The sequence below is a fragment of the Arthrobacter bussei genome, from assembly GCF_009377195.2.
Taxonomy (GTDB): domain Bacteria; phylum Actinomycetota; class Actinomycetes; order Actinomycetales; family Micrococcaceae; genus Arthrobacter_D; species Arthrobacter_D bussei.
This window is the reverse complement of the sequence record NZ_VJXX01000001.1, coordinates 1,079,884-1,137,554: the sequence shown is the minus strand read 5'-3', so window position 1 is coordinate 1,137,554 and position 57,671 is coordinate 1,079,884. Positions and strand designations below refer to the sequence as shown.

Sequence of the window (57,671 nt, the reverse complement as noted above, 5' to 3'; positions counted from 1 at the left end):
TGGCGGCCGCGGACGCGTCTCCGCCGAGCCGCAGTCGGCCCAGGGCAACCGGGCCGAGCGCCGTAAGGACCAGCCCCAGGCGCCGCGGTTCGGCTCCGACACCGGGTCGGGGGCCAAGGCCGGGGGCTCGCGCCGCCGTTCGGAGGAGCCCCGCACGGCATCGGAGACGTCGACGCGCAGCCGGCGTCCCGCCTCGGGGCAGCGCGTGGGCGACGCCGTCCGCTGGTCCAGCACGTCCGCGCCCGCCGCGGGTGGCCAGCGCAGCCACGCGCCGTCGTCCGCCCCGCGCGCCGAGGGTGCCCGCCGTCCGGCCGGCTCCCGCAGGGCCAGCGCGCCGGCATCGAACGACCGCCGGACCCGCTAGCACCGGTTGCGCGATGAGGGACCGTACCCACCGGGTACGGTCCCTCCTGCGTTCCGGGCGAGCGCGCGGCGTGCCGTGTGCGGAACAATGGTGGGATGAACGCACTCCTGAACGTCATCTGGCTCCTGTTCGGCGGCATCTGGCTCGCGCTCGGCTACTTCCTCGCGGGAATCGTCTGCTGCCTCCTGATCGTGACCATCCCGTTCGGCATCGCCTCGTTCAGGATCGGCGTCTACGCCCTGTGGCCCTTCGGACAGACCGTCGTCAACCGGGGCGGCAGGGTCACGGCCGTGTCGAGCATCGGTAACGTGATCTGGCTGCTGGTCGCCGGGATCTGGATCGCCATCGGTCATGTGCTCACCGCCATCCCGATGTTCGTCAGCATCATCGGCATCCCCCTCGGGATCGCCAACCTGAAACTGATACCGGTGTCCCTCGCACCGCTCGGCAAGGTCATCGTCCCGTCGTCGGGAACCTATCTGCCGACCTACCGCTGATCCTGCGGCGGCGCGAGACCGGACCGATCGGGGTGTCGGGCGAGCGCAACCAGGCGAGGGCGGCGGCATCCACCTCGAAGTGCCGCACCTCGTAGGGTGGACGGTAGAGCTCGTCGTAGATCTCGAGCAGGAACCCGTCGATCAGGGACCGGCCCGTCACCGCCATGCGTGAGACCCAGCCCGTCTCGGCGAAGGCCGCCAGGGCGTTGCGGCTGATGGAGCGCATGTCCTGGGGGTGCACCAGCAGGGGGCGCGGTGCCGTCCCGGCCGAGCGCATGAACCCCATGATGTGCTCGGCGTCGCCGTCGGTGAGAGCGATGCAGGGCTGCCATTCGACCATGACGATGTCCGGTGGCACGTGGTGCGGCGTGAAGCGCGCACCCTGCGGGACGTGGTCCGCGAAGTCCATGCTGTCCTCCACCTGCGACGGTACTGGGTGCGGGCCGTCGTCGAACGACGAGGGGGCCGCTGCGCCGATGGCTGCAGCGGCCCCCTGGCCCTGTCCTACTCCTACTCCTACTCCTACTCCGCTCCGCTGACCGCCGAGGATCCGCCGGAGCCGTGCTGACCGGGCTTGTCGGCGTTCTTGAGGAGATCGCCGAGCAGGCCGATGATGTCCAGCCCGGTGGTGTCCTTGACCATCTGGGTGGTCTGCTGGACGCCGCTCGTGACGTTCTTGCTGAGCTGGCTCGCGCCGTCGGTGGAGACGACGGTCATGGTGTCGATGGCGGACATCGGCGCCGCGATCTCCCGCGCCATCGACGGCAGGACCTCGAGGACCTTCGACAGGATGGCCGCCTGGTTGAACTGCTTGTAGGCCTCGGCCTGGGCCGCGATACCGGCTGCCTCCGCCTTGCCGCGTGCCTCCGTGGACTGCGCCTCGGCAGCACCGCGTGACGCGATGACCGCCGCCTCCGCGCGACCCTTCGCCTCGTTGATGGCGGCCTCCGCGTTACCGCGCGCGGTGTTCGCGGCGGCGTCCGCCTCGGCGGCCACGCGATCACCTTCGGCGCTGAGCTTCCGCTTGGCGAGGTCGACGCGCGCTTCGATCTCGGTGGCCTCCGAGGCACGGCGGCGCTCTTCGAGCTTCGCGTCGGCCTGCTGGATGAGCCGGTATTTGTCGGCGTCCGCGGGCTTGCGGACCTCGGTGTCGAGCTCGCGCTCGCGCAGTTCCGCACGCCGCAGGGCGACCTGCTGCTCGCGGATGATGACCTGTTCGTTCTGCTCGGCCTGGGCCAAGGGGCCGGCGGCGTCGGCACGCGCCTGGCGGGCGTCCGCGGCTTCCTTGAGTTCGGCGCGACGGATGGTCAGCTGCTGCTGCGCCAGGGCGACCTGCTCGTCGGAGATGGCACGGGCCTGCTCCGATTCCTGCACCGAGCGGGCTTCGGCGATCTTCGCGTTGCGCTCCGCGGATGCGGCCTCGGGGCGCCCGAGGTTCTTCAGGTAGCCGGAGTCGTCGTCGACGGACTGGATCTGGAAGGTGTCGATCTCCAGGCCCTGGTTGTGCATGGAGTGCTCCGCCTCCTCCTTCACGCTCTTGGCGAAGGTGGCGCGGTCGCGGATGATCGACTCGACGGTCAGGGTTCCCACGATCGACCGCAGCGAGCCCGAGAGCGTCTCCTGCGTGTAGTGGTCGATGGCGTCCTGCTGGTTGAGGAAGCGCTGTGCGGCCTTGCGGACCGCGTCGGCGTCTCCGCCGACCTTGACCTGGGCGACGCCGGTGAGGTGCAGCTTGATCCCGTTGAGTGAGATGCCCTCGATGCGGAGGGACACCTGGCGGGACGCGAGCGAGAGCGGGTAGGCGCGCTGCGCGAAGGGGTTGATGAAGACGCGGCCGAAGACGACGCGCTGGCTGTCGACGTCGGGCTGGCCCTTGTTGTCCTTGGACGAGATGATCAGCGCCTGGTCGGGACTGGCGATATGGAGAGCCATTTTCGCGAGGATCGCCACGACGATGAGGACGACGACGAGGACGATGGCGCCGATGACGAACGGTATGAAGGAGAAATCCACTGCGACCCTTTCAACGGTCAACTGCTGGAACTGCGGAAGGCGGGACATGACACCGCCGGGAACCTCAACCTATGCGATGCATGATGCTTCTCTGACCCCCAAGCCGTGAAAGTGGACAAACCGTTACCTGCCCGGGATCAGGACCCCGCGCCCGCCAGGAACGCCTGCATGAGGGGCCCGCCGGAGGTGGATCCGAGCTCGCCCTCCTCGACGAAGACGGCCACGGCGAGGTCGCCCTGGATCGCGACGACCCATGCATGGGTCCGTGGCGGGGTCTCGCTGCCGAACTCGGCGGTGCCCGTCTTGGCCAGGACCGGCTCACCGGGGACGTCCTGCAGCAGTTGCGCACCGCCCTGGCCGACGACGGCAGCCATGAGCGCCTTCAGGGTCGCCGATTCGGCGCCGGTGAAGGCGGAGGGCGCAGCGTCCTCGTCCACCGAGGACGACGGCGACGTGGCTGCAGGGTCGGACGACGGGGAACCCGACGCCCCGTCCGTCGGCGGCGCCGCGTCATCGGTCGGGGCGTCGGAGGCGGCCGCATCCTCCGACCCGGGATCGAGCTCCGTCGATTCACCCGCCGCGAGCAGCGTGGGCGTCACGCGAACCCCTGCGCCGACGGACGCCGCCATGGTGGCGAGCGTCAGCGGCGAGACGAGGACCTCGCCCTGGCCGATCATGGCAGCGGCGTGTGCGGTACCCTCGGCCTCGGTGGGCACGGACCCGAAGAACGCCGGGGTGCCGATGGACGCTTCGACGCCGATCCCGAGGTCCGATGCCGCACGCGCGAGCTCCGCCTGCGTGATCTCGTCCCTTGCCGCGATGAATCCGGTGTTGCAGGACTGCGCGAAGGTCTCGAGCAGCGGGATGGTCCCGATGAACTGGGCGGGGAACGTCCCCGCGTTGTTGAACCGGCGGCCGTCCACGGTCACCTCCTCGGAGCACTCCGTGGGTGACTCGGGCGTGAAGCCCTGCCGGAGCAGCGCGAGGCTCGTGGCGACCTTGAAGGTGGATCCCGGCGGGTACTGGCCGAGCAGCGCCGTCTGCAGGCCCTCGCTGCCCGGTCCGTTCGCGGCGGCGAGGATCTCGCCCGTGCTGGGTCGGATGGCGACGATCGACGACGCCGAGGGTTCGTCGGCGAGGACGTCCTCCCCGAGGCTCTGGAGGCGCGGATCGAGGGTCGTGGCGAGATCCTCCCCGTCGACGGCGGGCTTCGCGAAGAGCCGCTGCGAGGGGGTGCCGGGGGTCTCCGCCGGGACGGCGTCCACCGCGAGGCCCGGCGTTCCGGCGAGCTGCTCGTTGTGCTGCAGCTGCAGTCCGCCGAGGCCCGTGATGTCACCTGCCCGGACGGCGCCGTCGGACTGCTCGACGAGCTCCTCCGTGGCCTCGCCGACGCTGCCGAGCAGTTCCCTGGCGAAGGTGCGGGTGGGTGCGAGTTCGAGGGTGTCCGCCTGGCGCAGGGCCCCGGGGATGGCGTCGATCTGTGCGTCGGTGACGGTACGCGTGGGATCGTCCCGCAGGACGAGGGCGACGACGAAGGCCTCTGCTCCCGCCTCCGCCACCTGCTGCTCGTAGGTCGCGGGGTCGAGCTCCAGCAGGGTGGCGAGCGCCCGGGCCGAAGCCGCCTGCTCCGCCTCCGGTACCTGCAGCTTGTCGATGCCGACGCGGATCACGGGTCGCTGTGTCACGATGACCTCGCCGCCGGCCCCGGTGATGTCGCCGCGGTCACTGGGCACGCTCGTCAGGGTGAGCTTCTCTCCGGGCAGCAGATCCGGGACGAAGACCCGGGGCTCCCACGCGGCCTGCCACACGTCCTCGACGCGCGTGAGGTCCGCCGTCGTGCTGTAGGTCCAGTCCTCGTCGCTCTCGTCGAGGTCCCACACGTAGTCGAGGGTCGCCGTCGCGGTGTCCTCGCCCGTCTCCTCGACGCCCGAGACGGAGACCTGCGGTGCTCCCGGGCCGAATCCCTCGGTGATCGCGGCGAGCTCGTCGGTGACCTCGGCGGGCTGCATCGAGGTGAAGGCGGACTGTGCGACGTCGAGCTGCGCGAGGCCGTCGGCGAGGGTGCCCGCCGCGTCCTCGGCCGTGGGGCGGTCGTCGGTGCAGGCTGCCAGCGTGAGGGCGAGGACTGCGGTCGTCAGGACGGCCGTGGCGCGGTGAAGTTTCCCCATGGGGCCCATTATGTCGGAGAAGCGCGGATGTGCCGTCCGGGACCTGCCGTACCGTCCTCGCGGCGGGATCGTGATCCACGATCCACCGGCGGACCATCGGGGTCAGCGGATGAAGGCCTTCGGTGCGCCGCCTGCGGACGCGATCGGCACCGCGTCGCCGCGCAGCGCGAGGACGAGGGCCACCGTCGCGGGGACGACGACGAGCGCGGCGGCCAGCGCGAGGGTCACGGCGTCGGGTGCGACGACGGACTGGCCCCGCTGCGCCTGGACGAACAGCGTGACCATCAGTCCGAGATAGGCCGCCGCGGAGGCGGCGACGATATGGCGTTGCCGACGCACCGTCAGCTGCAGTACGCCGCGACCGACCAGCCACGCGAGGACGAGGGCGACGAGCGGAACGGCCTGCAGGGCGTGGAGGCCGACGAAATGGGCGACGCGGCTGTCACCGTACTCGGTCGACCAGCCCAGCAGGGGCAGGCCCGGACCGCCGTCGATCGCACCGACGGTGTGGCCTCCCGTCACGGGCCCCGTCCCGGTCTGGCCGGACCGGGGACCGGTCATGACGTACCCGCTCAGGGCGCCGACGGTCATGAGGGTGACGGCCAGCTGGACCGCGAGCCCGAGTCCGCCGTCGAGCCGCCGCCGCGCGAGGACGACTCCGACGATGATGACGCCGATGGAGAAGATGCCGATGCCCGCACCCATGGCGGCCCAGAGGGCACCGTCCAGCGGTGTCGCGGTGTTGAAGTGGGAGGCCCTGCCACGTGCGGCCTGGACCACGAGGATGGCCAGCTCGGCGATCAGGGCCCAGCCGAGCACCTCGAGCGCCGCGCGGGTGGGCCGGCCGCGCTCGATCCGCCCGAAGATCCAGAGCATCACGGGCGCGAAGGCGATGAAGGACAGGGCGAACTTGAGCGGCTTGTTCCAGGCGGGGGCGCCGGCGACCAGCGTGGGATCGGCCACGGCGAGCACCGCGGCCACGGGCAGGACCGCGACGGCGCAGGCGAGCAGGACCATCAGCGCCGGGCTGACCCGCCATCCGGCCCGCAGCAGGGCGGTGTACCTCACGGAGCCACCGACTCCGGCAGGGCCGCGGCGCGGGCGTCGGTGCTCCGCAGCAGGTGGTGCTCCCGCCACGCCAGGAAGACGGGGAAGGTGAATGCGATGGCGACGACGAGGCTCAGGGGGACGAGGAGCCAGACGGCCCGTGACATGCCGAGCCGTCTGCCCTCGAGCACCATGAACATGCACGCGACGAACGCGACGACGATGACGTCGACGGCGGCCGACGAGGACGCGGCGCTCGCGAACCAGCCCGCCACGTAGTCCTCACCCGCCGCCATGGAGCGGAGGTTGAAGAACCAGGTGCCCGCGCCGCCGATGACGGCGAGGACCAGATAGGGGGTGCGCATCGAGTCTCCTCAGGTCGGGTGAACACTGTTCACACAGAGTAGGGTGAACAGTGTTCACCGCACAACCCCCCAGAGATGAGGTTCCTTCCGTGGCGACCACGCCCCTGACCCTGGACGCCCTGGTGGCGACGAGTCGCACCCTGCTGGTGGAAGGGGGGCCCGATGCGATCGTCGTCCGGGAGGTGGCCCGACGCCTCGGCGTCACCGCACCCGCGCTGTACCGGTACGTCCGGGGGCGTGACGACCTGCTGACCCTGCTGATCACCGCGTGCACCGACGAGGTCACCGCGGCGTGCCTGGACGCACTGAAGGCCTGCCCCCCGGACGACGTCGAGGGCCGGATCCGCGCCGCGACACTGGCCTTCCGCGCCTGGGCGCTGCAGCACCGGCCCGAGTTCGGCCTCGTCTATGGCACCCCACTGATGCACTACGCCGCGCCCGAGGGTGGCCCCACGGTGGACGCGGGGCAGCGCTTCGGTGGCCTCTTCGGCTCGCTCTTCGTCGAGGCGCTGGCGGCGGGCAGGCTCCGCACGGTCGACGACGGTGTCCTGTCGCCGGGCGTGCGCGCCTCGCTCGCCGCGACCGCATCCCGTCTCGGCCTGCCCATGCGTCCGGGGGAGGTCCGTCCCTTCATCGTCGGCTGGCACCGGATGCTCGGGATCGTCTCGGTCGAGGTCGCGGGGCATCTGCGCTGGGTGTTCGGCGAGGATGCCTCGGCCTTCGCCGAGGAGCAGCTCGAGGAACTCCTCGCCGACCTCCTGGTGCCGGTCGCGAGCTGACGAGGTGGCGTGCTTCCCGTTCACCCACGGCGAAGCGCGGGGCGCAACCCCTGCCGGCCAAAGTTGAGCCGAGTACACTCAATATAGTCCAGCGAACTGCACGACCAGGGGAGGAACCGCGCGTGGATACCAATTTCACCACCAAGAGCCGTGAGGTGCTGTCGGCGGCGGCCATGAACGCTTCCACGGCGGGCAACGCACAGATCGACGCACCGCACTTCCTCAAGGCGCTCATGGACCAGCGCGACGGCATCGCCGTCGCGCTCCTGAAGGCCGCCGGCGCCGACCCGGACACCATCAGTGTGCAGGCGAGCTCCGCCATCAAGGCCCTGCCGTCGTCGTCCGGCTCCTCCGTGGCGCAGCCGCAGTTCTCCCGCGGCGCGCTGAATGTCGTCAGCGCAGCCCAGCAGGAGGCGGAGACACTCGGCGACCAGTTCGTCTCGACCGAACACCTTCTGCTCGCCCTCTCCGCCGACGGCGGGGCCGCGGGTTCGATCCTCCGCGGTCTCGGGCTCACCCGCGAAGCGCTCGCCTCGGCCCTGCCCGGCGTGCGAGGCGACCGCCGCGTCACCACCCCCGACCCCGAGAACACCTTCCAGGCCCTCGAGAAGTTCGGCGTGGACCTCACGGAGGTGGCCCGGAGCGGCAAGCTGGACCCCGTGATCGGGCGGGACGCCGAGATCCGCCGCGTGGTCCAGGTCCTCAGCCGTCGCACCAAGAACAATCCCGTGCTCATCGGCGAGCCCGGCGTCGGCAAGACCGCCGTCGTCGAGGGCCTCGCCCAGCGCATGGTCGCCGGTGACGTCCCGGAGTCGCTGCGTGGAAAGACCCTCATCAGCCTCGACCTCGGGTCGATGATCGCCGGTGCGAAGTACCGTGGCGAGTTCGAGGAGCGGCTGAAGGCCGTGCTCGACGAGATCCGCTCGTCCGGCGGCCAGGTGGTCACGTTCATCGACGAACTCCATACCGTCGTCGGCGCCGGTGCCTCCGAGGGCTCCATGGACGCCGGCAACATGCTCAAGCCCATGCTGGCGCGCGGGGAACTGCGCCTCATCGGCGCGACGACGCTCGACGAGTACCGCGAGAACGTCGAGAAGGACCCGGCGCTGGAACGTCGGTTCCAGCAGGTGTACGTCGGCGAGCCGTCCGTGCCCGACACCATCGGGATCCTGCGCGGCCTGAAGCAGCGGTACGAGGCGCACCACAAGGTCTCCATCGCCGACTCCGCCCTGGTCGCGGCGGCCACCCTGTCCCAGCGCTACATTCCGGGCCGGCAGCTCCCCGACAAGGCGATCGACCTCGTCGACGAGGCGGCTTCACGCCTCCGCATGGAGATCGACTCCGCACCCGTGGAGATCGACGAGCTGCGCCGATCGCTGGAGCGCATGCACATGGAGGAGATGGCGCTCTCCCGGGAGAAGGACGAGGCGTCCGCCGAACGGCTGCAGGCGCTGCGCGCCGAGATGGCCGACCGCCAGGAGGAACTGGACGGACTCAATGCGCGGTGGGAGGCCGAGAAGGCAGGCCTGAACCGCGTGGGCGACCTCAAGGCCTCGCTCGACGACCTGCGCTCGCACGCCGATCGCGCCCAGCGGGAAGGCGACCTCGAGACGGCGTCGCGCATCCTCTACGGCGAGATTCCCCGGGTGGAGCGCGAGCTGCGGGAGGCCCAGGCCGCGGAGGAGCAGACGGCGAACACTCCCGAACTGATGGTCGCCGAGGAGGTCTCGGCGAACGACATCGCCGAGGTGATCTCCGCGTGGACGGGAATCCCCGCCGGGCGCATGCTGCAGGGGGAGAGCGAGAAGCTGCTCGCCATGGAGGAGGTCATCGGCGCCCGCCTGATCGGTCAGCGGACGGCGGTCGCGGCGGTCTCCGACGCCGTGCGGCGTGCCCGCGCCGGCGTGTCCGATCCGAACCGGCCCACGGGATCCTTCCTCTTCCTCGGTCCGACAGGCGTCGGCAAGACGGAACTCGCCAAGGCGCTCGCGGACTTCCTGTTCGACGACGAGCGGGCCATGATCCGGATCGACATGTCCGAGTACTCGGAGAAGCACTCCGTCGCGCGGCTGGTCGGTGCCCCGCCGGGGTACGTGGGCTACGAGGAGGGCGGGCAGCTCACCGAGGCCGTCCGCCGCCGGCCCTACAGCGTGGTGCTGCTCGACGAGGTGGAGAAGGCTCATCCCGAGGTCTTCGACCTGCTCCTGCAGGTGCTCGACGACGGTCGCCTCACCGATGGTCAGGGCCGCACGGTGGACTTCCGGAACGTCATCCTCGTGCTGACCTCGAACCTGGGGTCGCAGTTCCTCGTGGATCCGTCGCTCGACGACGCCGCGAAGCGGGCGGGAGTGATGGCCTCCGTCAACGCCGCCTTCCGGCCCGAGTTCCTCAACCGGCTCGACGACGTCGTGATCTTCGATCCGCTGGGCCTCGATGAGCTCTCGCGGATCGTCGACCTGCAGGTCCGGGCGCTGGGTGACAGGCTGCGCGACCGTCGGCTCGAGCTCGAGGTCAGTGCCGCCGCCGGGGAGTGGCTCGCCCTCACCGGGTTCGATCCGGCGTACGGAGCCCGGCCGCTGCGTCGGCTCGTGCAGCGCGAGATCGGCGACCGGTTGGCGCGAGGCATCCTGGCGGGTGAGATCGCCGACGGCGACACCGTCGTCGTGGACCGGCCCGGGGCGGACGCCCTGGACCCGGATGGAGCCGAGGGCCTGGTGGTCCGCGCCGCGCGCTGACCAGGGGGGAACCGGCCGAGCACGCACGAGGGGGAGGGACCGCAGGGTCCCTCCCCCTCGATCGTCCTGTCCCTAGGGGGTCAGGAGGCTCTGCGCGATCGTGTCACCGTCCTCCACGACCGCGAAGCAGTCGACGCGCCGGTCGCCGTCGGCCCACGTCTCGGCAGTGGGGGTCGCTCGCAGCAGGGTGACCTGCAGGTCGACCGTGACGACGTCCGGATCGATGTCCTCCGACGCAGAGGCGCAGGCGGCCTCCGCGCGGAGCCCGAGCTGGTCCCGTCCGGGGAAGTCGGCGTCCTCCGGGTACTCCTCGGTGGCCACGAGCTGTGCGTTGTGGGGCTCGGTGCACTGGACGAGCACAGCCTCCTCGGTGATCACGGTGAAGTCCGCGAGGCACTCACCCGCCGCGATCGACGAGGGGTCCACGCGGTCCTCGTCGTCGGACCCGCCGAAGAGGGCCACCAGCAACCACACCAGGAGGCCGAGGAGGACCACCCCTCCGCCGGTGACCAGGAGGAGGGGAAGGCCTCCGCGACGTGAGCGCGTACGGTCGCGCTTCGGGTGCCCGTCCGCCCCGCCCTCCGGCGTCGTGGGGTTCCAGGCCGTCGCACCCGGGGCGGACCGGCTGCCGTCGGATTCTCCCGACGGCCGCCCCGTGGTCAGTCCGGTGCCTCCTGCGGCTCCCGTGCCTCCTGCGGCGGCTACCGCGCCCACGGATGCAGGATCGGTGCCCGGATAGACGCCCGGATCGCCGAGGCCGACCTCGCCGCCGCGTGGGGCGAAGGCGTAGGGTCCGCCGACCGGATCCGTGTCCAGGGCTGCTTCCGCGCCCTCCGGACCGACCGCCGTCGTGCCGGGATGCAGTGCTCCTGCGTCGGTGTCAGGATCGCTGCCCTGCTCGATGTCTTGATCGATGTGTTGATCGACGCCCGCGTCGGCGTCCGAGTCGGTACCCGGATCGCTGTCCTGACCGACGCCCGGATCGGTGCCTTGACCGCTACCCGCGTCCGGACCCGGATCGACGCCCGGATCGCTGCCCTGCTCGGTCCCCGGTCGGCCTGCCGCTGCACCGTCGTGTCCTGCGCCGGCCGCAGCCTCCGGCTCGAGGCCGGGACGCCCCGGTTCCTGCTCCTCGTCACTCATGGTGGGTCGCTGTCTCCTCGTCGTTCCTTGGCTCGTGGTCGGGGCCCTCCGGCATCGATGTCGACTCTAGCGACAAACCCCCCGCCGTCACGGTCCTGTTCTCCCACCGGACGCCCGCGCGCCCGTCCGTGACGGACCGGGGCGTCGTGTCCGCACGTCGACCGACCGGCATGGGGGTGCCCTCGAAAGCATGTAACCTATACTTACGACAAATTGACCGAATACTCCGGGGCCTCGCTGCAGCCTTGGGCCTCGCGCCCCAGTGACCACCTCCGGATCGACGCAAAAAGGGGGTCACGCCATGGGGCGCGGCCGTCAAAAGGCAAAAGCTACCAAGCAGGCACGGGACATGAAGTACTTCAGCCCGTCCACTGATTATTCGGCACTGCAGCGAGAGCTCACAGGCCCGGGTAGTCGTGCTTCCACCCGACGTACCGAACCCATCGAGCCGGTCGAGCCTGACTACTCGGAATATGCGGACAAGTACGCCGACGAGGTCGACGACGACGGTGAGGGGAGCGGCACGCGCCGCACCGGCTGACCCGGCTCCGGCATCCACCGGTGAACCGCACACGGCGCATCAGCCCTGACGGGCGATGCGCCGTTCTGTGTGCCCGGAAGTCGACGAAGGGTGGCCTCGTGCTCCAGGCTCCACGCCGCGTCCGCGCACGCCGGGCCGCCCGGCACTGCCGCCGGGCAGACCGGGCGTCCTCGTCAGGCGGGTGAGGCGAGCAGGGGCTGGAAGGCCAGTTCGGCCGCCCCGACGAGGAGCAGCTCCGGCCCCAGTGCCGCGCGGCGGACGTCGACTCGCCCGGCCAGCGATGCCTCGTTCACCGCGTCCTCGAGGCGAGCGCCGGCGAAACCGACGAGTGAACCCAGGAAACCGCCGAGCACGATCAGCTCGGGGTCGAAGATGTTGACGAAGTCGACGAGGGCGACGGCGAGCAGGCCCACCTGCCGTTCCGCTTCGGCGAGGACCTCCTTGCCGGGGTCTCCGGACAGCAGGCGTTCCAGGGCCTCGATGCCTCCCCCGTCCGCTCCTGCCGCCTCCAGCAGGCGTTCCAGCCGCACCTCGGCGTCGAGGCAGCCGGACCGGCCGCAGTGGCAGGGAGATCCGCCCGGGCTGACGAGGGTGTGCCCCAGTTCGCCGCCGTACCCGCGGCTGCCGACCAGTTGCGCGCCAGCGGTCACGATCCCGCCGCCGATGCCGCTCGCGCTCCCATTGAGGTAGACGGCATCCGCAACACCGAGGGCGGCGCCGAAGATGCTCTCGGCCAGGGATCCGAGCGAGGCATCGTTCGCCGCCACGGCCGGCAGCGCCAGTGCCGAGCCGAAGGGTCCGGTGAGGTCGGTGTCCCGCCAGCCGAGGTGCGGCGCCACGAGGACGCGGCCGGTCCCGGCATTGACCAGCCCGGGCAGGGCGATCCCCACCCCGAGCAGGCGGTCGAGCCCTGCGAGGACGGGGTCGAGGTCGGCCACGATCTCCCCGGTGAGGCGGACGGTGTCGTCGAGGGTGGGCAGGGTGTCGGTCTCCCGCCGGACGCGAGCGTGCACCCGGCCGCCGAGCCCGACGACGCCGACCGTCAGGGCGTCGATGTCCGGATTGACGGCGAGGACGGCGATACCGGGGTTGGCCTCGACGATCGGGCTGGGCCGTCCCACGCGGCCGCCGGTGGGCTCCGTCTCCCGGACCAGGTTCTTCCCGGTCAGGGCGAGGACGAGGGCGCCGACCGTCGAGCGGTTGAAACCCGTGCGCCGGGTCAGCTCCGAGCGGGAGAGGGGGCCGTGGCGGTGGACCATCGTCAGGATCTGGGACAGGTTCTGCGCGCGGAGACCCTCGGTACCGTTCAGTGTGCCGGGTGACGACCGCACGTCCTGGCCTCCTTCGCTCCGCAGGAGGCCTCCGCCCACCTGATCAGGCCCCATCGTATCCAGACCCTCCACTTAGCCCCTGCCCGGGTGGCGGTCAGGCGCGCTGCTGGGCGGCCGTCGTCGCCCGTGCCGACCCCTCGGACGGGGCCGCGGTGCTCTGGCGGACCACCAGGCTGGTCGCGAGGTCGAGCCTCAGGTTGTTGGGCCGCTCGCCGTTCCGCAGCCGGAGGACCATCCGCGTGGCCTCCTCCGCCATCTGGATGAGCGGCTGGTGGACGGTGGTCAGGGCCGGGCTGGACCACTGCGCCAGCTGCAGGTCGTCGTACCCGACGATCGAGAGCTCGTCCGGCACGCGGAGGCCGATCTGACGGGCGGCGTCGAGCACGCCGAGCGCCTGCAGGTCGCTGCCCGCGAAGATGGCGGTGGGCGGGTGCGGCCTGCGGAGCAGGGTGAACGCGTGGTCGCGTCCGCCGTCCACGTGGAAGTTGCCGTACCGGATGAAGCCTGGTTCGATCGGCAGGCCGGCCATGCCCATCGCGGACCGGTAGCCGTCGATGCGTGCGAGGGAGCACATCATGTCCTCGGGGCCGCTGATGGTGGCGATCCTCGTGTGGCCCAGATCGATCAGGTGGCGCGTGGCCATCATGCCGCCCGACCAGTTCGCCGACCCGACGGACGGGACGTCGGGGGAGGGGTCGCCCGCGGGATCGATGATGACGAACGGGATGGAGCGGGCTGCCAGCTTGGCCCGATAGTCCTGCGGCAGGTCGGAGAAGACGAGCACGACGCCGGCGGGACGGCGGGCCATCACGCCCTCGATCCACTCCGGGCCGGGGGCGTGCCGCGTCCCTGACTCGGTCAGGACCACGCTCATCCCGTGTTCGCGCGCCACGTTCTCCACCCCGCGGATCAGCTCCAGCGCCCAGGCGCTCTCGAGCTCGTGGAAGACGAGTTCCACCAGGGCGGACTGACTGGCGGACACGAGGCGGCGCCGGTACCCATGCTCCTCGAGGAGCTCCTCAACTTTCGATCGGGTTTTCGAGGAGACGTCGGACCGGCCGTTCAGCACCTTGGAGATGGTGGAGAGGGAGACGCCCGCCGCAGTTGCCAGCTGGGCGAGGGTGACGCGCGGTTCTTCCGCCGGGATCGACATGCGGGACAGCTTACCTCGGCGCCTGAGCGCGATGCAGGCGCCGCCAGGTGCGGAGTATACCCCGCTGCGGAGAGGATCTCGTGCTGAGGCGTGACCGGCGGAAGCTCTCGACACCACCTGGCTATCGACGCAGATGTCAAAACTTTCGGACGGCGTTCACCCAGGAACTTCCGACCCTGGCTGTCCCGCAGCGCTGGCGGACGCCGCGGTGGGCCGTCCTGTGCCCCGGTGAACAGCCGGCGAATCCCCGCATCCGCGGTGGCGCCCGGTTCCGCCGCCGTGGTTGTCTGGCTTCATGACCTCCTACGACGACACCCCGCTGCCGGACGAAGCCCGTCTCCGCGAAAGGGCTGACGCCCTGACACAGCCGAGGCGCTCCTGGGACTCCGACGAGCAGGGCTGGATCCGCGAGAACCTCCGCGAGGCGATCGACCACCTCGTGAGCGAGGGCTACACGGTCCGCGGTGGCCAGGGCCAGGATCCCGAGCTGATCGACCCCGGCGGGTCGGCCGTGGAGACCTGGCGTGAGGACTACCCCTACGACGAGCGCGTCACGCGACAGGCCTACGAGCTGGAGAAGTACCGGTTGCAGATCGAGCTACTCAAGTTCCAGTACTGGGGGCAGGACCACGACCTGCGGCACGTGATCGTCTTCGAGGGCAGGGATGCCGCGGGCAAGGGCGGCACCATCAAACGGTTCTCCGAGCACCTCAATCCGCGTGCTGCACGGTCCGTGGCGCTGGGCAAGCCGTCGGACCGGGAACAGGGCCAGTGGTACTTCCAGCGCTACGTCCAGCATCTGCCGACCACCGGGGAGATCGTGATGTTCGACCGCTCCTGGTACAACCGGGCGAATGTGGAGCGGGTCATGAGGTTCTGCACGGACGACGAGTACGAGACCTTCATGCAGCAGGTACCCGGCTACGAGAAGATGCTGGTGGATTCCGGGATCCATCTCACGAAGTTCTGGTTCTCTGTCACCCGTCGCGAGCAGCGGACCCGCTTCGCCATCCGGCAGATCGATCCCGTGCGCCGGTGGAAGCTGTCCCCCATGGATCTCGCGTCCCTCGATCGCTGGGACGACTACACCGCGGCGAAGGAGGCGATGTTCCTGCGGACGGACACCGATCATGCGCCCTGGATCACGGTACGGTCGAACGACAAGAAGCGTGCGCGGCTCAACGCCATGCGCTACTTCCTGAACCAGTTCGACTACGAGGACAAGGATCCGGACGTGGTGTACGGAGCGGATCCGCTGATCGTCCAGCGCGGCCGCGACGCCGTGGGTGACTAGCGCCCGTGCGGCCGATCCTGATCCGGCACGGCCAGACCCCGAGCAATGTAGTCGGAGCGCTGGATACGGCGTTCCCCGGAGCGCCACTCACGGACCTCGGCGAAGCACAGGCCGCGGCTCTTCCAGCGGCCCTGGCCCATGAGCCGATCGCCGGCATCCATGCCTCGCCCCTGGTGCGTACCCAGCTCACCGCAGCGCCCCTCGGCGCTGCGCGGTCCCTGTCGGGACAGGTGGTGCCCGGGCTCGAGGAGATCACGGCGGGTGCCCTGGAGATGCGCGCGGACGAGGCGGCCCGCCAGGAGTACGCTGCCTGCCTGGTCGGCTGGATGCACGGCGACCTCGACCGGACGCTCCCCGGCGGGGCGGACGGGCACGGCTTCCTCGAACGGTTCGATGCCGCGATAGGTCGCCTCGCCCGGTCATACCCCGATCAGCGCACTGTCGCCGTCATCACCCACGGTGCAGCGATCCGCGTCTACACGGCCATCCGCACCGGGATGCACGGCGACCTGGCCGCGCAGCTCGACATCCGGGACACGGGCGCCGCAGTTCTCGACGGGTGCCCGACCGTCGGCTGGCACCTGGAGGCATGGCACCCCGAACCGCTCGGTGGCCCGCGGCCGGCGGACCACTCGGCCACCGACGTGACAGGCGAGAGTGCGGAGCAGGTCGCCGAGGAGTCGCCGCACCCCGGCTGAGGCGGGAGGTGCGGGAGGCCTCGCAGGCGACGGCACTCCAAGCATGCCGATGGACCCTTGGCAAGCGGCACTGACGGTCGGATCGCGGCTGCGCTGCGGACAACGCCCTCCTGCGGCTGACGATCGGCGCGCAGGGACGCGCCGATCGGTCCGTCCGGAGCGTCGAGCGGCTTGAAGGTGCACGGCGGGCAACTTAAGGAGCTTGCGCGGACCAGCACCACTGCGTCACGGTAGTAAGCAGACTGATCATCTCGATCCGGAGCAGAAGCCGGCCGGGCTGGTCATCCCTACTCACCAAGGAGCGCGAGCATCATGTCAGCAGCAGAGAACACGTCGGGTGCGAGCACCCCGAAGAGCCGGCGGAACGACGTCGTCGCGGCGGAGAAGGAGCAGTTCGGCGGCATCAAGTTCGGGTCGGCGTTCTTCGGATGGCTGACGGCGATCGGCCTGACCGTCATCCTCAGCGCGTTGGCGACGGCGATCGGCGTCGGCATCGGGGCCTCCACTTCCAGCAGCGCGAACGAGGCGGCCGACCAGGCCCAGCAGAACGCCCAGACCATCGGGATCGTGAGCGGGATCGTCCTCGCCGTGATCCTGTTCATCGCCTACTACTGCGGCGGGTACGTGGCCGGCCGGATGGCCCGGTTCGACGGCGCCAAGCAGGGCCTCGCCGTCTGGCTGTGGGGCATCATCGTCGCGATCGTCCTCGCGATCCTCGCCGCGGTCGCCGGCGACCAGTTCAACGTGCTCTCGAACCTCAACGGTGCGCCCAGCATCCGCTTCGACCGGGACACGCTGACCGCCAGCGGCCTCATCGCCCTGGCCATCGCCATCCTCATCCCGCTCGTCGCGGCGATCCTCGGTGGCAAGGCGGGCATGCACTTCCACCGCAAGGTCGACCAGGTCGGCATCGACCACCAGACCCACCGGTAGGCTGCGCGGGCCTCGAGAGCAGAAAGGCACCCCCGGTCGGGGGTGCCTTTCCGTTGTACGCGGGCTGTCAGAACGAGAGCGACGCCAGGGCTGACCGGTACTGCTCGCGGATCACCGGCCGGTGGTCCGACGCACGGTCCTCGAGGGTGGCGACCGGCCAGGCCGGCCGTGCTCCGGCGAGGACCCACGCCGCCTGGACCGCCGCGCCCCGCGCCACGTACTCCCCGGGCGCCGGGATGCGGACGGGCAGGTCGAAGACCTGTGCGGCCACGTCCTGGACCGCTCCGTTCTGGGTGGCGCCGCCGATCAGCAGGAGGTGCCGGGGGACGACGCCGGCTGCACGGACGGCGTCCAGTGCGTCCGCCAGGCCGCAGAGCATGCCCTCGATGGCGGCACGGGCCATGTTCCCCCGGGTGGCCGAGGCGATGCTCAGGTTGTGGAAGCTCGCCTTGGCCGTCGGCAGGTTGGGTGTGCGCTCACCCTCGAAGTAGGGGACGAGGACGACGCCCCCTGCCCCCGGTCCGGCGCTGCGGGCAAGCTCCGCGAGTCCGTCGTGATCGACCCCCAGCACGTTCGCGACGGACGAGAGGACCCGCGCGGCGTTGAGCGTCGCCACGAGGGGCAGGAACAGCCCGCTGGCATCGGCGAAGCCGGCCACGGTCCCGGACGCGTCCGCCACGGCGTCCGCGGCGACGGCGAAGACCGTGCCGCTGGTCCCGAGGGACACGACGACGTCCCCCTCCTCCGCGCCGAGCCCCAGGGCGGCGCCGGCGTTGTCGCCCGCGCCGGGTCCGAGGACGATGCGCCGGTCGGCCGACGCGAGGTGGGCGGCGTGCACCGTCCCAGCTGCAGCGGCAGGTCCCAGCACGCGCGGAACTACGACGGCGTCCGGGTCCCCGGCGTCCCCGGCCTGCGCCTCGCGGGCCGGGCGGCCCAGCATCTGCTCGAAGAGCGCGAGGTCGTACTCCCCGGTGGTCGGATTCCAGTAGGCGGTGCCGCTCGCGTCCGAGCGGTCGGTCACGAGCTCGTCGAGCACCGGTCCGAGCGGCGACCCGCCGTCGGGTCCGAAGCCACGCAGCCGCCAGGTCAGCCAGTCGTGCGGCAGGGCCACGGCGGCGATGCCCGGGACGACGTCGGGTTCGGCGTCGCGGACCCACCGCACCTTCGTCCCGGTGAAGGACGCCACGGGAGCGGACCCGGTACGGGCGACCAGGTCCGCCAGACCGAGTTCACCGATCAGGTCCTCGGCAGCACCCGCGGACCGGGTGTCGTTCCACAGGAGCGCGTCCCGCAGCACCCGGCCGTCACGACCGAGCAGCACCATGCCGTGCTGCTGGCCGGCGATCGCCAGGGCGTCGACGTCGGAGCCGAGGCCGTCCGCCTCTTCCAGCGCGGTGAGCAGTGCCTGCCACCACGCCTCCGGGTCGACCTCCGTGCCCTCCGGGTGGAGGGCACGTCCGGTGCGGACCTCGGCGCCGGTCGCGGTGTCGACGACGACGACCTTGCAGCTCTGCGTCGAGGAGTCGACGCCGGTGACGAGGGCCATGGATCAGCGGGCGCCGAGGAGGTGCTCGATGAAGAGCTGCTGCAGCTTCACGAAGCCGAAGCCCTTGCCGTTGAAGTAGGCGTCGGCGTCGAAGTCCTCGTAGGCGGAGCGGTCGGCGCGCAGGGCCTCGTAGCCCTCCCCGCTGTTCAGCGTGGGTTCGTTGATCTCGGAGACGCGCGAGGCGGACAGTGCGGCCTGCACCTCGGGATCCGCGCGGAAGGCCGCGGCGCGTTCCTTGAGCAGGAGGTAGGTCTGCATGTTCGCGGCAGCCGAATCCCAGACGCCGTCCATGTCCTCGGTGCGGCTCGGCTTGTAGTCGAAGTGGCGGGGGCCGTCGTAGGCCGGGCCGCCGTCGGGCCCGCCGTTCTCGAGCAGATCCACGAGCGAGAAGGCGTTCTGCAGGTCGCCGTGGCCGAACACCAGGTCCTGGTCGAACTTGATGCTCCGCTGGCCGTTGAGGTCGATGTGGAACAGCTTGCCCTGGTAGAGCGCCTGCGCGATCCCGTGCGTGAAGTTGAGGCCGGCCATCTGCTCGTGGCCCGTCTCGGGGTTGATGCCGACGAGCTCAGGGCGCTCGAGGGTCTCGATGAAGGCCATCGCGTGGCCGAGCGTGGGCAGCAGGATGTCGCCGCGCGGCTCGTTGGGCTTCGGCTCGATGGCGAAGCGGATGTCGTAGCCCTTGTCGGTGACGTAGTCGCCGAGCAGGTTGACGGCCTCGCGGTAGCGCTCGAGGGCGCCGCGGATGTCCTTGGCGGCGTCGTACTCGCTGCCCTCGCGTCCACCCCACATCACGAACGTCTTCGCGCCGAGCTCCGCGGCGAGATCGATGTTGTCGAGGACCTTGCGCAGGGCGAAACGGCGGACGCCGCGGTCGTTGCTCGTGAAGCCGCCGTCCTTGAAGACGGGGTGGCTGAAGAGGTTCGTGGTGACCATCGGGACGATCAGGCCCGTGGAGTCGAGGGCGCCCTTCAGTCGGTCGATCTGGTTCCGGCGCTCGTCGGCCGACGAACCGAAGGGGAAGAGGTCGTCGTCGTGGAACGTGATGCCGTACGCGCCGAGGTCGCTGAGGCGGTTGACGGCCTCGACGACGTCGAGGGGCGGGCGGGTCGCGGATCCGAACTGGTCCTGGGCTTCCCAGCCCACCGTCCAGAGTCCGAAGGAGAATTTGTCGTCGCGGGTGGGCTCGATCGCCATTGAGTGCTCCAGAGGGTGTGTGACGAATATGTTGTCGTTACAAACATATTAGCTTTTCGCCGGGAGTCAAGCAGCAATCAGGCGTCAGGTCCCGTGTGCCCGAACGCTGGCGCGCTGGACGAGCCGGGTGGACAGCTCGATGCGGGGGCTCTCCACCGCGTCGCCGCGGATCAGCCGGACGAGTGTTCGGGCGGCCAGCGTGCCCATGTCGGAGAGGGGCTGGCGGATGGTCGTCAGGGGAGGGGAGGCCCAGCCGGCTTCGGGCAGGTCGTCGAAGCCCACCACGCTGAGGTCGTCGGGGATGCGCAGTCCCTGCTGGCGCGCGGCCTCGTACACGCCGAGCGCCATCTGGTCGCTCGCCGCGAAGATGGCGCTCGGACGATACGGCAGGGCGAGGAGCGCGGTGCCGGCCCTGAAGCCGGAGGCGTAGTCGAAGTCGCCGTCCTGGACGAGGTCCGGGTCCACGGCGATGCCGGCCGCCTCGAGGCCGGCGCGGTATCCGTCCAGGCGTGCCCGGCTGCACCAGATCCCGGGACGCCCCGCCACGAAGCCGATGCGGCGATGATTCTGCTGGATCAGGTATTCCGTCGCGTTCACGGCGCCGGTCCAGTTCGTCGCGCCGATGGTCGGCACCTCCAGGTCCGGTACCCCGGCGGGATCGATCACCACGATCGGAAGGTGGAGCCGTTGCAGCTCCGCATGGAGGAAGGAGTCGAGGTCCGTCGTGACCAGGATGGCTCCGTCGCTGGGCCGGGCGCCCAGTGTGTCGAGCCACTTGCGGGTCGAGTCCGCGCTGCCGCGGCGGTGGATCGCGGACACCACGACCGAGAGCCCCTCGGTGTTGAGCGCCTCCTCCACCCCCCGGATGATCTCGACCGCCCATGGGCTGTCCAGGTCGTTGAAGACGAGGTCAACCAGCCCGGACGGCGCGGCGACGACGGCGCCACGGCGTCGATAGCCGGACTCACGCAGCAGCGCCTCGACGCGTTCACGGGTGCCGGGGGCGACGTCGGACCTGCCGTTGAGGACGCGGGAGACCGTCGGTACCGAGACGCCGGCGGCGGCTGCGATGGCAGAGATGGTCACCGCGGGTTGGGCATTGTCCTGCACATCGTCCTCCCTGGGAACACCGAAGAGGCAGCAGCGCACCCCCGGGACCGTATTCGACAGCACCCTTGACGTTCCTGGTGCGATGTTCCTAACCTACAGCAACGGCTTTTCCGGAAACTTCCGGAAAATCACGATCACTGTATCGGTAGCCGCACCTCAGGTACCTCGAAGGAGAGCTCATGCAGGTTCGTTCATCCATCGCCGCCGCGGTCCTCGCGTCGGCCATGATTCTTCCCGTCGCAGTTCCCGCCCACGCCGCGTCCCAGCCCTCCCGGTCCCCAGGGATCGAGAAGGGAGTGGAGAAGAGGATCGGGAAAGGAGACGACAAGAAGGACACCCTGCGCTGGGTCGCGCCGAAGGACCTCAGGATCGGCACGGCCGTGGCAGGAGGCGGACACCACGAGACGCAGCCCTACCCCGACCCGTTCACCTTCGACCAGGAGTACCGCGCCCGCCTTGCCGCCGAGTTCAACTCCGTCTCCCCCGAGAACCAGCTCAAGTGGGAGTTCGTCCACCCCGAACAGGGCACCTACCGGTTCGCCGAGATGGACGCGATCGTGCAGTTCGCCCAGGCCAACAAGCAGGTGGTCCGCGGGCACACCCTCTTCTGGCACAGCCAGAACCCGGAGTGGCTCGAGGAAGGCGACTTCACGAAGGAGGAGCTGCGGGCCATCCTGAAGGACCACATCCAGACGGTGGTCGGCCGCTATGCGGGCAAGATCCAGCAATGGGATGTGGCTAACGAGATCTTCAACGACAACGGGACACTGCGCACCACGGACAACATCTGGATCCGTGAGCTGGGCCCGGAGATCATCGCCGATGCGTTCCGCTGGGCCCACGAGGCCGATCCGAAGGCCGCGCTGTTCTTCAACGACTACGGCGTGGAGAGTGTCAACGCGAAGAGCAACGCCTATCTCGAGCTGATCCCGCGCCTGCAGGCCGAGGGCGTACCGGTGGACGGGTTCGCCATCCAGGGGCACCTGAGCACGCGCTACGGCTTCCCGGGCGACCTGCAGGCGAACCTGCAGCGCTTCGACGACCTGGGACTCGAGACCGCGATCACGGAGATCGACGTCCGTATGGACGTCGCAGCAGGGACGGAGCCCACCGACGCGCAGCTCGCCACCCAGGCGAGCTACTACCAGCGGGCCCTCGAGGCCTGCGTCTCGGTCGAGGAGTGCAACTCGTTCACCATCTGGGGCTTCACGGACAAGTACTCGTGGGTCCCGGTCTTCTTCAGCGGCGAGGGCGAAGCCACCGTCATGGAGGACGACTTCACCCGCAAGCCCGCCTACTACGCATTGCAGGACACCCTCGAGCAGGCGTCGCCCGGACGCGGCAACCGCTAGTCCGGAACTGCAGGGCGGGCATGGAGGGGGACCTCGCCCGCCCTGCGCACGCACCCGCACCACCCGCAGCACCCGTGCGTGACCATCGCACCCCCACCGCCGCTTTCCGCGGCTGCTGTCCGGTTCCCGCGGGGGCCGGACGCACGACGAAGGAGAACCATGAGACAACGACGTCTGATCGCAGGCGCCACGGCCTTCGGGCTGATGGCCGGAGCCGGGGCCCTGATGCTCCCGGCCGCGCAGGCCGCCGACCCCGATGAGCCCGCCGTGATCCTCAGTGAGGACTTCGAGGACGGCGATCCCGGCCCCCTCGTGCAGAACGGTGCTGTTACCCTGTCCGTCGTCGAGGACGGCGGCGACAAGGCCCTTTTCGTGACCGGGCGTGCCAACGACTACGACGGCATCAAGACGCCCGCGAACCTGCTGCAGGCGGGCGGCACCTACACGTTCTCCGCGCAGCTGAAGCTGGCGTCCGCACCCGGCACGACGGCCTCGGCCCGCTTCGTCGTGGAACCCGCCTACAGCTGGGTCGGCAACACCACCGTCTCGGCCGACGCCTGGACCACGGTCTCCGGCACCTTCACCGCACCCGCCGGCGCGGATCCCGCCACGCTGCGGGCCTACCTCGGCACCTCGGACCTCGGCGCGCCGTACGACTACCTCGTGGACGACGTCGTGATCACCGGCACGGCGGCATCCGCCGACGGCGGCACCTGGCAACCGACCCCTGACCCCGCGTTCGTCCCGGGCGGTGCGGGCAACCCCACGAGCACACCCGTCGCCGCTGCGCGCGGCACCGGGAACGCGGTCGCCCTCACCTTCGACGACGGCCCCAACCCGGGGGAGACCGACGCCGTGCTCGATCTCCTCCGGGACAGCGGCATCACCGCGACCTTCTGCATCATCGGCCAGAACGTGCAGGCCGAGGGCGGCGCCGACCTGCTGCGCCGGATCGTCGCCGAGGGGCACACGCTCTGCAACCACGGGACGTCCTATGCGGACATGGGCTCGTGGACCCAGGGCCAGGTGGAGACGGACCTCAAGGAGAACCTCCGCATCATCCGCGCCGCCGTCGGCGATCCGGCCCAGCCGGTGCCCTACTTCAGGGCACCGAACGGGAGCTGGGGTGCCACCGGCGAGGTGGCTGCCGCGCTCGGCATGCAGCCGCTCGGGCTCGGCAACGTCATCTTCGACTGGGACGGCAACGATCTCGGCGAGGAGACCCTGACCGCGAACCTCCGCGCAGCCTTCACACCCGGCGCGGTGGTGCTCGCCCACGACGGCGGCGGAGACCGGTCGAACACCGTGGACGCCGTGGCGACGGTCGTCGCCGAGAAATTGGCCGAGGGCTGGACCTTCACGCTCCCGCAGGGCGGGGCGGCAGCTGCGACGGCGGGGATCACCTCCGGGTTCGAGACCGGCACCGACGGGTGGACCGCCCGGGGCGACGGCGTCTCGGTCTCCACCTCGACCGACGCCCGCACCGGGACCGGCAGCCTGCTGGTCACCGGGCGCACGCAGCCCTGGCACGGTGCGGCGCTCGACGTCACGGCGGGCCTTCCCGTCGGCGTCGCCGTCGAGGTGTCGGTGTGGGCGAGGCTCGCGCCCGGGCAGCAGCCGGCCTCCCTCAAGGTCTCGGTGCAGCGCGACAACGGCGGCGGCAGTGCCTACGACGGCGTCGCCGGCGCGGGCGCGTCCGTCACGGCCGACGGCTGGACGGAGCTGAAGGGCACGTACACGCTCGGCGCTGCGGCCGACACGGCGCAGGTCTACGTCGAGGGACCCGTCGGGGTCGACTTCCTGCTCGATGACTTCAGCCTGGCACCGTTCGCCGAGACGCCGATCCAGGCGGAGGTCCCGGCGCTGAAGGACGTGCTCGGCAGCCAGGGGATCGAGCACGTCGGCGTGGCGATCGACGCTCGGGAGACGGTGGGTACCGCAGCAGACCTGCTCCGCAAGCACTACAACGCCTTCACCCCCGAGAACGCCGGGAAGCCGGAGAGCGTGCAGCCGGTGGAGGGGCAGTTCACCTTCACCCAGCTGGACCAGCTGCTCGATTTCGCGGACGCGAACGGCGTCGAGGTGTACGGGCACGTCCTCGCCTGGCACTCCCAGACGCCGGCCTGGTTCTTCAGGGACGGTGACCGGGACCTCACGAACAGCCCGGCGGACCAGGCGCTGCTGAAGACGCGCATGGAGGCCCACATCAAGGGGATCGCCGACCACATCGATGCGCGCTACCCCGACGGTGACAGTCCCATCTGGGCCTGGGACGTGGTGAACGAGGTCATCGCGGACGGCGACACGGCCAACCCCCACGACATGCGGGACAGCCGCTGGTTCCAGGTCCTCGGCGAGGGCTTCGTCGACGAGGCCTTCCGCCTCGCCGACCGGTACTTCCCCGACGCGGAGCTGTTCATCAACGACTACAACACGGAGATGCCCGGGAAGCGCGCCGACTACCTCGACCTCATCGGGGCCCTGCAGGCGCGGTCCGTCCCCATCGACGGCGTGGGACACCAGGCGCACGTCGATGTCGCCCGGCCCGTGCAGTGGCTGGAGGATTCCATCGAGGCCGTCGAGGCACTCGATCCCACCCTCCTGCAGGCGATCACCGAGCTGGACGTCAACGCTTCCACCGAGAACCAGGGCGCCGACGTCAGCGGTGTTCCGGCGGATCCGTACAGTCCCGCCTTCCGGAACGACGCCGATGCCGCTGCGGAGGTCGGCTACTACTACCGGGACCTGTTCGCGATGCTCACGGACCACGCCGACTCGGTGGAGTCCGTGACGTTCTGGGGCATCAGCAATGCGCGCACCTGGCTGCGGACGTGGCCGATGGCACGCCCCTGGGAGCAGCCCCTGCCGTTCGACGACGACCTGCAGGTCACGCCGGCCTACTGGGGCATCGTCGATCCGTCACGGCTGCCGGCCCGCCCGGCCGACGTCCTGCCCCCGCGCATCGCGGACTCCCCGGACGTCACGGCGGTGTCCAACGGCGCCAGCGGGGCGAAGGTGACCTACGCCCCGCCGTCCGCCATCGACACGCTCGACGGCGCCGTACCCCTCGACTGCGCGCCGGCGTCGGGATCCCGCTTCCGCATCGGCACCACGACGGTCACGTGCACCGCGACGGACGAGGCGGGGAACACGCGGACCAGCTCCTTCGACGTCGTCGTGATCCGCAAGGCACCCGGAAAGCCCTGAGCCTGCCCGCCCCGGCACGACGAAGCCCCCGTCCTCCTCGAAGAGGGCGGGGGCTTCGTCGTGGAGCCATTGCCGGCTTCGCCAGGGTGGGCTTCCTCCCACCGGCGGAGGCCGGTCAGCGGGAGGAAGCGTCTCTGCCCAGCGACCGGGGCTGGTCGGTGGGCGGGACGGCGAGGCGGTCCGGGCCGGTCAGGGGGAGGGGCGGCGAGCGGACCAGCCTGCGCGCAGCGACCGTGGCCGGGTCGGTGGGCGGGATGGCGAGGCGGACCGATCTCGCTACGGATGCCCCGTTCCGCGGTGGATCGTTCCGCGGTGGATCGAGCCGCGGATCGGCAGGTGCGTCAGGCGTAGGCGCCGAGCAGCCGCACGGATCCGCCGTCGACGCCCTTGGCGCCCTGCACGTAGTCGGGGCCGTCGGTACTCCCGTTGCCCGCGACCTGCACGCTGCCCATGACCCAGGAGGGCACGCCGGCCGCGGTGAGCTGGGCCAGCGCGGCATCGGCACCGTCGGCGCCGACGATCGCGACCATCCCGACGCCGAGGTTGAGGGTGCGCTCGAGGTCGGGCAGCGGTACGGAGCCGAGCTGCGAGACCAGCGTGAAGACGGCGGGAAGCTCCCAGGTGGAGCGGTCCACCGTGGCTTCGAGCCCCTGGGGCAGCACGCGCGCGAGGTTCGCGGCGAGGCCGCCACCGGTGACGTGGCTGAACCCGTGCACCTGCGCGGCGTCGTTGCGGGCGAGCGCGAGGCAGTCGGCAGCGTAGATCCGCGTGGGCTCCAGCAGTTCCTCACCGAGGGTGCGGCCGAGCTCGGAGACCTGGCGGTCGAGCGCCCAGCCGGCCTGGTTGATGACCCGGCGGACCAGGGAGTAGCCGTTGGAGTGGAGGCCCGAGGACGCCATGCCGATGACGACGTCGCCCGCCCGCACACGCTCCGGCCCCAGGACGCGGTCGGCCTCGACGACGCCGGTCGCCGCACCGGCGACGTCGTACTCGTGCTCACCGAGCAGGCCGGGGTGCTCGGCCGTCTCGCCGCCCACCAGCGCGGTGCCGGCGAGGGAGCAGCCGGCCGCGATGCCGCGGACGATGTCGGCGATCCGCTCCGGGACCACCTTGCCGCAGGCGATGTAGTCGGTCATGAACAGCGGCTCGGCACCCACCACCACGATGTCGTCGACGACCATGCCCACGAGGTCGAACCCGATGGTGTCGTGGATGTCCATGGCCTGCGCGATCGCGACCTTGGTGCCCACGCCGTCCGTCGACGTCGCGAGCAGCGGCCGCGTGTAGGTGAGGAGCCGGGACACGTCGAAGAGCCCGGCGAAGCCGCCCACCCCGCCGATGACCTGCTCGCCGTGCGTGGCCCGCACCGCGTCCTTCATGAGCTCGACGGCGCGGTCACCCGCCTCGACGTCCACTCCGGCACTGGCGTACGTGATGGGGAGGCTCATACCCGTTCCTTCTTGTCTTCGGCGGTCAGGACGGCTTCGAACTCGGCGTCGGGCCCCGGATCGCAGCCGGTGGCACCGGACTTGTCCGCGGGGTCCAGGCGCTCCAGGAGGTTCTTGCCGAGGCGGTCGCCGTCGGGCAGTTCGATGGGGTAGACGCCCGTGAAGCAGGCGGTGCAGAGGCGCTCCCGGGGCTGCTGCGTGGCGTCGATCATGCCGTCCTCGGAGATGTACGCGAGGCTGTCGGCACCGATCGAGGCGCTGATCTCGTCGATCGCCGCGCCGTTGGCGATCAGTTCCGCGCGCGAGGCGAAGTCGATGCCGTAGAAGCACGGCCAGCGCACGGGCGGCGAGGAGATCTTGACGTGGACCTCCGCGGCACCGGCCTCGCGGAGCATGCGGACGACGGCGCGCTGGGTGTTGCCGCGGACGATCGAGTCGTCGACGACGATGATGCGCTTGCCGCGGATGACGGACTCGAGGGCGTTGAGCTTCAGCCGGATGCCGAGCTGGCGCAGCGTCTGGCTGGGCTGGATGAAGGTGCGGCCCACGTAGGCGTTCTTCACGAAACCGTGGGCGAAGGGGATGCCGGACTCCTCGGCGAAGCCGACCGCGGCAGGGGTACCGGACTCGGGGACGGGGATCACGATGTCTCCCGGGGCGGAGTTCTCGCGCGCCAGCTGCCGGCCCATCTCCACGCGGGACTCGTAGACCGACCGGCCCGCGATCGCGGCGTCGGGCCGCGCGAGGTAGACGTATTCGAAGACGCACCCCGCGGCCGTCGGGGTGGCGAAGCGGCTGCTGCGCACGCCGTCCTCGTCGATGGCGATGAACTCGCCGGGCTCGATCTCGCGGATGTAGCTGGCGCCGACGGTGGCGAGCGCCGCCTGCTCGGAGGCGACCACCCAGCCGCGCTCGAGCCGGCCGAGGACGAGGGGCCGGACGCCGTAGGCGTCGCGCGCCGCGTACAGCGTGCCCTCGTCCATGAAGACGAAGCAGAATGCACCGCGGATGCTCGGCAGGAGCTCCATGGCGGTCTCCTCGAGGGAACGGTCGTCATTCCCGCCGAGCAGCGCGGTCACCAGCGCCGTGTCGGTGGTGTTGCCCTGCGCCAGCTCGCCCGCGCGGGGCTTGCCATGACGGTCCAGCACCATCTGGTAGAGCTCCGCGGAATTGGTCAGGTTGCCGTTGTGGGCGAGGGCCACGGTGCCGGCGGCGGTGGCGCCCAGCGTGGGCTGGGCATTGGCCCAGTGGGAGGATCCGGTGGTGGAGTACCGGCAGTGCCCGACGGCGATGTGCCCGGTCAGGGTGTTCAGGGTGGACTCGTCGAAGACCTGGGACACCAGTCCCATGTCCTTGTAGACGTTGATCCGGCGGCCGTCGCTGGTCGCGATGCCCGCGGATTCCTGGCCCCGGTGCTGCAGCGCGTACAGACCGTAGTAGGTGAGTTTGGCGACCTCCTCACCGGGCGCCCAGACGCCGAAGACGCCGCAGGCATCCTGGGGTCCTTTTTCGCCGGGGAGAAGATCGTGGGAGAGTTGTCCGTCGCCGCGCACCATGGGCTCATTCTCTCACGGCACGCAATGGCACCCGCGCGGTGGGAAGGGGGCGTACGGCCTCAGGCGCCGTCGTCGTAGGTGCGCTGGGCGCGTGCCCGTTCCGCCCGCTTGACGCTGCGGCGATCGACGACCAGCACCAGGAGTGCCGCCAGGAGCACCCCCGGCAGGGCGAACGCGATGGTGAAGAAGCCGAGGATCGATTCGCGCGTCAGCGTGGGGTCGACCGGTCCCGTGTAGGCGACCACGAGGGCCGCCAGGAATCCGAGGATCGCCCCGACCGCCATGAAGGGCACGAACTTCGGCGCCCTGCGGACGGTGACCTCACGGTAGTCGGGGGAACCGGGGGCTGCGGGCGAGTGCGCGGATCCGGGCGAGTCCGCGGATCCGGGCGAGGCCGTGGCACCGGACGCTCCATCGGGCTGCACGACCGGCGTCGCCTCGCGGTCGGCCGGGGTCGGCTGCCCGTCCGTCGGCACGGCACCGCGGGTCTCGGGCTGCTCTGGGGTGCCGTGCGGCGAGGGGTCGGAGGTCATGCGTCAAGGCTAGCGGGCGTCAGCGCTGCCGCTCGACGAGCTGGTAGCCGGCCTCGTCGAAGACCGTCGTGTAGTCGGCGCCGGGATAGTGCTGCTCCGCGTGGGCCTCGGCATCGGCCGGCCGTACAGGACCCCAGCTCCAGTCCTCCGCGTCGACGATCAGGTAGTCCGGTGCCGGATTGGTGTTGCCGAGCCAGTACACCCGGGTGTCCGGGACGAGGTAGGCCATGAGGACCACGCCGGACTCGACCGTCGCGCCGCGGGGGATGAGGTTCATCATGCGGTGCGCCGGATCCCACCGCTCCGACTGCCGATAGGTGGCCGGCTCGGCGAGCACGGCGAACTTCTGCGTGGGCAGCAGGACCAGGGAGGCCGCGACGGCACCGGGGACACCGATGAGTGCGATCGCCCGGACCCATCCGCGCCTGCTCCTGCGCAGCGTGTGCACGGCGTCGACGAGTGCCAGGAACAGGACCGGCATGAGGACGGCGCTGTAGTGCCACTCCGGCCCCCAGTAGCCCTCCTGGCCCGAGGCGAACCTCCACAGCAGGGTGGGGAGCAGGACCAGGCTCAGCGAGGACCGCAGGACCACGAAGCCACCCGCGAGGAGGAGCAGCAGGAGCGTCTCGTGCTTGGGCGCGCCGGACACGAGGTCGACGACGGCGCCGGCGGGATCGGCGATCATCCCGCCGACGTCGATCCGGTCCGAGTAGTCGTACTGGCCCGTCGCGTTCAGTGCGGGCAGGATCAGGCGGACCGAGATGATCAGCCACAGCGCACCCCAGACCGAGAGCCAGAGCCCTGCCGCCGTCCGCAGGCGCCACGCGACGACGAGCCCCAGTGCGATCACCGTCAGGCCCAGATCCTCCTTGACGAAGACCAGGGCACCGCCCCAGAGGACGGCCGGCAGCACGCGTCGCCGCAGCAGCGCCTCGAGGCCGAGGGCGAGGAGCGGCACGGCGACGGCGATCTCGTGGAACTGGGCGGCGACGGCCGACTGCAGGCCCCAGGACAGGGCATACGCGACGCCCACGGCCATGCCTGCGAGAGGGGAGACGAGGCGCATGCCGGCCCGGGTGACCACGGCGACGGAGAGCCCGAACAGGAGGTTCTGCACAATCAGCAGGGTGAGGCCCGACGGCGCCAGGGCGTAGGCGGGAGCGAGGAGCACGAGGAGGGGGTGGAAATGGTCCCCGAGGAGGTTGAACCCCTCGCCCTTGATCGGCACGATCGGTGCGTCGAGGCCCGCGTACGCCTTCGCGAGCTGCGTGAAGATCCCGAGGTCCCATGACGGCGAGTCGAGCAGGTTCCACTGGGTGACGGAGAAGACGCTGTAGACGACGGCGGCGGCCAGGCCGATGAGCCAGGCTCCGGGGGGCTGGCGGCGCACGGCGGCGACGACGGCGGTCCGGACGCCGCGGAGTCGGTCCAGGGGGCCGCCCGCCGCCGAGGCGTTCCGTCCGGCGATCGCGCCGGTCGGCGTGGCGCGTCCCGCGGTGGACGCCGTCGGGCGCCGGTCCTGCGTGTCGGGGCCCGTGCCCCCGCCCTGCGCCGAAATGCTCATGCCCGGCGCCCGAAGAGCGGCAGCCACGCGCTCAGGTCTGCGCGCTGCCCCGACGCCGCGACCTTCCCGGCGGCGACGGCCTCGGGCCAGGTGACCGTCCCGCCCACGAGGGCGAGCCAGGTGGTGGCGTCGGTCTCGACGACGTTGGGCGGGGTCCCCCGAGTGTGGCGGGGGCCGGCGACGCACTGAGTCACGCCGAACGGCGGCACGCGGACCTCGACGCTGTTGCCGGGAGCCAGCTCGGCGAGCTCCTCGAGCGTGAAGCGCACCGCCATGGCGAGCTCCGGCCTGCCGCCCGCCCCCGCCGCAACGGAGGCGAGGGCGTCCCGTCCGTCCTCGCTCGTGATGCGTCGTCGTGCCATGGTCCGGGAGCCCTAGTCGAGGAGAGCCATGACCGGGGCCGCGAGGCGCAGGCTGCCGACGGGCCGTCCTCCACCGAAGACCGGCGGGACGACCTTCTCGAGCACCGCGCCCACCTTCTCGGCGTCGATGGCTCCCGAGGCGGCGAACAGCGTCAGGCCCACCAGGGTCGCGGCGCGGTTGTTGCCGTCCAGGACCTTCAGGGCCAGCGACGCGCCCGTGCGCGCTCCGAGGACGAGGACTCCCTCGGCCCCGCTCTTGGCGACGACTCCGAGGTCCTCCATGACCACGGAGTTCTCCATACCCTCGCCGTGGACCGCCCAGGGGTAGTCGAGCATGGCCGTCGCGATCGTCGCGGCGCGGGCATCGGCGTGCTTGTCCGACGGTGCCCGTGACACCTTCCCGATCCCGCGGGCGAGCCCGGTCAGTGAGACCGCGGCCACGGGAGCGCCGCAGCCGTCCACGCCCCAGGCCGCGACGGACTCCTCGGTGTACTCCTCGATGACCGAGGCCACGGAGCGCTGAAGCGGGTGGGAGGGCTCGAGGTAGGTGGAGGTGTCCCAGCCGTTCTCGGTGCAGGCCCACAGGAAGGCCGCGTGCTTGCCCGAGCAGTTGAAGGCGATGCGCTGCTTGCCTTTCCCCGCACGGACGAGGTCGTTGCGGGCCTGCTCGTCCTGCGGCCAGTCCTCGGGGCACTGCAGGTGGTCCTCGGTCACCCCGGCAGCGTCGAGCATGGTACGCACCACGTCCATGTGCTCGTTGCTCGCGACATGGCTCGCGGCGGCGAGGGCCACCTGCGGGCCACGCAGCGGGACGCCCGCCTTCATGCTCGCGAGGGCCTGGAACGGCTTGAGCGTCGACCGCGGGAAGATCGGGCTGGTGATGTCCCCGAGCTCCGTCACCACGGAGCCGTCCGCAGCGAGGACGACGGCGGCCCCCACGTGGCGGGATTCGATGAAGCCGTTGCGTTCGAGGACGGCGAAGTCCACGGCGTCAGCCGTAGTGAAGGTGGAGGGCATGATCCCAGTATTCCCTATCGCTCCGGCCGGTCGGCGGAGTCCGCCGGGCACAACTGCGCCCACCGGAGAGAACGGGTCATCCGGTGGGCGCAGATCGTGTGGAGCGCCGTGCTCCTGGCTCATGGGTGCCCGGTGGCCTAGGTGACGGTGAACTGGACCGACTGCCACCCGGACGCGCCGTTCGGTACCGTATCGGCGCGCTCCTCGGTCTGCAGGCCGTCCACGGCGTCCGTGGCCCGCGCCTTGACGGTGTGCAGCCCCGATTCGAGCGTGAGTTCGTGCGACCACTGACGCCAGGTGTCCACCGACGCCTCGTCAGCGAGGGTCACTTCCTCCCAGGCTCCGTTGTCGACGGACACCTCGACCTTCGTGATCCCCCGCTGCTGGGACCAGGCGACACCACCGATCATGACGGTGCCGGGCTCGAAGGAGGCGAAGGACTGCGGGACCTCGACACGCGCCATGGTCTTGATGGGTCCCATCTCGGACCAGCCGCGGTCGGTCCAGTAGGCCGTGCGGTCCGCGAAGCGGGTGACCTCGAGGTCGACGACCCACTTGGTCGCCGAGACGTAGCCGTAGAGGCCGGGGACCACCATGCGGACGGGGAAGCCGTGCTCCACGGGCAGGGGCTCGCCGTTCATGGCGACGGCCAGCATGGCGTCGCGGTCGTCCTGGAGAACGGGCAGGGGAGTGGACGCACTGAAGCCGTCGGAACTGGTGGAGAGCACCATGTCCGCACCGTCGAGCGGCCTGGCCCGGGCGAGGACCTCGCGGAGCGGGTAGCCGAGCCACTTCGCGTTGCCGGCGAGATAGCCACCCACCGGATTCGACACGCAGGTGAGGGTGACATGGCGCTCGATCAGGTCGGCGTCCAGGAGGTCCTGGAACGTGAGCTCGAACTCCTCCTCCACCATGCCGTGCACGCGGAGCACCCAGTCGTCGGTGGTGAGCTGGGGCACGCTCAACGCGGTGTCGATCCGGTAGAAGTCGCCGTTCGGGGTGACGAAGGGTGTCACGCCCTCCACGGGCGACTGGACACCGGCCGGCAGCGCGGGCGCAGCGCTCGCGGGAGCGGGGAACTGCAGCCCGTCCCGCACTGCTGCGATGTTGTTGCGGGCGCCGGAGAGCAGCCGCCCGCCACCGGCCGCCGCAGCGGCGACCACCGCGGTGATGCCGGCTGCAGCGAAGAAGCCGCGGCGCGACGTGCTGCCGGTTGTGCCGCCGGTCGTGGGACGTGCTGCGGTCGCGACGGAACCCCGGGCGCCGTCGTGCTCGGGTGAGACCTCGCGGGCCTCCGTCACGGTGACTCCGTCGCTCCGCGAGGAGGCCCGGCTGTCGGTGCCGGCCACGTCCGCACCGACCGTCGATGCGGCGGGAGCCTCGGCGTGGCGGAGCCGGGCGATCAGCCAGCGGAGCGCCAGCAGGCCCGCGGCCGTGCCGACCACCGTGGGGACGGCATCCGGGAGCGAGGCTCCGGCCCGGGTGAGGACACAGGCGATGATGATCGCGCCCATGAAGGCCACGCCGGCGACCCCGAGGGCCCACCTGCGGAAGGCGAGGATACCGAGCACCGCGGCCAGCACCGTGATGGTGACGCCCATGCCGACCAGCAGCGCCAGCTTGTCATTGGTCCCGAAGGTCTCGATCGCGAAATCCTTCATCCACGGCGGCGTGAAGTCGATGAAGGTGGACCCCATCGCGATGACGGGGGTGGCGCTGGCTCGGAAGAAGGCTCCGACGAGTTCGGCGACACCGAGCACCACGCCGGCCGCGATGATGCCGGCTAGCGCGGCGAGGAGGGAGAGGCCGCGGCGGGGCTTGGTGGAGTTGCTCATGCGAAGTATTCGGAGAGGGCGCTGGACAGTATGGGTAGGCGGGCCTCCCGTAACAGGGGCCGCCCAGTGGGTGGGCCGGGACGCCTCCAGTACGCTGTCCTACTGTGAAGGTTCTAGTGCTGGGCCCCGGCGGCCGCGAACATGCCATCGTCCGGGCCTTGCTGGCCGATCCGTTCGTCCGTGAGGTGCATGCGGCTCCCGGCAACGCGGGGATCGCGGCGGACGTGCGCACGCACGACGTCGATGCCGGCTCCCCGGGAGTCGTCGTCGAGCTGGCCCGCTCGCTCGGGTCGGACCTCGTGGTGATCGGGCCGGAGGCGCCGCTGGCCGCCGGGGTGGCCGATGCCCTGCTCGACGCCGGCATCCCCGTCTTCGGGCCCACGAGGGCCGCGGCACAGCTCGAGGCGTCGAAGGCCTTCGCGAAGCAGGTCATGGCCGCTGCGGGCGTCCCCACCGCCATGGCGCGTGTCGCCGCGACCGACGAGGAGGCCGGCGAAGCGCTCTGCACCTTCGGCGCCCCCTACGTGGTGAAGGACGACGGCCTCGCCGCCGGCAAGGGGGTCGTGGTCACCGACGACCTCGACGAGGCCCGCGCCCACGCGTCCGAATGCTTCCGTGCAGGCGGCACCGTGGTCATCGAGGAGTACCTCGACGGCCCCGAGGTGTCCCTGTTCGTCCTCTCCGACGGCCGGACCGTCGTCCCCCTCGCTCCGGCACAGGACTTCAAACGCATCCACGACGGCGACCAGGGCCCGAACACGGGCGGCATGGGCGCCTACTCGCCCCTGGAATGGGTTCCGGCCGGTCTCGTCGAGGAGGTCCTGACACGCGTGGCCCAGCCGGTCATCGACGAGATGGCGCACCGCGGCACGCCCTTCGCGGGTGTCCTCTACGTGGGGCTGGCCCTGACCTCGCGCGGCATGCGCGTCATCGAGTTCAACGCGCGGTTCGGCGACCCCGAGACACAGGCCGTCCTCGCCCGGCTCACCACGCCGCTCGGGGGAGTGCTCCTCGCCGCGGCCAAGGGGACCCTCGACCAGATCGACCCCCTCAACTGGTCGCCGAAGACCGCCGTCGCCGTGGTCCTCGCATCGGAGAACTACCCGGACGCACCGGTCATCGGCCGCCGTGTCCGCGGCCTGCGGAAGGCCGCGAAGGTGGACGGCGCGCACGTTCTGCACGCCGGCACGGCGGAGCGGGACGGCAAGGTGGTGAGCTCCGGGGGCCGCGTGCTCGCCGTCGTGGGACTCGGGGACTCCCTCGAGGACGCGCGCTCCACCGCCTACGAGGGACTGGCACTGATCGACCTCGAGGGCGGGCAGTACCGGACGGACATCGCGCTGAAGGCGGCACGCGCCGAGGTGTCCTTCACCGGACCGGCGGCGGCGACCGCATGAGCACCTTCGCCCCCGCGCACCCCGAGCTCCCGGGCTGGCGGCACGTCTACTCGGGCAAGGTCCGGGACCTGTACGAGCCCGAGGACGGGCGCGACGACGTCGTCCTGGTGGTCGCGAGCGACCGCATCAGCGCGTACGACCACGTACTCGCGACGGAGATCCCCGACAAGGGCCGCGTGCTGACGCAGCTGAGCCTCTGGTGGTTCGAACGGCTCGCCGGCATCCCGAACCACGTCATCGCGTCCGACGCCGCCGGGGGAGTGCCCGCGGCGGTGGAGGGGCGGGCCATGATCTGCCGGAAGCTCGCCATGTACCCCATCGAGTGCATCGCGCGCGGCTACCTCACCGGCAGCGGCCTGCTGGAGTACCGGGCGTCCGGGACGGTGTGTTCGTTGCCGCTGCCCGACGGCCTCGTGGACGGCTCGCGCCTGGAACCCGCGCTCTTCACGCCGTCGGCGAAGGCCGAGGTGGGGGAGCACGACGAGAACATCACGTACGACGCCGTCGTCATGACCGTGGGCGACGACGCCGCGGCCGAGCTCCGGACCCTGACGCTCGAGATCTACACGCGGGCCGAGACGATCGCACGGGAGCGGGGGATCATCCTCGCGGACACGAAGGTGGAGTTCGGCCTGGACCCGGCCACCGGCGCCGTCACCCTCGGCGACGAGGTCCTCACCCCCGACTCCTCGCGCTTCTGGGACGCTGCCCTGTACACGCCCGGGCAGGCGCAGCCCTCGTTCGACAAGCAGTTCGTCCGCGACTGGCTGACGTCCGACGACGCCGCCTGGGACCGCTCCGGAGAACCGCCCGCACTGCCCGCGGACGTCGTCGAGCGCACACGCGCCCGCTACGTCGAGGCGTACGAGCGCCTGACGGGCCGCACTTTCGCCTGAGGCTCCTGACGGCGTCGTGCTCATGGCCGGCTCTCTCTCGCGGGCGACGCGCGCCCTCGTTCACGCTTCTTCCGGCACCGCGCTGCCCAGGACGGCGTGTCGGTCGACGACACGCCCTCCACCCGCCGCGAGGTGTGAACGAGCGTCCGGTGGTTGATGGGTCCAGGACGGTTCCCGGGGACGATGGCCGCGACCCGAGCGTTATCGGTGAGGACCGGCCACAGTTCCAGAACAGCGCCGGCGCCGGCGGCCGTCCCGGCCGTGGTACACGATGATGGCCGTCCACCGGACGGCCAGGACCCAGTCGACACAGCGCGGTGCGGTACACCCCGATGGTCCGCCCGCGCAGAACCATCGAGGAGCACCGTGAACACCGATTCCCCCTCCATCCGTTCCCGCCGCCACGGCCTGGCCCACGCCGCCGTCGCCGTCGTCGCGACCGGCGGCCTGCTGCTGCCCGCTGCCGGCGCCGTCGCCGCGCAGCCCGCGGCCCCACCCGCGAACGCCGCAGCGTCCCAGCAGCAGGGCGCCTTCATCCCGCTGCCCGGTGCGTCCGGTGCGGAAGGGATCGCCGCGGGCAAGGGCTCGACGTTCTACGCGGGCGACCTCGGCGACGGCGACATCTACCGCGGCGACGTCCGGAAGGGGACGGCGAACCTCTTCATCGACGCCCCGGAGGGCAGGGTGGCGGTGGGGCTCAAGGCCGACGTCCGGAACGATCTGCTGTTCGTCTCGGGTGGGCCGACCGGCCAGGCCTACGTGTACGACACCCGCACCGGAGCGCCCGTCGCGGACGTCCAGCTGGCCACGGGCGACGCCTTCATCAACGACGTCACCCTCACGAAGGACGGCGCCTGGTTCACGAACTCGCGCAGCGCCGACCTCTACTTCCTCCCCGTCGGGCCGAAGGGCGCCCTGGGCGAGGTCCAGACCATCACGCTCTCGGGACCCGCCGCGCTCGTCACGCCCGGTTTCAACCTGAACGGCATCACGTCGGTCGACGGCGGGGACACCCTGATCGTGGCGCACTCCGCCAACCAGGCCCTCTACACCGTGGATTCCGCCACGGGCGCGAGCGCCGCCATCACGACGGCCGCCCTGCCGAACGTGGACGGCATCCTCGCCAAGGGCGACACCGTGTACGCCGTGCAGAACCGGCTCAACCAGGTCAGCCGCATCAGCCTGTCGGAGGACCGCTCGAGCGGCGAGGTGGAGGACGTCATCACGAGTCCGCTCTTCGACGTGCCGACCACCGTGGCACTGTTCGGCAACACGCTGGCGCTTGCCAACGCGAAGTTCGGCGCCGTGGATCCCGCCGGGTACGAGGTCGTGACGACCTCCGCGCGCTGATCCGACCCGCAATGCAGAAGGCCCGCCGGGTGACCGGCGGGCCTTCTGCAGCTGTTCCTGTGGTCGGGGTGACAGGATTTGAACCTGCGACCTCGTCGTCCCGAACGACGCGCGCTACCAAGCTGCGCCACACCCCGGTGCCACCGGTGGGAGGGAAGACCTCCTGAACGGCAACTGTCCAAGGATAGCCGAGGATCAGCGGCGAGGAAAACCGGGCCCGACGGCGCCCGGCCGCTAGACCAGCGAGTCCTTCCACGCGGCGTGCAGGGTGGCGAAGCGCCCCGTGCCACCGATGAGATCCGCCGGCGTGCCGTCCTCGACGACCCGCCCGTCGTGGACCACGAGCACGCGGTCGGCGATCGCGACGGTGGACAGGCGGTGCGCGATGATCAGTGCCGTCCGGTTGCCGAGGAGCTTCTGCAGTCCCTCCTGCACCAGGCGTTCGCTCGGGATGTCGAGTGAGGACGTCGCCTCGTCGAGGATGAGCACCGCCGGGTCGGCGAGGAAGGCGCGGGCGAAGCTGATCAGCTGCCGCTGCCCGGCGGAGACGCGGCCGCCGCGCTTGTTCACGTCGGTGTCGAAGCCCTCGGGCAGCTCGAGGATGAACTCCTCGGCTCCGACGGCGCGGGCGGCCGCGATGATCTCCTCACGGCCGGCCTCGGGCTTGCCGACGGCGATGTTGTCGGCCACCGAACCGCTGAAGAGGAAGGCCTCCTGCGTGACCATGACGACCGCGCGCCGGAGGTCCGCCGGAGCCAGCTCGCGGAGGTCGACGCCGTCGAGCGTGAGCCGGCCCTCCGAGACGTCGTAGAAGCGCGCGATCAGCTTGGCGAGGGTGGACTTCCCGGCACCCGTCTGGCCTACCAGCGCGACCGTCTGCCCCGCCCTGATGGAGAGGTCGAGGGTGGGCAGCACCACAGGGCCGTTGCCGTAGCGGAACTGGACGTCGTGGAAGTCGATGTCGCCCCGCGGGTCGGGCAGCGACACCGGGTTCTTCGGCGGACGGACGGTCGGCACTTCCTCGAGCAGTCCGGACACCTTCTCGAGGGCCGCGGCGGCGGACTGGAACGAGTTGTAGAACATGGCCATCTGGTCCACCGGCTGGAAGAACCGCTTGCTGTAGAGGAGGAGGGCCAGGAGCGCGCCGACCTCGAGGGAGCCACCGAGCACGCGGAACCCACCGAATACCAGGACGACGGCGACCGTCACGTTGCCGATCAGCACGAGGCCGGGCTGGAAGACACCGTTGAGGTTGATGGAGCGCACGGTGACGGTGCGGTAGTCCTCTGCGAGTTCGTCGTAGCGCTCAGCGTTGACCGTCTCGCGGCGGAAGGCCTTCACGGCGCGGATGCCGGTCATGGTCTCGATGAAGTGCACGATCAGCTTCGCCGACACCACCCGGGACTCCCGGTACGCGATCTGGGAGTGCTTCTGGTACCAGCGGGCCAGGAAGAACATCGGCACCGCGGCTGCGAGGATCAGGAACCCGGTGCGCCAGTCGAGCGCGAAGATGGTGGCTGCCGTGAACAGCATGAAGATGGCACCCGAGGCGAGGGAGCTGATGCCCGAGTCGAGCAGTTCCCGCAGCGCCTCGAGGTCGGAGGTCTGCCGGGAGATGATGCGGCCCGACGTGTACTTCTCGTGGAACTCCAGGCTCAACCGCTGCGTGTGCCGGAAGACCCGCACCCGGAGATCCAGGAGCATCGACTGGCTGAGCTGCGCGGTGGCCCGGACGTATCCGGCTGTCAGGACGGCGGCGAGGACGGCGGCCAGGAGGTAGGTGCCGCCCGCCACCCACAGCATGAGCGGATCGCCGTCGATCAGGGCCGGCAGGGCCCGGTCGATGCCGAACGCGATGATCGCCGGGCCGGCCACGCGCGCGGCCTGCGAGACGACCACGAGCAGGACGGTCCAGATGAACTGCCGCCGGTTGGGCCGGATGAGCGAGCCGAGCAGGCGGAAGGAGCGGGACCGCACCGCCTTGCTCTGGGCGCGGTCGAGGAGGACGTCGTCCTCGTTGAGGACGCCGGCGGACGTGGAGCCCGATTCCGCCGGTGTCTCCTGTGCCTTCGGTGTCCTCCGGGGTCTGCGGTCCCTCGGAGCGCCGCCGGGCGTCGTCGTGGTGCGGCTCATGCCAGCGCCTCCTCGTCGTCGGGCACGGTCTGCCCGGTGACCGCCGTGCGTCCGAGCTGCGCGATCTCCTCGTCGTCGAGGCTGGCGATCACGTAGCGGTAGTGGTCGCTGCGCGCGAGCAGCTCCGAGTGCGTCCCGACGTCGGCGATCCGTCCGTCCCGCATGAGCGCGACGTGGTCGGCGAGCGCCACGGTGGAGGGCCGGTGCGCGACGATCAGCGTTGTCGTGGAGCGGAGCATCGCGCGGAGGCCCTCCTCCACGCGTTCCTCCGTGGCGACGTCGAGCGCCGACAGCGGGTCATCGAGCACCAGGACGGTCGGCCGGGCCGCGATGGCGCGGGCGAGGGCGATGCGCTGGCGCTGCCCGCCGGAGAGACTCAGCCCCTCCTCCCCGATGAGCGTGTCGACCCCGTCCGGCAGGTCATGGGCGAACTGCGCCTGGGCGACGTCGAGGGCTTCCGCGAGGATGCGCTCGGCCTCTGCGCCGGTCGCATCCGAGCCCATGAGGACGTTGTCGCGCACCGAGGTGGAGAACAGGGTGGTGTCCTCGAAGGCGACGGCGACCAGGCTGCGCAGCTCCGTGAGGGTGAGGCTCCGCAGGTCGACGCCGTCGATGGTGATGGACCCGCCGGTCAGGTCGTAGAGGCGGGGGACGAGCTGCAGCAGCGTGCTCTTGCCGCACCCGGTCACGCCGACCAGCGCCATGGTCTCGCCCGCCCGCAGGCGCAGGTCGATGCCGTCCAGCACGTCCCCGGCGTCGTCCTGCGCGTCGGGGTAGCGGAAGTGCACGGCGTCGAAGACGACCTCCCCCTTCGGGGCGTCGAGGTGGATCGGCTGCTCCGGGTCGGTGATGGTGTTCTCCGACTCCATGACCTCGTAGTGGCGGTCGATCGCCGTCTTGGCCGTGAAGGTCATGGCGAGCAGGGGACCGATGAACTCCACCGGACCGGCGACGGCCGCCGCCGTGGCGAAGAAGGCCACGAGGGCACCGATGGTCACGTCGCCGCTCGCCGCCAGGGTCACCCCGACGACGAGCGAGGCGCCGAGCGCGAGTTCCGGGAGCAGGGTCACGATCATGGAGAAGGTGGCGAGCGAGCGCGCCTTGTGGATCTCGGTCCGGCGGAGTTCCTCGGCCTGCTCCTCGAAGTCCTCGAGGGCTTCACGGCTTCTGCCGAACGCCTTGAGGACCCGGATGCCGTGGACCGATTCCTCGACCGTCGTGGCGAGGTCCCCGGCCTGGTCCTGGCTCTTGCGAGACACTCGGCTGTAGGAGGTGCGGAAGCGGTAGCCGTAGATCATGAGGGGGACCGCCGCGGCGACGAAGATCAGGGCGAGGACCCAGCTGGTGAAGAACATGATCACCACGCCCATCACCACCGTCAGCGAAGTCACCACGAGCATGATCAGCCCGAACGCCATCCAGCGGCGCATGAGGTTGAGATCGCTCATCGCGCGGGAGAGGAGCTGGCCGCTGCCCCAGCGGTCGTGGAACTCGATCGTCAGGTTCTGGAGGTGCCGGTAGAAGGAGGTGCGCATGTTCGTCTCCACCGTCGTCGCCGGGGTGATGACGAACTGGCGGCGCAGGGCCACGAACGTGGCCTCGAGGACACCGAGGAGCAGGACGACGCCGGAGGCCACCCATACGGTGCGCGCCGATCCACCCTCGGCGAGGGCGTCGTTGATGAGGACGCGCAGCACCTGGGGGATGGCCAGCGCCATCATGCTCGCACCGAGGGCACAGAGCAGACCGAGGACGAGGCGGGGGATGATGGGTCTCACGTGCGGATACAGCCGGCCGAGCGATTCCCACAGGGTGTTCTGGTTCTTCATGGCCATCTCTTCGGTGATCGATGGTTGTTGGTGTCCCTCAGCAACAATCCTAGGGCAGGCCCGCCGTGACGCCGATCAGGTTCGGGAAGCGCGAAGAAACAGGAAATGCTCGCTAGCGGGAACCCCGCGGGGTAAGGGTCAGCAGGACCGCCTCGGGTCGGCAGGCGAAGCGGATCGGAGCGAAGCGCGACGTGCCGATGCCTGCCGAGACATTCAGCGGCACCGTGCGGCCCTCATGGTCCCATTCCGTGAGGCCGCGGGCCCGCCACGTCGGCAGATCGCAGTTGCTGACCAGTGCGCCGTAGCCGGGCACCCGGACCTGCCCGCCGTGGGTGTGGCCGGCGAGCATGAGATCCGCGCCACCCGCGGTGAAGTAGTCGAGCACCCGCTGGTACGGGGCGTGCGCCACGGCGACGCGGATGTGCGGGGCCTCGGCGGACGTGCTGCTGCCCGACGGGTAGGGCACGTAGCGGTCGCGGTCGAGGTGCGGGTCGTCGACGCCGGTGAAGTCGATGCGCATGTTCCCGAAGCCGATGGACTGCGACCTGTTGGTGAGGTCCACCCAGCCCGCGGCCCCGAAGGCACTGAACATGTCCGCCCACGGCAGGTCCTGCGGTGCGGACTCCTTCGGCGCGATCGAGGGTCCCGCGAAGTACCGCAGGGGATTCTTGAACACCGGTGCGTAGTAGTCGTTGGACCCGGGGACGAAGACGCCCGGTACCCCGAGCAGCGGCTCGAGCGCTTCCAGCAGGGGCCCGACGGCCTTGCGGTGGCTCAGGTTGTCACCGGTGTTGACCACGAGGTCGGGGTTGAGGCGTGCAAGGCCGTGCAGCCAGTCCGCCTTCGACTTCTGTCCCGGCACCATGTGGATGTCCGAGAGGTGCAGGACCCGCAGGGGAGCTGCTCCTGGGGGCAGGATCGGCACCGTCTCCTCGCGGACCCCGTACAGGGTCCGCTCGACCGCCGAGGCGTAGGCGAGGGTTGCGGCCGCGGCGGTCAGGGTGAGCCCCGCCGCCCAGCCGAGCGGTGCCCCGCTCCGGGATGTCTGAGTCGATGTCACGCTAGCCGTTTCCGTTGCCGTTGGTGCCGCCGTTGTCGGCCGCTCCTCCAGTGGTACCACCGGTGGTGCCGCCGGTGCCAGTTCCACCGGTGTTGGTGCCGGGTACCGCGGGTACTCCCGGGCGGGCAGGGAAGGTGGGCGTGGTGCCGCGCTGGGGGCCGTTGATCATGGCCGAGGGCGGCGCCGTGAACGGCTGTCCGACGTAGAGGCCGGGGATCTGCTGCATGAAGCGTGCCCAGGACGGGGCGGCGATCAGGGAGCCGTCGATCTCGGGGTAGACCTGGCCGCCGATCTGCAGGCCGCCGAGCGACGCTTCCTCACCCTCGCCCTGCCAGTTGCCCACCCAGCTCGCGGTGACCATGTCCGAGTTGTAGCCCATGAACCACGTCTGCGAGCGGGCGTCGTTGGTGCCGGTCTTACCGGCCATGGGGATGCCGCCGTACTGCAGCGTCGATCCCGAGCCGATCTTCATGACCTCCTGGGTCGCGTAGTTGACTCCGCGGGCGACGTCGGCCTCGATCTTCCGCTCACAGGTGACGGGCGGCACCGGGTAGCTGGTCCCGTCGACGGCGGTGACCTCCGTCAGGGCCCGCGCCACGCAGACCGTTCCCTCGTTGGCGAATCCGCTGAAGGCGGTGGCCATCGACATGGGGGCGGCCGAGACAGCGCCACCGATCAGTGCCGGCGGGTTGATGCCCGGAGGAGTCGGCGCGCCTTCGCTGCTGTTCGCGTTGTGCACCCCGAGGTCGAAGGCGATGTCCCTGATGCGGCACAGGTCCAGCTGCTTGGCGGTCTCCATGGTGATCGTGTTGAGGGACTGGGCGAGGCCGTACAGCACGGTGTAGGTGCCGTAGTTCTCGTCCCCGTAGTTCTGCGGCTCGTAGCCCTCGCCGTCCGGCGTGTTGATCACGTAGTTCCCGCCCGGTTCGCAGCTCGCACGCCAGCGGTCACCCTCGGGATAGATGCGCTTGCGTCCGTCGATCTGCTGGTTCAGGCTCTTGCCCGCCTCCACCCAGGCCGCCACGGTGAACGGCTTGTAGGTCGAGCCGGGCTGGAACCCGCCGCCGCCGCCGAGGCTCTTCGAGGGGTCTCCGCCGTCGAACTGGTCGACGTTGAAGTTCAGGACCGTGTTGCCCTGCGCCACCTCGGGGTTGTACCGGGTGTTCTGCGCCATGGACAGGATGTTGCCGGTCTTCGGATCGAGGCTGAGCATCGTGTGGCCGACCTTGCCGTCGGTCGTGTCGGGGTTCGCGGTCTCGTTGACGGCCGTCTGCGCGGCGCCCTGGACGCGAGAATCGAGCGTCGTCCTGATGGTGAGGCCCGACCGGTACAGCACCTTCCTGCGATCCTCCGTCGTCTCGCCGTACGCGGGGTCGTTGAGGATCAGGTGGGTGACGTAGTCGCAGAAGTAGGGTGCCTGCGCGGCACCCACGCACCCACTGAGGGTCGGGGTGATGGCGAGTCCGAGGTCGGTCGCGATGGCCGCGTCGTGCTCCTCCTGCGTGATCTTCCCCCGCGTGAGCATGGCGCCGATCACGATGTTGCGGCGTTGGAGCGCGCCCTCCGGGTTGAGCTCGGGGCTGTACACCGTAGGACCGTTGACGACCCCTGCCAGCAGGGCGCTCTGCTGGATGTTCAGGTCCTTCGCGTCCACATTGAAGAAGTACTTCGACGCGGCCTGGACGCCGTAGCTCGTGCCGTTGAACTGGACGATGTTGAGGTAGCCCTCGAGGATCTCGTCCTTGGAGAGCTCCTTCTCGACGGCGATGGCGAGCTTCATCTCGCGCAGCTTGTCACCGACGGACTTGCTGCCGTTGAAGACGGCCGTGCCGTCGTTCTGGCGCGCGGTGTCGTTCAGCACATTCGTCACGAACTGCTGCGTGAGGGTCGAGGCGCCGCGGGTCGTGTCACTGGTGAGGTTGCTGGCGATCGCGCCGAGGATGCCCTCCATGTCCACGCCGCCGTGGTCGTAGAACCGGTAGTCCTCGATGGCGATCAGCGCGTCCTTCATGGCGGGCGAGATCTGGTCGAGGGTCACGGGCTGCCGGTTCTCCTCGTACAGCGTGGCGATCAGTGACCCGTCGGCGGCCACGATGGTCGTCGGCTGCGCGAGGGCCTCCCGTTCGAGCTCCGCGGGCAGTTCCTCGAAGAACTGGATCGAGGCGGAGGCTCCGGTACCGGCGGCGGCGGCCACCGGAACGAGGAGGCCTGCGGCGAGCACGCCGGCCAGCCCGCTGATTCCGAGGAAGGCGACGATCTTGCCGAGAGTGGTAGCCGTGTCGAAGAGGGGTGATTTGCGCGCAGCCATTATTCCAGTTTACAAGCACCCGCTACGCTTTCCCCATGAAGAAATGGGAGTACTCCACGATTCCGCTCATCATCCATGCGACGAAGCAGATCCTCGATCAGTGGGGCGATGATGGCTGGGAGCTCGTACAGGTGGTTCCCGGGCCGGACGGCAAGGGTCTGGTCGCCTACCTGAAGCGGGAGAAGAACTAGCAGTGGCAGCCCCCGAACCCGTGATTTCCGCGGTCGAGGCGCGTCTCGCGGAGCGCGGCATCACGCTTCCCGGCGTCGTCCCGCCGCTGGCCGCCTACGTTCCCGCCGTCGTGAGCGGCAACCACGTCTACACCTCCGGGCAGCTGCCCATGATTGACGGCAAACTCCCAGCTTCGGGGAAGGTCGGGGCGGTCGACGGCGGGGTCGACGCCGAGACCGCGACGGCCCTCGCGGCGACCTGCGCCGTGAACGCCCTCGCCGCGATCAAGAGCCAGATCGGCGACCTCGACCGCATCACGCGCATCGTGAAGGTGGTGGGCTTCGTGGCCTCCGATCCCTCCTTCACCGGCCAGCCCGGCGTCGTCAACGGCGCATCGGAACTCCTCGGTTCCGTCCTCGGCGATGCGGGCGTGCACGCTCGCTCGGCCGTCGGCGTGTCCGTCCTCCCCCTCGACTCGCCCGTCGAGGTCGAGGTCATCGCGGAGTTCATCTAGGCCGTGGACCGTCTCAGCACCAGGCTCTTCCCTGTTCACCCGGACCAGCGCACCGCGGCGCTGAGCTGGATCGAGCATGGGCAGCGCACACCGCTCAAGGCCCGGCCGGCGTCGTCCGTGGTCCTGCTGCGTGACAGCGCGATCGGCACCGAGACCTATCTCTCCTACCGGCGCGGCCAGTCACCGCTCGGCGTGATCGGGTTCCCGGGCGGGAGCATCGAGGAGTCCGACGACGACGACCTGCCCTGGTACGGCCCGACACCGGCCATGTGGGCGAAGACCCTCGGCGTCGACGACCACCGGGCAGCGCGACGGCACGTCCTCTGCGCGATCCGGGAACTCTTCGAGGAGACCGGTGTCCTGCTGGCGGGACCCGATGCCTCCTCGCTCGTCGAGGGCACGCAGGCCAAGGAGTGGATGAAGGCGCGCGAGGCCATCAACGAGGGCGAGTGCCGCTTCGCGGACATCCTCAGCCGTCGCGGGCTCGGTGTCCGCACCGACCTCATCAAGCCCCTCTCGCACTGGCTCACACCCGACTTCGCGCACCGGCGGTTCGACACCCACTACTTCGCGGCGGCGCAGCCCGTGAACCAGGAGCCGAGCATCCTCGACAGCAAGGGTGTGTGGGGACAGTGGCGGTGGGCGGCGCAGGAGATCGCCGACCGCGACACCACCCGGCTCGGCGACGAGGTCGGCCAGCCGAACACCGTGGGGCACGTCCTCAGCGAACTGGCGGTCCCCGCGGTCGAGATCATCCTGGAGAAGATCGGGTCCAGCCGGGGCTGCATCGCCTACCTGTCCCACAAGCGCCCGGTCAAGGTGTACTACCCGGAGCTCGCGGAGCAGGACGGCGACCTGATGCTGAAGGTCGAGTGCCCGAAGCTCACCGAGGGCGGTTCGGTGCAGCGCGGCCGTTGACCCGACCGCACATGACGAAGGCACCCACCATCCGGCGGGTGCCTTCGTCGTTCCCGGGGGCGGCACCAGGGGCCGCCAGGATCAGCGGCTGCGCTGCCTCAGGCGCTGGATGTCGAGGATCACGACGGCGCGGGCCTCGAGGCGCAGCCATCCGCGCTGCACGAACTCGGCGAGCGCCTTGTTGACCGTCTCGCGGGATGCTCCGACGAGCTGCGCCAGTTCCTCCTGCGTCAGTTCGTGCGCGACGAGGACGCCGTCCGTCGCGGGACGGCCGAAGCGGTCCGCGAGATCGAGCAGGGCCTTCGCCACGCGACCCGGGACATCGGAGAACACGAGGTCCGCGAGCGATTCGTTGGTGCGGCGCAGGCGGCGCGCGAGCGCCTGGAGGAGCTGCGCCGAGACCTCGGGTCGCGTTTCCAGCAGCGTGCGCAGGTTCTCGTTCTTCAGACCGGCGAGGCGTGTCTCCGACACGGCGGTCGCCGTCGCGGTCCGCGGGCTCGGATCGAACAGGGCCATCTCGCCGAACAGTTCGCCCGGACCGAGGATCGCGAGGAGGTTCTCGCGTCCATCCTGGGCCGTGCGGCCGAGCTTGATCTTGCCGGAGACGATGAAGTACAGCTGGTCGCCCTGGTCGCCCTCGCGGAAGACCGACGAACCGCGCGGGAGGTCCACCTCGATGAGCTCGTCCGTCAGGGCGGCGAAGACATCGTCCCCCAGTGAGGCGAAGAGGGGCGCCCGGCGCAGTACTTCGATGTCCATGAATTCTCCTGATGCGTCTGTGGTGCGTCGTTCCGCGGCGGTACCCGCTGCCTTCTCCTGACCATCTTGCCGTACGGGAGCAGATGTGACGACTGATACACGCCCCGGGCCGCGCAATCCGCGTCCTCAGGGCGCAGGCGCCCCGGTCCTCCCACGTTCCTCCCATGCTTCGCCGCTAGAATCGCACGCAGTGCCGGGAGGCCGTCCATGCTCCCGCCGTCCACAGCCAGGGGAGAATGTTCGTGCCGGAAGTCAATCTCGCGGGATTCACCCTCCTCGACCTCGTCCTGGTCGTGGTGCTGCTGGGCTACCTCGTCACGGGGATCCGCAACGGCTTCCTCGTGACGCTCGGCGGGATCGCCGGATTCGTGGCGGGCGCCGTCGCGGCGTTCTTCGCGATCCCCCTCGTGAGTGCCTGGGTGCCGGACAACCCGTGGCGGCTCATCGCCGTCATCGCGACCGTGATCGTCCTCATCATCATCGGCCAGGCCGTCGGCTCGGCGCTCGGGGCCTCGATCCGCAAGTGGTCGGACTTCCCTCCGCTGCGCGTCGTCGACCGCATCCTCGGCGGTGTGGTGAACGTCGTCGTCGCGGCGCTGGTCCTGTCGATGCTCGCCTTCGGCGTCGGTACCCTCGGGGTACCGTTCCTCTCGCAGCAACTGGCGTCCTCACAGGTCATCCGGGCGATCGACAGCGCGACACCCGGCCCCGTCCGCACCTGGACGGCCCAGCTCCGAACCATCGCGGTCGACGACGGCATCCCCACCCTCCTCGAGGGCGTCGGCCCGGCCACGCCGGCGGTCGTGCCCGACGCCTCGGTGGACACTCCCCAACTGGCGGCTGCTGCCGCGTCGGTCGTCCGGATCACGGGCACCGCCTTCCAGTGCGGCCAGAACCAGACCGGTTCCGGCTTCGTCGTCGCGCCCGACCGCGTGATCACCAACGCGCACGTCGTCGCCGGTGTCGACCAACCGGTGGTGGAGGTACCCGGTGGCGGAGCCCTGCCCGGCAGGGTGGTCCAGCTGGACACGGCCCGGGACATCGCCGTGATCGCCGTGGACGGGCTGCAGGCCGCACCGCTGCCACTCGGCGACGAGGTGGCCAACGGGACCACCGTGGCCTTCGCCGGCTACCCGGCGGGCGGTCCGTACCGGATCCAGCCGGCCAGCGTGCAGAGCCTCTCGCCGGTGCTCGTCAACAACATCTACGGCGCCGATCCGCAGGCGCTGCAGGTCTACAGCCTCGCCGCGAACGTGCAGCAGGGGAATTCGGGTGGCCCGTTGCTGGACATGGACGGCCGGGTCGCAGGGGTGGTCTTCGCGAAGTCGACGGCGGACGCGCCGGTCGGCTACGCGCTGTCCCTCGACGAGCTCCGCCCGATCGCCGAAGGTGCACCGCGTCTCCAGGACGCCGTCTCCGCCGGTCAGTGCACGCGCGGCTAGGCATCTACGGGAGCCACTCGATCGACTGGCCGTGGGGTCCGGTGCGTGCCACCGTCCGCCCGTTGTGCTGCAGCACGAAGCGGCCGTCCAGTTCCTCCGGCGCGCGTTCCATCGCCCCGTCCACCCCCGCGAGCGTCCCGTGGCCCTCGTGGGAGAGCCAGTGCACGGGGCGGTCGCGAGCCGCGGCGAACCGCAGCATGGTCTCGCGGAACCGGTTCCGGCCCTCCGCGTCGACGTAGGCCAGCACCGCGCTGTGGAACACGACGACGACGGCGTCCCTGGGCGCCCGGTCGACAAGCGGGACGATCTCCTCGGTGAGGTCCCCCCGGACGAGCAGGGGCGGCTCCGACCGGACCACGCCGAGAGCGGCGCGGAGCCGCTCGAGCCGGAAGGTGTGCTCGGGCCAGACGAGCGCCTCCAGCCAGCGGGCGTCGTCGCCGTCCCGCGCGTCCAGCGGGTTGAGGTCGATGCCCGCCCGCCACACCACATCGGGCAGGCGCTGCGGGAACGGGACCGGACCCGCCGTGGAGCAGTCGAGGGCGGGGACGGACGACCCGCCCGCGGGATCGAGGGCCGGTCCGGGGGAATAGCGGTAGGCGTAGCGGTCCGGGTAGAGGCAGGCCCCCGCTGACGCGCCGACCTCGATGAGGGCCAGGGGCCTGCCCTCGGCGGCACTGATCGCGGCGAGGGAGGGCAGCAGGACGGCGCACCGCCCCGCCTCGTTGGTCTGCGTGGTCCGCGTCCGCATGACCTGCCGGATCTCGGGCCATCGGGCGAGCACGAAGGACCGGAAGGTGGCGAAGCCTTCGAGCGGGACACCGACGAAGCGCACTGCGCCGAGGAACAGGACGGGCTGGCGACGGGCCGGCGGGAGCGTGTCGAGCATCGCGAGCAACTCCGTGTCATCGCTGATGCCGGTGCACCAGTCGTCGTACAGGGGTGAGTAGCCGCGCGCCTCGAGGTCCGCGAAGCGCCGGTAGCGGGCGGACGTCGTCGTTCCTGTTTCCATGGCGTTCCTTCCGGTTCCAGCCACGTTTCGCGGCCGTGACAGGCGTGCGCTCGGCGGCCCGTGATGCCAAATCGTAACCACCGATGCCCGGGAAATACCGTTCGTGGACCTCCCGGAAGTTAGGCTCGTCACACGGATCAGCGCGTTCGCCGCTGTGGTCCCCATGGATACCGGTAGATCCGGTAGGAATCACTCGTTCACCAGGGAGCAACACATGTCCAACCGAGGCACATCCGTGCGCGGCACCGGTTTCGCAAGAAAACGCGCCGTGCTCACCGCAGGATTCTCCGTCGCAGCACTCCTCCTCACGGGCTGCGTGCAGAGCGAGCGCGAGGAGAACACCGGCGCCGAGGGCGAGTCCGCCGTCGACTCCACCTTCGTCTTCGCCGCATCGTCCGACCCGAAATCACTCGACCCCGCCTTCGCGAGCGACGGCGAGTCCTTCCGCGTCAGCCGCCAGATCTTCGAGGGCCTCGTGGGCGTCGAACCAGGCACCGCCGATCCCGCGCCGCTGCTCGCCGAGTCCTGGGAGACCGCCGAGGACGGACTGTCCACCGTCTTCCAGCTCAAGGAGGGCGTGACCTTCCACGACGGAACGCCGTTCGACGCCGAGGCCGTCTGCTTCAACTTCGACCGCTGGTACAACTGGACCGGCATCCAGCAGGCCGAGACCACCTCCTACTACTACGGATCGCTGTTCCGCGGCTTCGCCGACAGCCCCGAGAACGCGGTCTACGAATCCTGCGAGGCCAATGGCGACAACGAGGTCACCATCAACCTGGCCAAGCCGTTCGCCGGATTCATCGCCGCGCTGTCCCTCCCCGCGTTCGCCATGCAGAGCCCGACGGCGCTCGAGGAGTTCGCGGCCGACGAGATCGGCGGCACGGCCGAGGCTCCGTCGCTGAGCGAGTACGCACTGGGCCACCCCGTGGGTACCGGTCCCTTCAAGTTCGACTCGTGGGATGTCGGGCAGCAGCTCGAGATCTCGATCTACGACGACTACTGGGGTGACAAGGGCCAGATCACCAACACGATCTTCCGGATCATCGACGACCCGCAGGCACGCCGCCAGGCGCTCGAGGCCGGGGACATCGACGGCTACGATCTCGTGGCGCCCGCCGACACGCAGTCGCTGAAGGACGCCGGCTACAACATCACGCCGCGCGATCCGTTCACCATCCTCTACCTGGGCATGAACCAGGCGATCCCCGAACTCGCCGACCCGCAGGTCCGTGAGGCCATCGCGCACGCCATCGACAAGGAGGCGCTGGTCGCCCAAACGCTGCCCGAGGGTACCGAGGTGGCGACGCAGTTCATCCCCGAGGTCGTCGACGGCTACAACGAGGACGTCACCACCTACGAGTACGACCCGGAGCGCGCGAAGGAGCTGCTGGCCGAGGCGGGCTACCCCGACGGTTTCGAGGTCACGTTCAACTACCCGACGAACGTGTCCCGTCCGTACATGCCCACCCCCGAGCAGGTCTTCACCAACCTGCAGGCCCAGCTCAGCGAGGTCGGCATCACGGTCAAGCCCGCTCCCGCCGCCTGGTCGCCCGACTACCTGAACCAGGTCCAGGGCACCCCGGACCACGGCCTGCACCTGCTCGGCTGGACCGGTGACTACAACGACACCGACAACTTCATCGGCGTCTTCTTCGGGCAGGAGAAGCTGGAGTTCGGCTTCGACAACCCCGAGCTGTTCGCAGCCCTCGACGAGGCCCGCGGTGTCAGCGACCGCGAGCAGCAGACGGAGCTGTACAAGGACATCAACGAGCAGATCGCCGAGTACAACCCGGCCATCCCGCTCGCGCATCCCGCCCCGTCGCTGGCCTTCGCGCCCCGCGTCACCTCCTACCCGGCGAGCCCCGTCAATGACGAGGTCTTCACCGACATCGAGCTGAGCGAGTAGCAGCAGTACCCGTGTGGAGCCGGTCCCTGGTCGGGACCGGCTCCATCGCGCTGTAGGCCCCCTGTCCGGCTCGCGCCGGTCGACCCGGAAGGATCCCTCGAGTGTTACGCGTCATCGGTAAACGGATAGCCCTGCTCATCCCCACCCTGTTCGGACTGTCCATCCTGCTGTTCCTGTGGGTGCGCAGCCTTCCCGGCGGTCCCGCCACGGCACTGCTGGGCGAGAAGGCGACGCCCGAGGCGATCGCCCGGGTCAACGAGCTCTACGGCTTTGACCGGCCGCTGCTCACGCAGTACCTGACCTATGTCGGACGCCTGCTGCAGGGCGATTTCGGCGTCTCCATCAACACCGGCCGGCCGGTGCTCGAGGAATTCGCCACGCGCTTCCCCGCCACGCTCGAACTGACCGTCGTCGCCCTGGTCTTCGCCATCGGCGTCGGAGTGCCCCTCGGCTACTTCGCCGCGCGGTACTACGGCCGGTTCCTCGACCACAGTTCGGTGGTGCTCAGCCTGATCGGCATCACGGTGCCGGTGTTCTTCCTCGCCTTCATCCTGAAGTACATCTTCGCCATCCAGTGGGGCATCCTGCCCCCGGACGGCCGGCAGGACGCGCGCATCGATGCGACCCACTACACGCAGTTCTACGTCCTGGACGGCATCCTGACCGGGGAGTACGACGCCGCGTGGGACGCCTTCCTGCACCTGATCCTGCCGGGGCTGGCCCTCGGTACCATCCCGCTCGCCATCATCGTCCGCATCACGCGGGCCTCGGTGCTCGAGGTGCAGAACGCCGACTACGTCCGCACCGCCCGCGCCAAGGGCCTCATGGAGCGCACCATCCGCGGCAGCTTCATCCTGCGGAACGCCATGCTGCCCGTGGTCACGACCATCGGCCTCCAGCTGGGCCTGCTCATCTCGGGGGCGGTCCTCACCGAGACGGTCTTCGCCTTCAACGGCATCGGGCGGTTCCTGCGGGACGCGATCTTCGGCCTGGACTACCCGGTGCTGCAGGGCTTCATCATCTTCATCGCGATCCTCTACGCCCTGATCAACCTGATCGTCGACCTGTCCTACTCCGTCATCGACCCGAGGGTGCGTGTGCAATGAGTACCATCCTGCCTCCCGCCGCCGGCGGTTCAGCAGCCCCGAACGACCCCGCCATCGACACCGGCCGGGGAACCGGCCTGTGGAAGGACGCCTTCCTCCGCCTGCGCCGCAATCCGCAGGCGATCGTGGGCGCCGTCATCATCGGTCTGTTCCTGCTCGTGGCCATCCTCGCGCCGCTCCTCGCCCCCTACGGCGGTGACGAACTGCCGGGCCGCACGTCCATCACCCCGACCACCATCCCCGGGCCGGGCGAGATCGACGGCTTCCCGCTCGGCCTCGACCGCTTCGGCGGTGACGTGCTGAGCAAGCTCATCTGGGGTGCGCAGGCCTCGCTGCTCATCGGCGTCGTCTCCACGGCGCTGGGGCTCGCGGGCGGCATGCTGCTCGGCGTCCTGGCGGGCGGCCTCGGCGGCTGGGTGGACAACGTGATCATGCGCTTCGTCGACATCCTGCTGTCCGTGCCGAACCTGCTCCTCGCCGTCAGCATCGCCGCGGTCCTGGGCCAGAGCTCGTACGCCATCATGATCGCCATCGGTGTCTCGCAGATCCCGATCTTCGCGCGGCTCCTGCGCTCGTCGATGCTGTCGCAGCGCGGCGCGGACTACATCCTCGCGGCGCAGACCCTGGGCCTCAGCCGGCGCACCATCACGATGAGCCACCTCCTGCCGAACAGCATGGGCCCGGTCATCGTGCAGGCGACGCTGACGCTCGCGACCGCCGTCATCGACGCGGCCGCACTGTCCTTCCTCGGGCTCGGCGGCGGGCTGCCGCAGGCCGCCGAGTGGGGGCGCATGCTCACCTACGCGCAGGCCGAACTCGCCGTGGCACCGCAGCTCGCCTTCCTGCCCGGCGCCTGCATCGCGATCACGGCGCTCGGCTTCACGCTGCTGGGCGAGTCGCTCCGCGAGGCGCTCGACCCGAAGACGCGGCGGAAGTAGCCACCGCGCCCCAGCCGTGCACGACGACGGCCACCGCCCACCTGGGTGGTGGCCGTCGTCGTATCCGCATGCCGGCCAGGCAGACGCAGAGGCAGACGCAGAGGCAGACGCAGAGGCATACGCAGATGCGGGTACCCGGACCGTCCTACCGGGCGTGCTTCTCCAACCGGTGCGGGTCGATCAGCAGGCCCTCGTCCCAGTGCCCCGTTTCGGCTGCGGCACGGTAGGTCGCGCGCAGGAACGTGAGCAGGGTGGTATCCGGATCGGTGGACGACCGCACCGCCTCGTAGGGCAGGAGGAACTGGCGGAACTCCTCGCTGTAGAACGCCCCCTCGACGCCGGGCGAGGCATCCCGGTAGCCCTCCGGCTCCGGGTACGCGTAGGAGTAGAACGCGCCCTCCTCGCCGCCACCGGCCCAGAAGCCGCAGCTCGAGAGTTCGTGCGAGTACCCCTCCTCCATCACCCAGTCCGCGCAGTTCGGCGCGCCGCCGGGATGCGTGGGCGCCGGGCGGCCGGAGAAGCGCGTGCAGGCCAGGTCCATGGCGCCCCAGAAGTAGTGCACGGGGCTGACCTTCCCGAGGAACTCGGCCCGGAAGCGGGTGATGACGCGCTCGGCCTGGATCAGCTGGCGCCAGTAGGCAGTGACCACGGCGGCGTCGTACGAGGCATTCGTGTGATCCTCGGGGAAGGGGATGGTGGACTCCACCTCGGTGGGGACGGGCCGGATGGGTGCCTCGACCCCCAGGTCCGCCAGCGCCGCCATGACCCGCTCATGGAACCGGGCGACCGACTGCGGCTCGAGGGGCACGCTGCGCTCCTCGCCGAGGCTGGTACGGATCAGCAGGCGGTGGGCGACGACGTCGAACTCGAGGTCGAACACGCCGGTGCCGTAGGGGATGGAGGAGGTGCCGAGGCCCCGCGGGGTCACGTAGAACGGCACCTGCCACCAGTGGTTCACCAGCGGCGCGTGCGCCATGCGGATCTTGCCGACCATCTGCATCCACATGTGGAGCGTCGCCTGCGTGTCCTTCCAGTCGGCCACGCGCAGCGCGGGCCACCCCTCGGACCATCGCTGTGCGGGCATCGCGGTGCGTGTGGCCCCCTCCCTGCCGTCGTTCTCTCCCATGCCGCCCCGTCCGTTGAAGTGATCGTCGTCGTGCAGCCAATGTATTCACTCGCGGCCGTCCGGTACAGGCTCGGGACCAGGAGGGCGCGAAAGCGCCCGGACACCTTCGACCGGTGCGCGCGGTGATGGCGGGTCCGCCGGTCCCCCGTGTGTCGCGGCGATCGACGCAGCGCGAAGCGGAACGCACTGCTTGCTAGGGTGGCACCGGCGGATCCCGGCCGAGGCGGGCCACGTACGCGGTACGCGGTCCTCTCCGGGGATACCACGGGACACGCAGACCGACCAGCACAGAGCGCCTCGGGCACCTGACTGCGCTCCGCTCAGCTCAGCGCCCGAACAGGACGACAGGTCGGCCGGGGTCCGTCACGCCGCGCGACCACCGCGGGCGGGTCAGCGGGAGGCCATGGATCAGGACGACCGATCGCACGACCACGTCCTGCACGACGACGATGGCGTGCAGGACCGGACGCAGGCCGCGGGTCGCGCCCACAAGCGGCCGAAGGCCGGATCCCTGGTGCTCGCCCGGACTCCCGCGCCGCCCTCGCCTGGCTGCTGGCCCACGCCTTCCTCGACGCGCCCGACTGGCGGCGCGAGGACCTCGTCGATGCGGGAGCGTACGTGCTCGGGGCACGACGGCGGTGGCTCGGACCGCTCGTGCGCTCGGTCCTGACGGGGTATCCCCGGCGACCGGCGGGCGCCCCGCGCGAGCTGTCCCGCTGGATCGCAGCGCAACCGGCACTCACCGACGCGGTGGTGAAGGCCGCCGCGAACAGCAGACCCATCGCGCCGTCGCACGTCCTCCCCGCGGCCGCCGGCGATCGGTCACACGTCCTCCCCCGTGCCGGGCCGGCCGACGAGCGGTCACACGTCCTCCCCGAGCCCGCGGTCGCCGGCGAGATCACCATCGCTTCGTCGGCTTCGTCGGCTTCGTCGGCTGTGACGGCTCTGGCGGCCCCCACGGTCCCGACAGCCGGGGGAGGCGGGGCGCGCGAGTCCCGCGGGGAGCGGGACGCATCGTCACCGCCGAGGGTCTTGCGGTCAACGCCCGGAAGACGCGCGTGCGCGGCACCAGCGTCCGCCAGTCGGTGACGGGGATCGTCGTCAATGCGCACCCAAACGTCGCACGGACGGAGTACGACGCGCTGAAGGCGATCCTGCACAACTGCGCGCACCACGGTCCGGAGTCCCAGCGCCGCGGCCGGGGTGAGTTCCGCGACCACCTCGCGGGGCGCATCGCGTGGGTGTCCGCCCTGAACGCGTCACGCGGCGAGAAGCTGCGCGACACGTTCGAGCGGATCAGCTGGTGAGCCGGACTAGGACGCGAGGTCCTCGTCGATCTTGAGCTCGTTGCCGGGGATCGACGCCAGCAGCTTCCGCGTGTAGGGGTGGCGGGGGTTCTGGAAGACCTCCTCTGAACTCGCCGCCTCGACGAGCTCGCCGTCCTTCATGACACAGACGTAGTCCGAGATGAGGCGGACCACCGCGAGGTCGTGCGAGATGAAGAGGTAGCTCAGACCGAGCTCGGACTGCAGGTCGCCGAGGAGCTTGAGGATCTGGGCCTGCACCAGGACGTCGAGGGCTGACACCGGCTCGTCGCACACGATGAGCTCGGGCTGCAGGGCCAGGGCGCGGGCGATCGCGACGCGCTGCCGCTGCCCGCCGGAGAGTTCCGCCGGGTAGCGCCGCAGGGCGTTCTGGGGGAGCGAGACCTGGTCCATCAGCTCGCGGACGCGTGCTGCGCGCTCCTTCCTGGATCCGCGCTTGTAGGCATTGAGCGGCTCCTCGACGATGCGCTCGATGGTGAACATCGGGTTCAGCGAGGAGTACGGGTCCTGGAAGATGGGCTGCACGCGCTGGCGGAAGTCGTTCAGCTGCGCCTTGTCGAGGGTCGCGACATCCATGCCGTCGAACGTCATGGTGCCCGACGTCGGTTCGATCAGCTTGAGCAGCATGCGAGCGGTCGTCGTCTTGCCCGAGCCCGACTCGCCGACGATCGCCACGGTCTGTCCGCGGGGGACGTCCAGGGTGACGTTCTTCGCCGCATAGAAATCGTCCTTGCTGCCCCGCCGCTTGTAGATCTTCGTGAGGTCGCGGATCTCCACGATGTTCGCGGGAGGGGTGTGCGCCGTGCCTGCAGCGATCGGTGCCGGGGCGGTCGGGCGAACGGCCGACGACGTCACCGCGTGGGCGCCCGTGCCGCCGGACCCGGCGGCGGGGGCGGACGACGCCTGCTCGCCGCTGGAAACCGCGCCCTGTCCGGCGTCGTGCCCTGTCCCGTGCCCTGTTTCGTGCTCCGTCTCGTGCTCCGCCTCGTGCTCTGCGAAGACCGCCTCGGCGAGCTTGAGGCGTGATGCGGCATCGGCCGTGAAGGCTCCGGGCCGCAGGCGGACCGCGGCGACGCTGGGCGCCGCGCGCACCAGGGACTGCGTGTAGGGGTGCTGGGGATCGTTGAGCAGCTGGTCGGCGGGACCCGTCTCGACGACGCGGCCGCGGTGCATGACCACGAGTTGCGACGCGCGCTCGGCGGCGAGGCCGAGGTCGTGGGTGATCAGGAGCACGGACGTGCCCAGCTGCTCCGTCATCGTCTCGATCTGGTCGAGGATGGTGCGCTGCACCGTGACATCGAGCGCCGAGGTCGGCTCGTCCGCGATGAGCAGGCGCGGCTGGCAGGCGAGGCCGATGGCGATCAGCGCGCGCTGGCGCATGCCGCCGGAGAACTCGTGCGGGTACTGCTTGGCGCGCTCGCCGGCGTCGGGTAGGCCGGCCGCGGAGAGGACGTCGATGACGCGCTGCTTGACGTTCTTCTTCGTCGCCATGCCGTGCACCAGGAGCGTCTCGGCGACCTGCGTGCCGATCTTCGTCACCGGGTTCAGATTGGACATCGGGTCCTGCGGCACGAGGCCGATCGCGCGCCCGCGGATGGAGCGCATCTTCGCCTCGGGCAGCTTCACGAGGTCCTGCCCCTCGAACATGATGCTGCCGGAGGTGACACGGCCGTTGCCGGGCAGCAGGCCGATGCAG

47 protein-coding genes and 1 tRNA gene (2 of these 48 only partly in view) are annotated in these 57,671 nt (G+C 70.4%); 21 read left to right on the top strand and 27 right to left on the bottom strand.

Annotated elements, in window-relative coordinates:
• Positions 1 to 364, top strand: the 3' end of a protein-coding gene (locus tag FNH21_RS05340; RefSeq protein WP_152812825.1) for a DEAD/DEAH box helicase. The gene continues 1,313 nt to the left of window position 1, outside the view; the window shows 364 of its 1,677 coding nt (coding positions 1,314–1,677); the start codon falls outside the window, past its left edge; the stop codon is at positions 362 to 364.
• A 95-nt stretch (positions 365 to 459) separates the two neighbouring features.
• Positions 460 to 861, top strand: coding sequence for a YccF domain-containing protein (locus FNH21_RS05335; protein WP_152812823.1), 402 nt, complete (start codon positions 460 to 462; stop codon positions 859 to 861).
• On the opposite strand, the gene FNH21_RS05330 is transcribed toward FNH21_RS05335, so the two are convergent.
• The 5 genes from FNH21_RS05330 to FNH21_RS05310 form a co-directional block, all read right to left on the bottom strand.
• Positions 818 to 1,270: a DUF7793 family protein gene (locus tag FNH21_RS05330; RefSeq protein ID WP_152812821.1), complete on the bottom strand. Its 453-nt coding sequence runs from the start codon at positions 1,268 to 1,270 to the stop codon at positions 818 to 820. The genes FNH21_RS05335 and FNH21_RS05330 overlap by 44 nt on opposite strands.
• 113 nt (positions 1,271 to 1,383) lie before the next feature.
• Positions 1,384 to 2,874 (bottom strand): flotillin family protein, encoded by a 1,491-nt coding sequence (locus tag FNH21_RS05325; RefSeq protein ID WP_338403161.1) that lies wholly within the window; start codon positions 2,872 to 2,874, stop codon positions 1,384 to 1,386.
• Between the two features lie 137 nt (positions 2,875 to 3,011).
• The gene (locus FNH21_RS05320) at positions 3,012 to 5,042 is read right to left on the bottom strand and encodes a penicillin-binding transpeptidase domain-containing protein (RefSeq protein WP_152812817.1); all 2,031 of its coding nucleotides are present in this window, start codon (positions 5,040 to 5,042) and stop codon (positions 3,012 to 3,014) included.
• A gap of 102 nt (positions 5,043 to 5,144) precedes the next feature.
• Positions 5,145 to 6,110: a hypothetical protein gene (locus tag FNH21_RS05315; protein WP_152812815.1), complete on the bottom strand. Its 966-nt coding sequence runs from the start codon at positions 6,108 to 6,110 to the stop codon at positions 5,145 to 5,147.
• Entirely contained in the window at positions 6,107 to 6,454 is a 348-nt protein-coding gene (locus tag FNH21_RS05310) for a DUF2834 domain-containing protein (protein WP_152812813.1), read from the bottom strand. Before FNH21_RS05310 ends, FNH21_RS05315 begins: the two co-directional genes overlap by 4 nt.
• A gap of 89 nt (positions 6,455 to 6,543) precedes the next feature.
• On the opposite strand from FNH21_RS05310, the gene FNH21_RS05305 reads away from it, so the two are divergent.
• Both FNH21_RS05305 and clpB read left to right on the top strand, forming a co-directional pair.
• Positions 6,544 to 7,233 carry a WHG domain-containing protein gene (locus FNH21_RS05305; RefSeq protein WP_152812811.1) on the top strand — a complete coding sequence of 230 codons (690 nt, stop codon included), beginning with the start codon at positions 6,544 to 6,546 and terminating at the stop codon, positions 7,231 to 7,233.
• 122 nt (positions 7,234 to 7,355) lie between these two features.
• The gene (gene clpB, locus FNH21_RS05300; RefSeq protein ID WP_191931640.1) at positions 7,356 to 9,968 is read left to right on the top strand and encodes an ATP-dependent chaperone ClpB; all 2,613 of its coding nucleotides are present in this window, start codon (positions 7,356 to 7,358) and stop codon (positions 9,966 to 9,968) included.
• A 72-nt stretch (positions 9,969 to 10,040) separates the two neighbouring features.
• Here the strand turns inward: clpB and FNH21_RS05295 are convergent, their stop codons facing one another.
• Positions 10,041 to 11,111 carry a septum formation family protein gene (locus FNH21_RS05295; protein WP_152812809.1) on the bottom strand — a complete coding sequence of 357 codons (1,071 nt, stop codon included), beginning with the start codon at positions 11,109 to 11,111 and terminating at the stop codon, positions 10,041 to 10,043.
• A 301-nt stretch (positions 11,112 to 11,412) separates the two neighbouring features.
• Here FNH21_RS05295 and FNH21_RS05290 point away from each other — a divergent pair, with 301 nt between their 5' ends.
• Positions 11,413 to 11,652: a DUF3073 domain-containing protein gene (locus FNH21_RS05290; RefSeq protein ID WP_055767377.1), complete on the top strand. Its 240-nt coding sequence runs from the start codon at positions 11,413 to 11,415 to the stop codon at positions 11,650 to 11,652.
• Between the two features lie 173 nt (positions 11,653 to 11,825).
• Here the strand turns inward: FNH21_RS05290 and FNH21_RS05285 are convergent, their stop codons facing one another.
• Complete coding sequence (locus FNH21_RS05285) at positions 11,826 to 12,983, bottom strand: ROK family protein (RefSeq protein ID WP_338403160.1); 1,158 nt, start codon at positions 12,981 to 12,983, stop codon at positions 11,826 to 11,828.
• 94 nt (positions 12,984 to 13,077) lie between these two features.
• Positions 13,078 to 14,136 (bottom strand): LacI family DNA-binding transcriptional regulator, encoded by a 1,059-nt coding sequence (locus tag FNH21_RS05280; RefSeq protein WP_152812805.1) that lies wholly within the window; start codon positions 14,134 to 14,136, stop codon positions 13,078 to 13,080.
• Positions 14,137 to 14,431: 295 nt separating this feature from the next.
• On the opposite strand from FNH21_RS05280, the gene ppk2 reads away from it, so the two are divergent.
• The 3 genes from ppk2 to FNH21_RS05265 all read left to right on the top strand — a co-directional run bounded on the left by ppk2 (position 14,432) and on the right by FNH21_RS05265 (position 17,061).
• On the top strand, positions 14,432 to 15,430 hold the full coding sequence (ppk2, locus tag FNH21_RS05275; protein ID WP_152812803.1) for a polyphosphate kinase 2: 999 nt from the start codon (positions 14,432 to 14,434) through the stop codon (positions 15,428 to 15,430).
• A gap of 5 nt (positions 15,431 to 15,435) precedes the next feature.
• On the top strand, positions 15,436 to 16,128 hold the full coding sequence (locus tag FNH21_RS05270) for a histidine phosphatase family protein (protein ID WP_191931639.1): 693 nt from the start codon (positions 15,436 to 15,438) through the stop codon (positions 16,126 to 16,128).
• Positions 16,129 to 16,440: 312 nt separating this feature from the next.
• Entirely contained in the window at positions 16,441 to 17,061 is a 621-nt protein-coding gene (locus FNH21_RS05265; RefSeq protein ID WP_152812801.1) for a hypothetical protein, read from the top strand.
• A gap of 67 nt (positions 17,062 to 17,128) precedes the next feature.
• Here the strand turns inward: FNH21_RS05265 and FNH21_RS05260 are convergent, their stop codons facing one another.
• The 3 genes from FNH21_RS05260 to FNH21_RS05250 all read right to left on the bottom strand — a co-directional run bounded on the left by FNH21_RS05260 (position 17,129) and on the right by FNH21_RS05250 (position 20,887).
• The gene (locus tag FNH21_RS05260) at positions 17,129 to 18,607 is read right to left on the bottom strand and encodes a xylulokinase (protein ID WP_152812799.1); all 1,479 of its coding nucleotides are present in this window, start codon (positions 18,605 to 18,607) and stop codon (positions 17,129 to 17,131) included.
• Between the two features lie 3 nt (positions 18,608 to 18,610).
• Entirely contained in the window at positions 18,611 to 19,801 is a 1,191-nt protein-coding gene (gene xylA, locus FNH21_RS05255) for a xylose isomerase (RefSeq protein WP_152812798.1), read from the bottom strand.
• A gap of 84 nt (positions 19,802 to 19,885) precedes the next feature.
• The gene (locus FNH21_RS05250; protein ID WP_338403159.1) at positions 19,886 to 20,887 is read right to left on the bottom strand and encodes a LacI family DNA-binding transcriptional regulator; all 1,002 of its coding nucleotides are present in this window, start codon (positions 20,885 to 20,887) and stop codon (positions 19,886 to 19,888) included.
• Positions 20,888 to 21,090: 203 nt separating this feature from the next.
• Here FNH21_RS05250 and FNH21_RS05245 point away from each other — a divergent pair, with 203 nt between their 5' ends.
• Together FNH21_RS05245 and FNH21_RS05240 are read left to right on the top strand one after the other, a co-directional pair.
• Positions 21,091 to 22,263 (top strand): endo-1,4-beta-xylanase, encoded by a 1,173-nt coding sequence (locus tag FNH21_RS05245; protein WP_152812797.1) that lies wholly within the window; start codon positions 21,091 to 21,093, stop codon positions 22,261 to 22,263.
• A 159-nt stretch (positions 22,264 to 22,422) separates the two neighbouring features.
• Positions 22,423 to 25,470: an endo-1,4-beta-xylanase gene (locus tag FNH21_RS05240; protein WP_191931637.1), complete on the top strand. Its 3,048-nt coding sequence runs from the start codon at positions 22,423 to 22,425 to the stop codon at positions 25,468 to 25,470.
• 341 nt (positions 25,471 to 25,811) lie between these two features.
• On the opposite strand, the gene purM is transcribed toward FNH21_RS05240, so the two are convergent.
• The 7 genes from purM to FNH21_RS05205 form a co-directional block, all read right to left on the bottom strand.
• Positions 25,812 to 26,918 carry a phosphoribosylformylglycinamidine cyclo-ligase gene (purM, locus tag FNH21_RS05235; protein WP_152812795.1) on the bottom strand — a complete coding sequence of 369 codons (1,107 nt, stop codon included), beginning with the start codon at positions 26,916 to 26,918 and terminating at the stop codon, positions 25,812 to 25,814.
• Positions 26,915 to 28,474, bottom strand: coding sequence for an amidophosphoribosyltransferase (gene purF, locus FNH21_RS05230; protein WP_152812793.1), 1,560 nt, complete (start codon positions 28,472 to 28,474; stop codon positions 26,915 to 26,917). The genes purM and purF overlap by 4 nt, the downstream gene beginning before the upstream one ends.
• 59 nt (positions 28,475 to 28,533) lie before the next feature.
• Positions 28,534 to 29,007: a hypothetical protein gene (locus FNH21_RS05225; protein WP_191931636.1), complete on the bottom strand. Its 474-nt coding sequence runs from the start codon at positions 29,005 to 29,007 to the stop codon at positions 28,534 to 28,536.
• 19 nt (positions 29,008 to 29,026) lie between these two features.
• Complete coding sequence (locus tag FNH21_RS05220) at positions 29,027 to 30,571, bottom strand: DUF2079 domain-containing protein (RefSeq protein WP_152812791.1); 1,545 nt, start codon at positions 30,569 to 30,571, stop codon at positions 29,027 to 29,029.
• The gene (locus FNH21_RS05215; RefSeq protein WP_152812789.1) at positions 30,568 to 30,933 is read right to left on the bottom strand and encodes a sterol carrier family protein; all 366 of its coding nucleotides are present in this window, start codon (positions 30,931 to 30,933) and stop codon (positions 30,568 to 30,570) included. Before FNH21_RS05215 ends, FNH21_RS05220 begins: the two co-directional genes overlap by 4 nt.
• 12 nt (positions 30,934 to 30,945) lie before the next feature.
• Positions 30,946 to 31,950 (bottom strand): asparaginase, encoded by a 1,005-nt coding sequence (locus FNH21_RS05210; RefSeq protein ID WP_152812787.1) that lies wholly within the window; start codon positions 31,948 to 31,950, stop codon positions 30,946 to 30,948.
• Between the two features lie 137 nt (positions 31,951 to 32,087).
• On the bottom strand, positions 32,088 to 33,785 hold the full coding sequence (locus tag FNH21_RS05205; RefSeq protein ID WP_152812786.1) for a molybdopterin-dependent oxidoreductase: 1,698 nt from the start codon (positions 33,783 to 33,785) through the stop codon (positions 32,088 to 32,090).
• A 104-nt stretch (positions 33,786 to 33,889) separates the two neighbouring features.
• Here FNH21_RS05205 and purD point away from each other — a divergent pair, with 104 nt between their 5' ends.
• The 3 genes from purD (at position 33,890) to FNH21_RS05190 (ending at position 37,428) form a co-directional block, all read left to right on the top strand.
• Positions 33,890 to 35,182 carry a phosphoribosylamine--glycine ligase gene (purD, locus tag FNH21_RS05200; RefSeq protein WP_191931635.1) on the top strand — a complete coding sequence of 431 codons (1,293 nt, stop codon included), beginning with the start codon at positions 33,890 to 33,892 and terminating at the stop codon, positions 35,180 to 35,182.
• Positions 35,179 to 36,078, top strand: coding sequence for a phosphoribosylaminoimidazolesuccinocarboxamide synthase (locus FNH21_RS05195; RefSeq protein ID WP_152812784.1), 900 nt, complete (start codon positions 35,179 to 35,181; stop codon positions 36,076 to 36,078). The genes purD and FNH21_RS05195 overlap by 4 nt, the downstream gene beginning before the upstream one ends.
• 366 nt (positions 36,079 to 36,444) lie before the next feature.
• Positions 36,445 to 37,428 (top strand): SMP-30/gluconolactonase/LRE family protein, encoded by a 984-nt coding sequence (locus FNH21_RS05190; protein ID WP_338403158.1) that lies wholly within the window; start codon positions 36,445 to 36,447, stop codon positions 37,426 to 37,428.
• A gap of 60 nt (positions 37,429 to 37,488) precedes the next feature.
• Here FNH21_RS05190 and FNH21_RS05185 read toward each other — a convergent pair.
• From FNH21_RS05185 to FNH21_RS05165, 5 genes are all read right to left on the bottom strand, one after another.
• Positions 37,489 to 37,565, bottom strand: a tRNA-Pro gene (locus tag FNH21_RS05185).
• A gap of 97 nt (positions 37,566 to 37,662) precedes the next feature.
• On the bottom strand, positions 37,663 to 39,561 hold the full coding sequence (locus tag FNH21_RS05180) for an ABC transporter ATP-binding protein (protein ID WP_152812782.1): 1,899 nt from the start codon (positions 39,559 to 39,561) through the stop codon (positions 37,663 to 37,665).
• Positions 39,558 to 41,390, bottom strand: coding sequence for an ABC transporter ATP-binding protein (locus FNH21_RS05175; protein ID WP_152812780.1), 1,833 nt, complete (start codon positions 41,388 to 41,390; stop codon positions 39,558 to 39,560). Before FNH21_RS05175 ends, FNH21_RS05180 begins: the two co-directional genes overlap by 4 nt.
• Before the next feature lie 112 nt (positions 41,391 to 41,502).
• Complete coding sequence (locus FNH21_RS05170) at positions 41,503 to 42,450, bottom strand: metallophosphoesterase (protein ID WP_191931634.1); 948 nt, start codon at positions 42,448 to 42,450, stop codon at positions 41,503 to 41,505.
• Position 42,451: 1 nt separating this feature from the next.
• Entirely contained in the window at positions 42,452 to 44,758 is a 2,307-nt protein-coding gene (locus FNH21_RS05165) for a transglycosylase domain-containing protein (RefSeq protein WP_152812778.1), read from the bottom strand.
• Positions 44,759 to 44,793: 35 nt separating this feature from the next.
• Here FNH21_RS05165 and FNH21_RS05160 point away from each other — a divergent pair, with 35 nt between their 5' ends.
• The 3 genes from FNH21_RS05160 to FNH21_RS05150 are packed head-to-tail and all read left to right on the top strand — an operon-like array spanning position 44,794 to position 46,361.
• Positions 44,794 to 44,949, top strand: a complete 156-nt coding sequence (locus tag FNH21_RS05160) for a Sp36 family protein (RefSeq protein WP_152812776.1) — start codon at positions 44,794 to 44,796, stop codon at positions 44,947 to 44,949.
• Between the two features lie 2 nt (positions 44,950 to 44,951).
• The gene (locus FNH21_RS05155; RefSeq protein ID WP_191931633.1) at positions 44,952 to 45,443 is read left to right on the top strand and encodes an Atu1372/SO_1960 family protein; all 492 of its coding nucleotides are present in this window, start codon (positions 44,952 to 44,954) and stop codon (positions 45,441 to 45,443) included.
• Positions 45,444 to 45,446: 3 nt separating this feature from the next.
• Positions 45,447 to 46,361: an NUDIX hydrolase gene (locus tag FNH21_RS05150; protein ID WP_191931632.1), complete on the top strand. Its 915-nt coding sequence runs from the start codon at positions 45,447 to 45,449 to the stop codon at positions 46,359 to 46,361.
• A gap of 81 nt (positions 46,362 to 46,442) precedes the next feature.
• Here the strand turns inward: FNH21_RS05150 and FNH21_RS05145 are convergent, their stop codons facing one another.
• Positions 46,443 to 47,120: a Crp/Fnr family transcriptional regulator gene (locus tag FNH21_RS05145; RefSeq protein WP_055767432.1), complete on the bottom strand. Its 678-nt coding sequence runs from the start codon at positions 47,118 to 47,120 to the stop codon at positions 46,443 to 46,445.
• Positions 47,121 to 47,362: 242 nt separating this feature from the next.
• On the opposite strand from FNH21_RS05145, the gene FNH21_RS05140 reads away from it, so the two are divergent.
• Positions 47,363 to 48,562: a MarP family serine protease gene (locus FNH21_RS05140; RefSeq protein ID WP_338403157.1), complete on the top strand. Its 1,200-nt coding sequence runs from the start codon at positions 47,363 to 47,365 to the stop codon at positions 48,560 to 48,562.
• A 4-nt stretch (positions 48,563 to 48,566) separates the two neighbouring features.
• Here FNH21_RS05140 and FNH21_RS05135 read toward each other — a convergent pair whose 3' ends face one another.
• Entirely contained in the window at positions 48,567 to 49,571 is a 1,005-nt protein-coding gene (locus FNH21_RS05135; RefSeq protein WP_152812770.1) for a DUF2332 domain-containing protein, read from the bottom strand.
• 214 nt (positions 49,572 to 49,785) lie between these two features.
• Between FNH21_RS05135 and FNH21_RS05130 the strand changes: the two genes are divergently transcribed.
• The 3 genes from FNH21_RS05130 (at position 49,786) to FNH21_RS05120 (ending at position 53,524) form a co-directional block, all read left to right on the top strand.
• Positions 49,786 to 51,480, top strand: coding sequence for an ABC transporter substrate-binding protein (locus FNH21_RS05130; RefSeq protein WP_152812768.1), 1,695 nt, complete (start codon positions 49,786 to 49,788; stop codon positions 51,478 to 51,480).
• A 101-nt stretch (positions 51,481 to 51,581) separates the two neighbouring features.
• Entirely contained in the window at positions 51,582 to 52,586 is a 1,005-nt protein-coding gene (locus FNH21_RS05125; RefSeq protein WP_191931631.1) for an ABC transporter permease subunit, read from the top strand.
• A complete protein-coding gene (locus FNH21_RS05120; RefSeq protein ID WP_055767447.1) occupies positions 52,583 to 53,524 on the top strand; it encodes an ABC transporter permease in 942 nt (313 codons plus the stop codon). Before FNH21_RS05125 ends, FNH21_RS05120 begins: the two co-directional genes overlap by 4 nt.
• Positions 53,525 to 53,669: 145 nt before the next feature.
• Here FNH21_RS05120 and FNH21_RS05115 read toward each other — a convergent pair whose 3' ends face one another.
• Positions 53,670 to 54,650: a DUF5996 family protein gene (locus tag FNH21_RS05115; protein ID WP_241742736.1), complete on the bottom strand. Its 981-nt coding sequence runs from the start codon at positions 54,648 to 54,650 to the stop codon at positions 53,670 to 53,672.
• A 1,058-nt stretch (positions 54,651 to 55,708) separates the two neighbouring features.
• Between FNH21_RS05115 and FNH21_RS05110 the strand changes: the two genes are divergently transcribed.
• Positions 55,709 to 55,957 carry a hypothetical protein gene (locus tag FNH21_RS05110; protein WP_152812766.1) on the top strand — a complete coding sequence of 83 codons (249 nt, stop codon included), beginning with the start codon at positions 55,709 to 55,711 and terminating at the stop codon, positions 55,955 to 55,957.
• 6 nt (positions 55,958 to 55,963) lie between these two features.
• Here the strand turns inward: FNH21_RS05110 and FNH21_RS05105 are convergent, their stop codons facing one another.
• A protein-coding gene (locus FNH21_RS05105; RefSeq protein ID WP_152812764.1) for a dipeptide ABC transporter ATP-binding protein crosses the window boundary here: on the bottom strand, positions 55,964 to 57,671 show its 3' portion. It continues 209 nt past the right edge of the window; 1,708 of the gene's 1,917 nt are visible here — the last part of the coding sequence; its start codon lies beyond the right edge, outside the window — the gene reads right to left on this strand; its stop codon occupies positions 55,964 to 55,966.

Coding starts and splice junctions, on each gene's coding strand:
- ppk2 (WP_152812803.1), top strand. CDS start 14,432: ATGACCTCCTACGACGACACCCCGCTGCCGGACGAAGCCCGTCTCCGC.
- FNH21_RS05165 (WP_152812778.1), bottom strand. CDS start 44,758: ATGGCTGCGCGCAAATCACCCCTCTTCGACACGGCTACCACTCTCGGC.
- FNH21_RS05120 (WP_055767447.1), top strand. CDS start 52,583: ATGAGTACCATCCTGCCTCCCGCCGCCGGCGGTTCAGCAGCCCCGAAC.
- FNH21_RS05215 (WP_152812789.1), bottom strand. CDS start 30,933: ATGGCACGACGACGCATCACGAGCGAGGACGGACGGGACGCCCTCGCC.
- purM (WP_152812795.1), bottom strand. CDS start 26,918: ATGAGCCTCCCCATCACGTACGCCAGTGCCGGAGTGGACGTCGAGGCG.
- purF (WP_152812793.1), bottom strand. CDS start 28,474: ATGGTGCGCGGCGACGGACAACTCTCCCACGATCTTCTCCCCGGCGAA.
- FNH21_RS05240 (WP_191931637.1), top strand. CDS start 22,423: ATGAGACAACGACGTCTGATCGCAGGCGCCACGGCCTTCGGGCTGATG.
- FNH21_RS05330 (WP_152812821.1), bottom strand. CDS start 1,270: ATGGACTTCGCGGACCACGTCCCGCAGGGTGCGCGCTTCACGCCGCAC.
- FNH21_RS05335 (WP_152812823.1), top strand. CDS start 460: ATGAACGCACTCCTGAACGTCATCTGGCTCCTGTTCGGCGGCATCTGG.
- FNH21_RS05180 (WP_152812782.1), bottom strand. CDS start 39,561: ATGAGCCGCACCACGACGACGCCCGGCGGCGCTCCGAGGGACCGCAGA.
- xylA (WP_152812798.1), bottom strand. CDS start 19,801: ATGGCGATCGAGCCCACCCGCGACGACAAATTCTCCTTCGGACTCTGG.
- FNH21_RS05145 (WP_055767432.1), bottom strand. CDS start 47,120: ATGGACATCGAAGTACTGCGCCGGGCGCCCCTCTTCGCCTCACTGGGG.
- FNH21_RS05265 (WP_152812801.1), top strand. CDS start 16,441: ATGTCAGCAGCAGAGAACACGTCGGGTGCGAGCACCCCGAAGAGCCGG.
- FNH21_RS05195 (WP_152812784.1), top strand. CDS start 35,179: ATGAGCACCTTCGCCCCCGCGCACCCCGAGCTCCCGGGCTGGCGGCAC.
- FNH21_RS05205 (WP_152812786.1), bottom strand. CDS start 33,785: ATGAGCAACTCCACCAAGCCCCGCCGCGGCCTCTCCCTCCTCGCCGCG.
- FNH21_RS05280 (WP_152812805.1), bottom strand. CDS start 14,136: ATGTCGATCCCGGCGGAAGAACCGCGCGTCACCCTCGCCCAGCTGGCA.
- FNH21_RS05210 (WP_152812787.1), bottom strand. CDS start 31,950: ATGCCCTCCACCTTCACTACGGCTGACGCCGTGGACTTCGCCGTCCTC.
- FNH21_RS05310 (WP_152812813.1), bottom strand. CDS start 6,454: ATGCGCACCCCCTATCTGGTCCTCGCCGTCATCGGCGGCGCGGGCACC.
- FNH21_RS05260 (WP_152812799.1), bottom strand. CDS start 18,607: ATGGCCCTCGTCACCGGCGTCGACTCCTCGACGCAGAGCTGCAAGGTC.
- FNH21_RS05320 (WP_152812817.1), bottom strand. CDS start 5,042: ATGGGGAAACTTCACCGCGCCACGGCCGTCCTGACGACCGCAGTCCTC.
- FNH21_RS05135 (WP_152812770.1), bottom strand. CDS start 49,571: ATGGAAACAGGAACGACGACGTCCGCCCGCTACCGGCGCTTCGCGGAC.
- FNH21_RS05290 (WP_055767377.1), top strand. CDS start 11,413: ATGGGGCGCGGCCGTCAAAAGGCAAAAGCTACCAAGCAGGCACGGGAC.
- FNH21_RS05160 (WP_152812776.1), top strand. CDS start 44,794: ATGAAGAAATGGGAGTACTCCACGATTCCGCTCATCATCCATGCGACG.
- FNH21_RS05175 (WP_152812780.1), bottom strand. CDS start 41,390: ATGAAGAACCAGAACACCCTGTGGGAATCGCTCGGCCGGCTGTATCCG.
- FNH21_RS05130 (WP_152812768.1), top strand. CDS start 49,786: ATGTCCAACCGAGGCACATCCGTGCGCGGCACCGGTTTCGCAAGAAAA.
- FNH21_RS05220 (WP_152812791.1), bottom strand. CDS start 30,571: ATGAGCATTTCGGCGCAGGGCGGGGGCACGGGCCCCGACACGCAGGAC.
- FNH21_RS05245 (WP_152812797.1), top strand. CDS start 21,091: ATGCAGGTTCGTTCATCCATCGCCGCCGCGGTCCTCGCGTCGGCCATG.
- FNH21_RS05225 (WP_191931636.1), bottom strand. CDS start 29,007: ATGACCTCCGACCCCTCGCCGCACGGCACCCCAGAGCAGCCCGAGACC.
- FNH21_RS05115 (WP_241742736.1), bottom strand. CDS start 54,650: ATGGGAGAGAACGACGGCAGGGAGGGGGCCACACGCACCGCGATGCCC.
- FNH21_RS05295 (WP_152812809.1), bottom strand. CDS start 11,111: ATGAGTGACGAGGAGCAGGAACCGGGGCGTCCCGGCCTCGAGCCGGAG.